This is a genomic window from Amycolatopsis anabasis, from assembly GCF_009765355.1.
In the GTDB taxonomy this organism is placed as follows: Bacteria; Actinomycetota; Actinomycetes; order Mycobacteriales; family Pseudonocardiaceae; genus Amycolatopsis; species Amycolatopsis anabasis.
On record NZ_VTHK01000018.1, the window covers coordinates 1 to 57,465 of the forward strand.

General features: G+C 70.8%; 50 protein-coding genes, 1 tRNA gene, 1 pseudogene and 1 riboswitch (1 of these 53 only partly in view). Of the genes and pseudogenes, 11 read left to right on the forward strand and 41 right to left on the reverse strand.

The genetic code is table 11. The features are described 5' to 3' along the window. Both FXO23_RS23290 and FXO23_RS23295 read right to left on the reverse strand, forming a co-directional pair. On the reverse strand, window positions 1-507 hold a 507-nt coding region (locus FXO23_RS23290), incomplete at its 3' end, for a Clp protease N-terminal domain-containing protein (RefSeq protein WP_281356579.1). Window positions 508-960: 453 nt separating this feature from the next. Beyond that, complete coding sequence (locus FXO23_RS23295; protein ID WP_158887537.1) at window positions 961-1,548, reverse strand: TIGR03086 family metal-binding protein; 588 nt, start codon at window positions 1,546-1,548, stop codon at window positions 961-963. 65 nt (window positions 1,549-1,613) lie between these two features. Here FXO23_RS23295 and FXO23_RS23300 point away from each other — a divergent pair, with 65 nt between their 5' ends. Then, on the forward strand, window positions 1,614-2,402 hold the full coding sequence (locus FXO23_RS23300) for an AraC family transcriptional regulator (protein WP_246257698.1): 789 nt from the start codon (window positions 1,614-1,616) through the stop codon (window positions 2,400-2,402). Between the two features lie 169 nt (window positions 2,403-2,571). Here the strand turns inward: FXO23_RS23300 and FXO23_RS23305 are convergent, their stop codons facing one another. Together FXO23_RS23305 and lysS are read right to left on the reverse strand one after the other, a co-directional pair. Next, window positions 2,572-2,919, reverse strand: coding sequence for a histone-like nucleoid-structuring protein Lsr2 (locus FXO23_RS23305; RefSeq protein ID WP_158887538.1), 348 nt, complete (start codon window positions 2,917-2,919; stop codon window positions 2,572-2,574). A gap of 170 nt (window positions 2,920-3,089) precedes the next feature. Next, window positions 3,090-4,601, reverse strand: coding sequence for a lysine--tRNA ligase (lysS, locus tag FXO23_RS23310; RefSeq protein WP_158887539.1), 1,512 nt, complete (start codon window positions 4,599-4,601; stop codon window positions 3,090-3,092). An 87-nt stretch (window positions 4,602-4,688) separates the two neighbouring features. Here lysS and FXO23_RS23315 point away from each other — a divergent pair, with 87 nt between their 5' ends. Both FXO23_RS23315 and FXO23_RS23320 read left to right on the forward strand, forming a co-directional pair. Further along, window positions 4,689-5,456 (forward strand): class I SAM-dependent methyltransferase, encoded by a 768-nt coding sequence (locus FXO23_RS23315; RefSeq protein ID WP_158887540.1) that lies wholly within the window; start codon window positions 4,689-4,691, stop codon window positions 5,454-5,456. Window positions 5,457-5,509: 53 nt separating this feature from the next. Next, window positions 5,510-5,573: riboswitch (guanidine-III (ykkC-III) riboswitch) on the forward strand. A gap of 39 nt (window positions 5,574-5,612) precedes the next feature. Then, window positions 5,613-5,924, forward strand: coding sequence for a DMT family transporter (locus tag FXO23_RS23320; RefSeq protein WP_158887541.1), 312 nt, complete (start codon window positions 5,613-5,615; stop codon window positions 5,922-5,924). On the opposite strand, the gene FXO23_RS23325 is transcribed toward FXO23_RS23320, so the two are convergent. From FXO23_RS23325 to FXO23_RS23355, 7 genes and pseudogenes are all read right to left on the reverse strand, one after another. Next, window positions 5,921-6,706, reverse strand: coding sequence for a type III pantothenate kinase (locus tag FXO23_RS23325; protein WP_158887542.1), 786 nt, complete (start codon window positions 6,704-6,706; stop codon window positions 5,921-5,923). The two genes, FXO23_RS23320 and FXO23_RS23325, sit on opposite strands and share 4 nt — an antisense overlap. Window positions 6,707-6,712: 6 nt before the next feature. Next, window positions 6,713-7,216: an aspartate 1-decarboxylase gene (gene panD, locus FXO23_RS23330; protein WP_158887543.1), complete on the reverse strand. Its 504-nt coding sequence runs from the start codon at window positions 7,214-7,216 to the stop codon at window positions 6,713-6,715. 29 nt (window positions 7,217-7,245) lie between these two features. Beyond that, window positions 7,246-8,145, reverse strand: coding sequence for a pantoate--beta-alanine ligase (gene panC, locus FXO23_RS23335; protein ID WP_158887544.1), 900 nt, complete (start codon window positions 8,143-8,145; stop codon window positions 7,246-7,248). After that, window positions 8,142-9,056 (reverse strand): annotated as a pseudogene (locus tag FXO23_RS23340) (Rossmann-like and DUF2520 domain-containing protein); the annotation flags it as partial. The gene panC and the pseudogene FXO23_RS23340, both read right to left, overlap by 4 nt. A gap of 163 nt (window positions 9,057-9,219) precedes the next feature. Beyond that, window positions 9,220-10,302 carry a PrsW family intramembrane metalloprotease gene (locus FXO23_RS23345; protein WP_158887679.1) on the reverse strand — a complete coding sequence of 361 codons (1,083 nt, stop codon included), beginning with the start codon at window positions 10,300-10,302 and terminating at the stop codon, window positions 9,220-9,222. Between the two features lie 131 nt (window positions 10,303-10,433). Next, window positions 10,434-12,479, reverse strand: a complete 2,046-nt coding sequence (locus FXO23_RS23350; protein WP_158887546.1) for a phage holin family protein — start codon at window positions 12,477-12,479, stop codon at window positions 10,434-10,436. A gap of 69 nt (window positions 12,480-12,548) precedes the next feature. After that, window positions 12,549-13,010 (reverse strand): DUF3180 domain-containing protein, encoded by a 462-nt coding sequence (locus FXO23_RS23355; protein WP_158887547.1) that lies wholly within the window; start codon window positions 13,008-13,010, stop codon window positions 12,549-12,551. 79 nt (window positions 13,011-13,089) lie between these two features. On the opposite strand from FXO23_RS23355, the gene FXO23_RS23360 reads away from it, so the two are divergent. Beyond that, window positions 13,090-14,037, forward strand: coding sequence for a helix-turn-helix domain-containing protein (locus tag FXO23_RS23360; RefSeq protein WP_246257700.1), 948 nt, complete (start codon window positions 13,090-13,092; stop codon window positions 14,035-14,037). 185 nt (window positions 14,038-14,222) lie between these two features. Here the strand turns inward: FXO23_RS23360 and folK are convergent, their stop codons facing one another. The 13 genes from folK to dacB form a co-directional block, all read right to left on the reverse strand. Further along, entirely contained in the window at window positions 14,223-14,723 is a 501-nt protein-coding gene (gene folK / locus FXO23_RS23365; RefSeq protein ID WP_158887549.1) for a 2-amino-4-hydroxy-6-hydroxymethyldihydropteridine diphosphokinase, read from the reverse strand. After that, the gene (folB, locus tag FXO23_RS23370; protein ID WP_158887550.1) at window positions 14,720-15,094 is read right to left on the reverse strand and encodes a dihydroneopterin aldolase; all 375 of its coding nucleotides are present in this window, start codon (window positions 15,092-15,094) and stop codon (window positions 14,720-14,722) included. Before folB ends, folK begins: the two co-directional genes overlap by 4 nt. Further along, complete coding sequence (gene folP, locus FXO23_RS23375) at window positions 15,091-15,924, reverse strand: dihydropteroate synthase (protein ID WP_158887551.1); 834 nt, start codon at window positions 15,922-15,924, stop codon at window positions 15,091-15,093. The genes folB and folP overlap by 4 nt, the downstream gene beginning before the upstream one ends. Further along, entirely contained in the window at window positions 15,921-16,547 is a 627-nt protein-coding gene (gene folE, locus FXO23_RS23380; protein WP_246257701.1) for a GTP cyclohydrolase I FolE, read from the reverse strand. The genes folP and folE overlap by 4 nt, the downstream gene beginning before the upstream one ends. Continuing rightward, complete coding sequence (gene ftsH, locus FXO23_RS23385; protein ID WP_158887552.1) at window positions 16,513-18,948, reverse strand: ATP-dependent zinc metalloprotease FtsH; 2,436 nt, start codon at window positions 18,946-18,948, stop codon at window positions 16,513-16,515. Before ftsH ends, folE begins: the two co-directional genes overlap by 35 nt. Before the next feature lie 244 nt (window positions 18,949-19,192). Continuing rightward, on the reverse strand, window positions 19,193-20,032 hold the full coding sequence (locus FXO23_RS23390; protein ID WP_158887553.1) for an ESX secretion-associated protein EspG: 840 nt from the start codon (window positions 20,030-20,032) through the stop codon (window positions 19,193-19,195). An 88-nt stretch (window positions 20,033-20,120) separates the two neighbouring features. Then, on the reverse strand, window positions 20,121-20,909 hold the full coding sequence (locus tag FXO23_RS23395) for an ESX secretion-associated protein EspG (RefSeq protein WP_158887554.1): 789 nt from the start codon (window positions 20,907-20,909) through the stop codon (window positions 20,121-20,123). Between the two features lie 2 nt (window positions 20,910-20,911). Then, the gene (locus FXO23_RS23400; protein WP_246257704.1) at window positions 20,912-22,282 is read right to left on the reverse strand and encodes a WXG100 family type VII secretion target; all 1,371 of its coding nucleotides are present in this window, start codon (window positions 22,280-22,282) and stop codon (window positions 20,912-20,914) included. 20 nt (window positions 22,283-22,302) lie between these two features. After that, window positions 22,303-22,671, reverse strand: a complete 369-nt coding sequence (locus FXO23_RS23405; protein ID WP_158887555.1) for a hypothetical protein — start codon at window positions 22,669-22,671, stop codon at window positions 22,303-22,305. Between the two features lie 189 nt (window positions 22,672-22,860). Next, window positions 22,861-23,409 (reverse strand): hypoxanthine phosphoribosyltransferase, encoded by a 549-nt coding sequence (hpt, locus tag FXO23_RS23410; protein ID WP_158887556.1) that lies wholly within the window; start codon window positions 23,407-23,409, stop codon window positions 22,861-22,863. Between the two features lie 12 nt (window positions 23,410-23,421). Further along, window positions 23,422-24,423: a tRNA lysidine(34) synthetase TilS gene (gene tilS, locus FXO23_RS23415; RefSeq protein WP_246257705.1), complete on the reverse strand. Its 1,002-nt coding sequence runs from the start codon at window positions 24,421-24,423 to the stop codon at window positions 23,422-23,424. Next, on the reverse strand, window positions 24,420-25,451 hold the full coding sequence (locus FXO23_RS23420; protein ID WP_158887682.1) for a zinc-dependent metalloprotease: 1,032 nt from the start codon (window positions 25,449-25,451) through the stop codon (window positions 24,420-24,422). The genes tilS and FXO23_RS23420 overlap by 4 nt, the downstream gene beginning before the upstream one ends. A 92-nt stretch (window positions 25,452-25,543) precedes the next feature. Beyond that, entirely contained in the window at window positions 25,544-28,210 is a 2,667-nt protein-coding gene (gene dacB, locus FXO23_RS52515) for a D-alanyl-D-alanine carboxypeptidase/D-alanyl-D-alanine endopeptidase (RefSeq protein ID WP_343034503.1), read from the reverse strand. 144 nt (window positions 28,211-28,354) lie between these two features. Here dacB and FXO23_RS23430 point away from each other — a divergent pair, with 144 nt between their 5' ends. After that, window positions 28,355-28,870, forward strand: coding sequence for an inorganic diphosphatase (locus FXO23_RS23430; RefSeq protein ID WP_158887684.1), 516 nt, complete (start codon window positions 28,355-28,357; stop codon window positions 28,868-28,870). A gap of 82 nt (window positions 28,871-28,952) precedes the next feature. Here FXO23_RS23430 and FXO23_RS23435 read toward each other — a convergent pair whose 3' ends face one another. The 7 genes from FXO23_RS23435 to FXO23_RS23465 all read right to left on the reverse strand — a co-directional run bounded on the left by FXO23_RS23435 (window position 28,953) and on the right by FXO23_RS23465 (window position 35,786). After that, a complete protein-coding gene (locus tag FXO23_RS23435) occupies window positions 28,953-30,629 on the reverse strand; it encodes an MDR family MFS transporter (RefSeq protein ID WP_158887558.1) in 1,677 nt (558 codons plus the stop codon). A 211-nt stretch (window positions 30,630-30,840) separates the two neighbouring features. Further along, window positions 30,841-32,109 carry a serine hydroxymethyltransferase gene (locus FXO23_RS23440; RefSeq protein ID WP_158887559.1) on the reverse strand — a complete coding sequence of 423 codons (1,269 nt, stop codon included), beginning with the start codon at window positions 32,107-32,109 and terminating at the stop codon, window positions 30,841-30,843. A 118-nt stretch (window positions 32,110-32,227) separates the two neighbouring features. Then, window positions 32,228-32,650, reverse strand: a complete 423-nt coding sequence (locus FXO23_RS23445) for a CGNR zinc finger domain-containing protein (protein ID WP_158887560.1) — start codon at window positions 32,648-32,650, stop codon at window positions 32,228-32,230. Beyond that, window positions 32,650-33,078, reverse strand: coding sequence for an uL11 family ribosomal protein (locus FXO23_RS23450; protein WP_158887561.1), 429 nt, complete (start codon window positions 33,076-33,078; stop codon window positions 32,650-32,652). Before FXO23_RS23450 ends, FXO23_RS23445 begins: the two co-directional genes overlap by 1 nt. Before the next feature lie 85 nt (window positions 33,079-33,163). Further along, window positions 33,164-33,688, reverse strand: coding sequence for a gamma carbonic anhydrase family protein (locus FXO23_RS23455; RefSeq protein WP_158887562.1), 525 nt, complete (start codon window positions 33,686-33,688; stop codon window positions 33,164-33,166). A gap of 81 nt (window positions 33,689-33,769) precedes the next feature. Beyond that, window positions 33,770-35,020, reverse strand: a complete 1,251-nt coding sequence (locus tag FXO23_RS23460; RefSeq protein WP_158887563.1) for a M14 family metallopeptidase — start codon at window positions 35,018-35,020, stop codon at window positions 33,770-33,772. Window positions 35,021-35,195: 175 nt separating this feature from the next. Then, window positions 35,196-35,786 (reverse strand): TetR/AcrR family transcriptional regulator, encoded by a 591-nt coding sequence (locus tag FXO23_RS23465; protein WP_158887564.1) that lies wholly within the window; start codon window positions 35,784-35,786, stop codon window positions 35,196-35,198. Window positions 35,787-35,965: 179 nt separating this feature from the next. On the opposite strand from FXO23_RS23465, the gene FXO23_RS23470 reads away from it, so the two are divergent. After that, complete coding sequence (locus FXO23_RS23470; protein ID WP_158887565.1) at window positions 35,966-36,427, forward strand: GreA/GreB family elongation factor; 462 nt, start codon at window positions 35,966-35,968, stop codon at window positions 36,425-36,427. 195 nt (window positions 36,428-36,622) lie between these two features. On the opposite strand, the gene FXO23_RS23475 is transcribed toward FXO23_RS23470, so the two are convergent. After that, window positions 36,623-36,696: transfer RNA gene (locus FXO23_RS23475), tRNA-Thr, on the reverse strand. 140 nt (window positions 36,697-36,836) lie between these two features. On the opposite strand from FXO23_RS23475, the gene FXO23_RS23480 reads away from it, so the two are divergent. Then, window positions 36,837-38,522, forward strand: coding sequence for a hypothetical protein (locus tag FXO23_RS23480; protein ID WP_158887566.1), 1,686 nt, complete (start codon window positions 36,837-36,839; stop codon window positions 38,520-38,522). Between the two features lie 83 nt (window positions 38,523-38,605). On the opposite strand, the gene FXO23_RS23485 is transcribed toward FXO23_RS23480, so the two are convergent. From FXO23_RS23485 to FXO23_RS23500, 4 genes are all read right to left on the reverse strand, one after another. Beyond that, on the reverse strand, window positions 38,606-39,808 hold the full coding sequence (locus FXO23_RS23485) for a DNA polymerase III subunit delta' (protein ID WP_158887567.1): 1,203 nt from the start codon (window positions 39,806-39,808) through the stop codon (window positions 38,606-38,608). Further along, the gene (locus tag FXO23_RS23490; RefSeq protein WP_158887568.1) at window positions 39,805-41,892 is read right to left on the reverse strand and encodes a bifunctional MFS transporter/dTMP kinase; all 2,088 of its coding nucleotides are present in this window, start codon (window positions 41,890-41,892) and stop codon (window positions 39,805-39,807) included. Before FXO23_RS23490 ends, FXO23_RS23485 begins: the two co-directional genes overlap by 4 nt. Window positions 41,893-42,020: 128 nt before the next feature. Then, entirely contained in the window at window positions 42,021-42,572 is a 552-nt protein-coding gene (locus FXO23_RS23495) for a hypothetical protein (protein WP_158887569.1), read from the reverse strand. Between the two features lie 68 nt (window positions 42,573-42,640). Continuing rightward, complete coding sequence (locus FXO23_RS23500) at window positions 42,641-43,813, reverse strand: hypothetical protein (protein ID WP_246257706.1); 1,173 nt, start codon at window positions 43,811-43,813, stop codon at window positions 42,641-42,643. A gap of 85 nt (window positions 43,814-43,898) precedes the next feature. Here FXO23_RS23500 and FXO23_RS23505 point away from each other — a divergent pair, with 85 nt between their 5' ends. After that, window positions 43,899-45,176, forward strand: a complete 1,278-nt coding sequence (locus tag FXO23_RS23505; RefSeq protein WP_158887570.1) for a glycoside hydrolase family 1 protein — start codon at window positions 43,899-43,901, stop codon at window positions 45,174-45,176. 28 nt (window positions 45,177-45,204) lie between these two features. Here FXO23_RS23505 and FXO23_RS23510 read toward each other — a convergent pair whose 3' ends face one another. After that, complete coding sequence (locus FXO23_RS23510; protein ID WP_158887571.1) at window positions 45,205-45,999, reverse strand: hypothetical protein; 795 nt, start codon at window positions 45,997-45,999, stop codon at window positions 45,205-45,207. Between the two features lie 104 nt (window positions 46,000-46,103). Next, window positions 46,104-48,872, reverse strand: coding sequence for a type I DNA topoisomerase (topA, locus tag FXO23_RS23515; protein WP_158887572.1), 2,769 nt, complete (start codon window positions 48,870-48,872; stop codon window positions 46,104-46,106). Window positions 48,873-49,165: 293 nt separating this feature from the next. Between topA and FXO23_RS23520 the strand changes: the two genes are divergently transcribed. Next, window positions 49,166-50,026 (forward strand): S1 family peptidase, encoded by an 861-nt coding sequence (locus FXO23_RS23520; protein ID WP_158887573.1) that lies wholly within the window; start codon window positions 49,166-49,168, stop codon window positions 50,024-50,026. Window positions 50,027-50,149: 123 nt separating this feature from the next. Here FXO23_RS23520 and FXO23_RS23525 read toward each other — a convergent pair whose 3' ends face one another. After that, complete coding sequence (locus FXO23_RS23525) at window positions 50,150-50,800, reverse strand: hypothetical protein (RefSeq protein WP_158887574.1); 651 nt, start codon at window positions 50,798-50,800, stop codon at window positions 50,150-50,152. 123 nt (window positions 50,801-50,923) lie between these two features. Here FXO23_RS23525 and FXO23_RS23530 point away from each other — a divergent pair, with 123 nt between their 5' ends. Next, on the forward strand, window positions 50,924-51,679 hold the full coding sequence (locus FXO23_RS23530; protein WP_158887575.1) for a MerR family transcriptional regulator: 756 nt from the start codon (window positions 50,924-50,926) through the stop codon (window positions 51,677-51,679). Between the two features lie 56 nt (window positions 51,680-51,735). Here FXO23_RS23530 and FXO23_RS23535 read toward each other — a convergent pair whose 3' ends face one another. Both FXO23_RS23535 and FXO23_RS23540 read right to left on the reverse strand, forming a co-directional pair. Further along, a complete protein-coding gene (locus FXO23_RS23535) occupies window positions 51,736-52,302 on the reverse strand; it encodes a hypothetical protein (protein ID WP_246257707.1) in 567 nt (188 codons plus the stop codon). 255 nt (window positions 52,303-52,557) lie between these two features. Continuing rightward, a complete protein-coding gene (locus FXO23_RS23540) occupies window positions 52,558-54,852 on the reverse strand; it encodes a sodium-translocating pyrophosphatase (protein WP_158887577.1) in 2,295 nt (764 codons plus the stop codon). 253 nt (window positions 54,853-55,105) lie between these two features. On the opposite strand from FXO23_RS23540, the gene FXO23_RS23545 reads away from it, so the two are divergent. Next, a protein-coding gene (locus FXO23_RS23545; RefSeq protein WP_158887578.1) for a DEAD/DEAH box helicase crosses the window boundary here: on the forward strand, window positions 55,106-57,465 show its 5' portion. 76 nt of this gene lie beyond the right edge of the window; the window shows 2,360 of its 2,436 coding nt (coding positions 1-2,360); its start codon is at window positions 55,106-55,108; its stop codon lies beyond the right edge, outside the window.

The following is a 57,465-nucleotide window of genomic DNA, read 5'->3' on the forward strand; positions in this document are numbered from 1 at the left end:
ATCCAGCACCAGCGAGGACGACGGGGTGCCCTCGCCGCGGCCGCCACCGGCCTCGGCGGGCTCCTTGCCCTGGTAACCCGACAGCAGCTGCAGCACCTGCTGCCGCACCCGGTTCAGGTCCGCGCCCAGCTTGACCAGCACCTGCGCGGCGACACCCTCACCCTCGCGGATCAGACCGAGGAGGATGTGCTCGGTGCCGATGTAGTTGTGGCCGAGCTGCAGCGCCTCGCGCAGCGACAGCTCCAGCACCTTCTTGGCTCGCGGCGTGAAGGGGATGTGCCCGCTCGGGGCCTGCTGGCCCTGGCCGATGATCTCCTCGACCTGCTGACGGACGCCCTCAAGCGCGATACCCAGCGACTCCAGCGCCTTGGCGGCGACACCCTCACCCTCATGGATCAAACCAAGAAGGATGTGCTCGGTGCCGATGTAGTTGTGGTTGAGCATCCTGGCTTCTTCCTGAGCCAGCACAACCACCCGCCTCGCGCGGTCGGTGAACCTCTCGAACATTCCCACTCCCTCGACTGCTGCGCCGGCGGCCCGACCCCATCACATCTCGTCGCGATGGATTCAGCACCGTGAGACCACTGTAGTAGCCAAGCGGTCGCGCTGGCGTACCACTGGGGCCGATTCGGTCTCGGCCTGCTCCTCGACGACCCGGCGCGGCCTCGAGTCTTCGCAGCTACCTGACGTCTGGAACAACGCCCTGGACCTGCGATGGATTCCACCGGAAGGCCTTGTCCGCTCAGCGCGAACAAGGCCGGCGGACATTTCCACCTTTCGAGATCTCCGGCCACGTGGTAGCCGGATTCCGGCGGAGCAGCGCACGCCGGTTACCCCGGACAGAGCAGGGCGGGCACGTGCTGTCCCGGGTCGGTTACCGCGTGTCCAGCTGGGGACCGGCCGTTCCGTCGCCCGGGTGAACCTGCCCCGGCGAGCCCGCTGAGGTGACCCGTGCCACATTCAGGACGGAATGCCCCAACCGGGGTCGCGGCCGACCAGGCCGAGCAGTCGGTCGAAGGCCGGGGCGGACGCGGGGACGGGGACCTCGGGGCCGAATACCTTCATCGCCCGGGCCCGCTCCGCCAGTTCGGCGGTGGGGCCGTGCAGGGCGGTCGCCAGGTCGTCGTCCACGGTGAACGCCTGGCCGGTGGCCCGGGCGAGGTCCCAGCCGTGCAGGACCCATTCGCCGAGCACCATCCGCGTGAGCGTTTCGGCGGGCAGTTCGCTGCCGTGCATGGTGACCACGCCCTCCTGGGCGCCCGGCTGGACGAGGGCGTCGGCCATCGAGCCGACCAGCCGCTCCAGTTCCCCGGCCCAGTCACCGCCGGTGAGGTCCACCTCCCGCTCCGCGCCCTCGACCGCGGGCGCGGGCCGCCGGCGCGCGGCCGCCTCCAGGAAGGGGCCCCAGTAGAGGAGGTGGTTGACCAGGGCGCGCACGTCGTACTCGGTGCACGGGGTCGGCGCGCCGAGCTGACCGGGCTCGACGGCCCGGACGACCTCGAGGAAGCGGTCGGCCGAGGAACGCAGGAGGAAGTGCGGATCAGACATGGAGCGATTCAGCCCCAGTCGCGCAGGGGCTGTCTTGTACAAACGCGACAGCTAGCCTGGCTCTCGTGCCACGGCGCATCCCGCAGGGAATCCTGAACGAACGGCTGGCCAGGTCGAAATTCGCGCTCAGCCGCCACGCCCCGGACGCCGCCCTGCGGGAGTTCGTCGAGTACTACTGGATCCTGCGCTGGGATCTGCGGGGCCAGGAACCGCACGAACAGCGCGTGCTGCCCAATCTTTCGGTGCACGCCAGCTTCTTCGGCAAAGCGTCCGGAGTGTTCGGCCCGGCCCATGAAAGCTTTTCGCATCTCCTCGAAGGAGAGGTGCGGGGACTGGGCGTTCGATTCCGTCCCGGCTGCTTCTCCCCATTCCTGGACAGACCGGTCTCCTCCCTTGCCGACACCTCGATCCCACTTACCGAGATCTTCGGCGCGGAAGCCGAGCGCACTCAGCGCGTTGTATCGAACGCGGTGAGCGATGCGGAAATGGTATCGGCGGTAGATCGACTGCTCTGCACAAATGTGCCCATCCTGCCGAAGCGGGCCCGGCACGCCGCCGAGATAGTGGAAGTGATTGCCGAAGAACCGGCAATCGTCCGAGTCGATCAGCTAGCCGCCCGGAGCGGTACGACATCTCGCACCTTGCAACGGCTCTTCCGCGACCATGTGGGGGTGAGCCCGAAGTGGGCGATTCGGGTGTACCGGTTCAACGACGCGGCCCAACGGATCTCGGCCGCGGCGGACATTGATTACGCGGCACTGGCCGCGGAGCTGGGCTATACCGACCAGGCGCACTTCACCCGGGATTTCACCGCGATGGTGGGAACCCCGCCCGCTCAGTACGGCAACGGTTAATCAGCCACCTGAACTGGCACGTTCATACCAATATCAACTCGGACATCAACTAACCGGTTTGAATCTTGGCAAGCTGGCCAACCTCGCGACAAGAGCGCAGCACAAGGGCCGCCGGGATTGCTCCCGGCGGCCCTTGTGATGACTCGAAGCAGGAATCTGCCTTCGGGCGTCAGTTCTTCTTGTGGTAGGCCTCGACCACCTCGGACGGGATACGCCCGCGGTCGGAGACCTGGTAGCCGTTCTTGCGAGCCCAGGCGCGAATCGCCTGGTTCTGCTCCCGGTCAACGGTGGCCGGACGAGCGGCGGCCTTGGCGGTCGGGCGGATCGCGGTGCGCTTGCGGCCACCCGCGCGACGCGCGTGCTCGACGTACTGGGCTAAGGCGTCCCGCAATTCCTCAGCGTTTTCCGAGGAGAGATCGATCTGGTAGCTGACGCCATCCAAACCGAACTCGACGGTCTCCTCAGCCTCGGAACCGTCGAGGTCGTCCACCAGCGAGACGAGGACCTTCTGAGCCATCAGTTTCCTCCTGCTTAGAGCTAGCTAGAATGATCGTAGGGACTCAAGCCCCTGGACAGAAGCCATTGACTATGGACATTAGTACCCGCAATCGCCGCTAAAAGCAAATCCAGATTGCGGTTAGTCCCTCATCCGTTAACCTCCGCCGCCCCAAGCTCACCCTTCCGGGGTTATTCGGGCCGCACGAGCGGGAAGAGGATGGTCTCCCGGATACCCAGGCCGGTCAGCGCCATCAGCAACCGATCGATACCCATTCCGACGCCGCCACTCGGTGGCATTCCGTACTCCAGGGCCCGCAAGAAATCCTCATCCAGCCGCATGGCTTCACTATCGCCCGCGGCGGCCAGGCGGGCCTGATCGACGAGCCTTTGCCGCTCGACAACGGGGTCCACCAACTCGGAGTATCCGGTGGCCAGCTCGACTCCCCGGATGTACAGATCCCACTTCTCGGCGACCCCCGGTTCGGTCCGATGTTGCCTGGTCAGCGGGGATGTCTCGATCGGGAAATCGCGCACGAATGTCGGTTCGTGAAGGTGGTCACCGACCAGGTGTTCCCAGAGTTCCTCGACGAGTTTGCCGTGCCCGAGTTTCGGATCCACCTCGATCTCGCGGGCCTCGGCGAACGAACGCAACTTCGGCACCGACGTCTCCGGGGTGACTTCCTCACCGAGCGCATCGGACAACGAGCCATACATGGTCAGTGTCCGCCATTCGCCGGACAGGTCGTACTCGGTTCCATCCACATGCGTGACGACCTGAGTACCGAACGCGGCTTCCGCGGCCTCCTGGATCAACTCCCGGGTCATCACCGCATTGGTGTCGTAGGTGGCATACGCCTCGTAGAACTCGAGCATCGCGAACTCGGGCGAATGCGACGAGTCGCTTCCCTCGTTCCGGAAGTTGCGGTTGATCTCGAAGACCTTCTCGATACCGCCGACCACACATCGCTTGAGGTAGAGCTCGGGCGCAATCCGCAGGTAAAGGTCCAGGTCAAAGGCATTGGAATGGGTCACGAAAGGCCGTGCCGCGGCCCCGCCGTGCAGGGTCTGCAACATCGGGGTTTCCACCTCGACGAACCCGCGCTGGTGGAAAGAATCGCGCAGCGAGCGCACCACCTTGGCCCGGGTCCGCACCACGTCCCGGGCCCGGGGCCGCAGGATCAGGTCGACATAACGCTGCCGGATCCGGGTTTCCTCGGCCAGTTCCTTGTGCGCGACGGGCAGCGGGCGCAACGCTTTCGAGGTGAGCCGCCAGCCGTCGGCCAGCACCGAAAGCTCGCCTCGTTTGGAAGTGATCACCTCGCCCTGGACGAATACGTGGTCCCCGAGATCGACGTCCGATTTCCACGCGGTCAGGGCGTCCTCGCCCACTTTGGCCAGGCTGAGCATCGCCTGCAACTCCGTACCGTCACCTTCGCGCAATGTGGCGAAGCACAGTTTTCCGGTGTTGCGCATGAACATCACCCGGCCGGTGACGCCCACGGTGTCGCCGGTACCGGTGTCCGCGGGCAGCCCGGAATGGGCGGCGCGAACCTCGGCGAGCGAGTGCGTTCGCGGGACCTGCACCGGATACGGATCAATACCCTCCGCGATTATCCGGTCGCGCTTGTCCCGGCGCACCCGCATCTGTTCGGGCAGGTCATCTTCGGGCATCGCGCGCTCGGAGGCGGGGATATCGGTCATGGTGACATAGGGTACGAACTCCCCGATTCGCTACGCCAACCGGATTACCATTAGGCAGCCAATATCGCGGCGTTATACCTTGCGGACGTGACCGATGCCATGCCCGAATCCGACCGGGAACTGCGGGCCCGGCGCGCCGCCTCGTTCGGGGCGACCGCCTCCGCCTATGCCGAGCACCGCCCCGATTATCCCGTGGCCGCCGTGCGCTGGGGTCTTCCGGACATTCCGGTCCGCCACGTCCTCGATCTGGGCGCCGGGACCGGCAAACTCACCGAGGGGCTGCTGTCCCTGGGCACCCGGGTGACGGCCGTGGAACCGGACCACCAGATGCGCGCCGAGTTGGTCCGCCGATTTCCGGAAGTCCCCGCGTACTCCGGCACGGCGGAACGGATTCCGCTGGGTGACGCGGAAGTCGACGCGGTATTCGCGGGCCAGGCGTTCCACTGGTTCGACGTCGAACCGGCGCTCACCGAGATCGCCCGGGTGCTGCGGCCCGGGGGCACCGTGGTGGCGCTGTGGAACCACGACGACGATTCGGTGCCCTGGGTGGCCGAATTCGTGCGACGGGTCCGGCCCGGGGCGAGCCGCGGGCCGTCGACCGAATCCGCCGAACTGCCCGGGCACCCGGACTTCCGGCCCTTCGAACGGTCCCGGTTCCCGCACGCGCAGCGGCGGACCGCGGCGACCCTCATCGAGACCGTGTCCACGCATTCGCACGTCCTGGTCGCCGAACCCCGGCAACGGGAAGCCGTGCTGCGCACCGCCCGCGAGTTCCTCGCCTCGCGTCCGGAAACCGCGAACGGCGAGTTCGACCTGCCACTCGTCACCATCGCGATCCGCGCCGTCCGGCGGTAGCGCGGGGGTGGCGAAGGCCACCGGGAAGCCGCCGGAAGCGGTGCTAGCGTGGAAGTCGGCGGGCCTTTCCCGCCCCGGACGAGTACGTCGTACCCGGCTTCGACAAGACGGCGTAGAGCGGCATTTCACCACGTTGCCCCTGCGGAGGTCTTGCTCATGTCCTGGCTCGTGCTCGTCGTTTCCGGTGTGCTGGAGACCGTCTGGGCTTCGGCGCTGAACGCGTCGAAGGGGTTCACCCGGCTCTGGCCCAGCCTTCTGTTCGTGGCCAGCCTGGTGCTCAGCATGGGCGGCCTGGCGTATGCGATGCGCGACATCCCGATCGGTACGGGTTACGCGGTCTGGGTCGGGATCGGCGCGCTGGGCACCGCGGTCTACGGGATGCTCGCGCTGGGCGATCCGGTCAGCGCGGGCCGGATCCTGTGCCTGGTCCTGATCGTCGCCGGAGTCGTCGGCCTGAAGCTGCTCTAGCGCTGGTTGCGTTCGTAGACCAGGCGGAGGCCGAGCAGGGTCAGATCCGGGGCGTGCTCGGTGATCGTCTCGGATTCCTCGAGGACCAGCGGCGCGAGCCCGCCGGTGGCGAGGACGGCCACCGGGCCCGGTTCGGCGGTGGACAGTTCGCGCACGATCCGCTTCACCAGCCCGTCCACCTGGCCCGCGAACCCGTAGAGGATCCCGGACTGCAGGCATTCCACGGTGTTCTTGCCGATCACCGACCGCGGCGGCACGAGTTCCACCTTGCGCAGCGCGGCGGCGCGGGCGGCGAGCGCGTCGACCGAGATCTCGATGCCGGGCGCGAACGCCCCGCCGAGGAACTCGCCGCGCGCCGAAATGGCGTCCACGTTGGTCGAAGTGCCGAAATCGACCACCACGCACGCGGTGTTGTGCAGGTGGTGCGCCGCGACGGTGTTCACCAGCCGGTCGGCGCCGACCTCCTTCGGGTTGTCCACCAGCAGCGGCACGCCGGTGCGCACCCCGGGTTCGACGACGACCTTCGGCACCCCGGGGTAGTAGCGGCCCAGCATCACGCGCAGTTCGCGCAGCACCGCGGGAACCGTGGACAGCGCGCTGATCCCGGTGACGTCGTCGGCGTGCTCGCCGAGCAGCCCGCGCATGGTCAGCGCGAGCTCGTCGGCGGTGATCTGGGCGTCGGTCCGCATCCGCCAGTCGCGGACCAGTTCGGCCCGGTCCCCGCGCCCGGAGTACAGGCCGAGCACGATGTTCGTGTTGCCGACGTCGACCGCGAGCAGCAACTCCGGTCAGCTTTCGGCGTGCAGCAGCGCGTCCAGCCGGGCCGCGTCCACCGTCTCGGCGACCGGGAAGGCCGCGGAGTCGCCATCCGCCTGCGCGCCGAGCGAGACCGTGCCGCTGATCAGGCCGGACCCCTCGGGCGCCTCGCCCGGATCGGTGCCCTGCTGGACGATCCGGTTGTCCGCGTCGACGAACACGATCCGCGGCTGGTAGGTGGCCGCCTCCGCGGTCTCCATCTGCCCGTAGGAAATCAGGATGACCAGGTCGCCGGGGTGCACCAGATGCGCCGCGGCGCCGTTGATGCCGATCACCCCGCTGTCCCGCTCACCCGCGATCACGTAGGTCTCCAGCCGCGCGCCGTTCGTGACGTCCACAATGGACACCTGCTCGCCGGGCAGCAGGTCGGCCGCTTCCATCAGGGTCTCGTCGACGGTCACCGAGCCGACGTAGTGCAGGTCGGCCTGGGTGACGGTCGCCCGGTGAATCTTCGATTTCAGCATCGTGCGATACATCGTGGACTCTCCCTTGTTCCCCTGCGTCCCTATCTCTCCCGCTCGGGCCCGTACCCGGCCGCGGCGCCGAGCAGGACCGGAACGTTGTCGATCAGCCGGGTACTCCCAACCCGGGCGGCGATCAACAAGCGTGCCTCCCCATCGACGGGCGCGGGGCCAAGATCGGTTCCGCGCAAGTCGAGATAATCCACGGTGACCCCGGGGCGCTTCGCGACGGCCCCCCGTGCCGCGTCGAGCACCGCTTCGGCCCCGTGGATACCGGCCTTCGCCCCGGCGGACAGGGCCTCGGACAGCCCGAGCGCCTCGACCCGCTGGTCCGGGGAAAGGTAGACGTTGCGGGAGGACAGCGCGAGGCCGTCCGGTTCCCGCACGGTCGGCACCCCGATCACGCGCGTGCCGATGTCCAGGTCCCGCACCATCTTCTTGATCAGGACCAGTTGCTGGTAGTCCTTTTCGCCGAAGAACGCGTAGTCCGGGCGGACGATGTTGAACAGTTTGGCGACGATGGTGAGCACCCCGGCGAAATGCCCCGGCCGGGACGCGCCCTCGAGTTCGTCGCCGAGCGGGCCGGGATGCACGGTCACCGCCGCGTCCTCGGTGAAGAGGTCGCTGGCCTTGGGCACGAAGGCGATCTCCGCGCCGGCTTCGGTCAGCGTCGCCAGATCGTCCTCCAGCGGCCGCGGGTAGGCGTCGAAATCCTCGTTCTCCCCGAACTGCAACGGGTTCACGAAGATCGAGGCGGCCACCACGGTGTTCGGCACCCGCTTCGCGCGCCGCAGCAGCTCGCGGTGCCCGTCGTGCAGCGCGCCCATGGTCGGCACCAGGGCGACCTTGCGGCCGACCGCGCGCAGCGCCGCGCTGACCCGGCCCACGTCGTCGGGTGTCTGGTAGGTGTTCAGCTCGTTGCGAACGAACTTCGGTGCGGTCACGGTGTTTCCCGCCCTCCGGCGAAGTGGTCGAGCAGGTCGCCGATCTCGGCCGCGCCGTCGGGTGCGAGCAGTCCGGCGGCCGACGCGCGGGCGGCGGTGCGTTTGGCGAGCGTCACATACGCGGGCGCGATGTCCGGCGCCTCCTCGGCGAGCACGCGCAGATGGGCGCGGACCGTACCGGTGTCGCCCCGCGCCACCGGGCCGGTGAGCGCCCGGTCTCCTTGGCGCAACGCGTTGTCCAGCGCCGCGGACAGCAGGGGCTCGAGCATCTTCTCGGGATCGGTGATTCCGGCTTCGCGCAAGAGTTCCGCGCAGTCGGCGGCGAGCGTGGCGAGGTGGTTCGCGCCGTGCGCGAGTGCCGCGTGGTAGAGCGGCCGCGCCGATTCGGGGACCCGCACCGGGGCCGCGCCCATCTCCACGACGAGCGCCTCGCCGACGTTCCACGCGGCCTCGTCCCCGGGCGCGGCGGTGATGCCGACGCTGCAGGCGGCCATGCGATCGAGATCCTCCGGACGGCCGGTGAACGTCATCACCGGGTGCAGGGCGAGCGGCAGCGCACCGGCGTCGGCGGCCGGTCCGAGCACCGCGATGCCGTGCGCACCCGAGGTGTGCACGATGATCTGCCCGGGCCGCACCGATTCGGTGGCGACCAGCCCGCGCACCAAACCGGCCAGCTCGTCGTCGGGCACCGCGAGCACCACCAGATCCGCGCGGCCGACGACCTGATCGGGCGGCAGCAGCGGCACCTCCGGCAGCAGCCGTTCGGCACGGCGCACCGATTCGGTGGAGATCCCGGACGCGGCGACCACGGTGTGGCCGGCCCGCGCGAGTGCGGCTCCGAGAACACTGCCGACCCGGCCGGCCGAGACCACGCCGACCGCAAGCCTGGCGGGGCGCATCATGGCGTGCCCCTGTGGACGCTCATGGCGAAAAACACTCCTCGATTCGTTCCAGTCCCGCTCTGCCGCGGGTACCGGACGACGGCGCGAGAGTAGCTCCCACGCGCGCCGCCCGCCCGGGCCAGGTGACCAGCTTCACCCGTCCCGGGTCACTCCGCCCGGTGAACGCCTGCCCCTAGCCCGGGGCCTCACCACCGGCGAGCCGGACCGCTTCCGCCCGGGAAGCGCGCAGCACCGCGAGCAACTCCGACTGCCGTTTCTTCAGGTCCGCGTCCGGCTTGCCCCGCCGCAGGAACGCGAGCTCGGTCACACTGGCCTGGTAGGCGGCGACCGCCTTCGCCGCCGCGCGCCCGGACTGCTTGCGCGCCTGCCGCCGCCATTCCCGCCGCCCGGGCAGGCTGGCGAGCAGTTCGACCTCGGACGGCGCGATCCACCGGGCCGACGCCATCGCGGGCAACGCGGCCGCCACGATCCGCTGCTCGCGGCGGCGTTGCCACAGCACGAGCATCAGCACGCCGATGAACAGCGGCACCATGATCAGGAAGTAGACGTTGAGGAACGTGTTCGCGCCGCCGATGGTCGCGGCGCCGTTCCACAGCGCGTGCAGGCACACCGCCGCGAGGTAACCGCCGAGCGGGGCCAGGATTTTCACCCTGCGGCTCGCCGCGCCGGCCGCGACGCCGAGGCCGATCCCGGTCAGCACGGCGAACAGCGGATGCGTGAACGGCGAGAGCACCCCGCGCAGCACGAACGCGGCCAGCACGCCGGGACTGGTGCCGTTGCCGAAGCCGTAGTCCGCGAACGCGCGGCCGAAGTAGTAGATGTTCTCGGTGAACGCGAACCCGGCCGCGCTGAACCCGGCGTAGACGATCCCGTCGACGATGCCGTCGAATTCGCTGGACCGCCGCCAGAGCACGAGTGCGACGAACGCGCCCTTCGCCGCCTCCTCGACCAGGGGCGCGGAGAACAGCGCGCTGATCTTGTTGCCGTGCCCGCTGCCGAGCAGCAGGTCGCCGACGGCCTCGGCGGTGGTGTTGATCAGCAGCGCGGTGATCGTCGCCACGCAGGCGCCCCAGACGAACCCGAGCAGCAGCAGTTTCGCGGGTTCGGGCTCCCAGCGGTCGATCCAGAGGAACGCGGCGACCACGATGCCGACCGGCACCAGCGAGGCCACCACGCCGATCACCACCGCGAGCACGCCCACGCGGGCGGTGGCGAGGCCGAACAGCAGCAGCCCGCACAGCGCCAGCGCGATCATCCCCAGCACGGGGAGCAGGACGGTGATCCGGCGCGGCGTGTGCCGCCGCAGGTGCTTCGCGCGCGGACTGGCGGCGCCCGATCCGGGCACGCTGACTGGACCCCTCACGGGCGACAACCCTACGGGTGGCCTTAGTCTTCCGCGCGCCGCCTGCGGCGCGGAGTGGTCTCACCGCCACCGTGCGCGGCGAGCAGCTCGGTCACCGAGCGGCCGGCGGTGTGCGAACCGGATTCCTCGCCCCGGCCGCCGTGCGCCGCGGCCGAGCGGCGGCCGTTCGATTCGCCCGCGTCCGGTTTGGCGTGGCTGCCGGTGGTCCGGTGACCGTTGGCGGCGGCCGGATCCGCCCCCGAGGAATGCCGCGAGCCGTTGCGCTCGTTCCCGGCCTGCCAGGACGGCGGCTCGCCGTCGGGGCGGCGGCGACGGCCACCGCCCGCGGACGGCGTCTGCTCCGGCGCCGCGGGCTCGTCGTCCGCGGCCCGGCGGCGGCGACCACCGGGCCGCCCCTGCGCCTGGAGCTGGCGGACCGATTCCGGCAGCGTCGGGTTGATCGCCGGACGCGATTCGCTCGCGCGGTCGTCGGCGGCGCGATGAGCGCCGTGCCGCCCGGCGGCTTCGGGCTCCGGTTCGGGTTCGGGCTTCGGTTTCGGGGCGGGCGGCGGGGCCGAGAACGGCGGGCTGATCTCGGCGGCCGGGCGCTCCGGCTCGCTCGGCCGCGCGCGGCGGCCGGCTTCGGCGGGCGGGGTCACCGGTGCGAACCCCGGACGGCTCCCCGGATCGGCCGGGGGCCGCACGGGCGGCATCCCGGGGCGGCTGCCCTGATCCGCGGGCGGGAACCCGGAGCGGCTACCGGAATCGGCCGGGGGCACCGGCGCGAAACCGGGGCGGCTGCCGGGATCGGCGGGCGGATTCACCGGCGTGATCCCGTTGCGGCTGCCCGGATCGGCGGGCGGGGTCACCGGGGTCAGCCCGGTCCGGCTGCCGAACGCGGCGGACAGGTCGCGCACCGGCCGGTCGCGTTCCCGGCTGCCGTTGCCGTTCTCGCGGCCGCCGTTCTCCCAGGACGGTTTCCAGTCCGGGTCGATTCCTTGGGCCAGGTCGCTGGGCGGTTCCGGTTCGCGCGCGGGTTTCGCCGGTTCCGGTTTGCGCGGCGGCGGGGGCATGCTCGCCGCCGCGCGGCCGCGCTCCACGCGGTCCATCGCGGGCCGGGTGAGCTCGGGTTCGCCGCGGGGGCGTTCCGGGGCTGGCTGGGCCGGGCGTTGCGGCAGGGGCTTCTGCTGGGCGGCCGCGGGTTTGCCCTCGGCCGGTTTGCGCTGCACGCGCGTGGTCTCGTTGCGGGCCTGCCCGAGCGCCTGTGCCGCACGAGCGGCCGCGCTCCCGGGCGCGGGTTCGCCCACCGGCACCCGGCGGGTCGGCGGGCCGCCGTCCGCCGGTTTCTCCGCGCGCTGCGGTTCGGGGCGGCGGGAGTCCGGGCGGTGCGGTTCGGGCCGGTGGGGTTCGGCGCGCTTGGGCTCCGGACGTTTGGGCTCCGCGCGTGGCGGCTCGGGCACGAGCTGCGTTTCGACCGCGCTCTTGCGCCGCTTCTCCGGCGCGCTCTGCTCGATGACCCGGTCGATCAGCTCGGTCGGGCGCTCGGGCAGGTCCTCGGTCTTCGTGTTCCCGGCGCCGATCTGCGGATGCGCGGGCTTGCCGTTCGCGCCCTGCACGATCCGCTGCTGCTCCAGCCGCCGCATCCGGGTCGCCTGGGCGGTGAGCGCGACGCGTTCGTAGAGCACCTCGCCGCCGAACAGCGACTGCAGGCTCTCCCGCAGCGCGAGCACCTCGGTGCGCAGCGCTTCGAGTTCCTCCCGGGAATCGGCTTCCACCCGGTCCCGGGTCTCCGCCTCGATCTCGAGTTCGTACTCGCGCCGCGCGGCGATCTCGCGTTCCAGCTCCAGCTCGTAGACCGCCTGCGCCTGCGCCACCGTTTCCTCGGTGCTCGAGGCGTGCTTGCGGTACTTCACTGCCAGGAAGGCCCCGATCAGCGCGGCCCAGAGCGCGGCGACGATGCCGAGACGCAGCCATCGCATATCGTTGCTGAGCACGAGCGCGAGGGTCGCCGCGACGGCGAGGATCAAGCCGACTACGAGCCACGGCCCACCGAATCGGCGGCCGCGCGAGTCGTCACCCACGCCAGTCATGCCCAACACCGTACCTTCTGGTTACCCGTCTGAGACCTAGTCGGTACTTCGAGCGGTGGCTCCCGGGCGTTAACCGGTCGGCGGGTTTGCGCGATCCCGGTCACCGGGCTCCGGCGTGCGGCAGCAGTGCTCGAGCCACAACGCGGCCGCTACCAGCACGATCGCGCAACCGACGCCGACCACGGCGCTGCGGAGATCGCTCGCGGCGGCCGGCAGGCGGCTTTGCCGCGGCAGCAGATAAATGAGAATTCCCACCCATGCGCCGGTCATCAGGGCGCCGAGGAGCGAGGACGCCTTGGCGAGTGCGACGGACCGGGCGACCACGATCACCGCGGGCACCCGACCTGCGCGAATCCGGCCGCGAATGACGAAAGCCAGCACGCATTCGATCAGTCCGAGCACGAACAGTGTCACCCCGGCCGCAATCGGTAATTGCGGAATTGAGCCGTACGCGAGTTCGAACAAAAGGTAGGCAAGGGCTAGGCCGATCAGCCCAGCGAGGAAGAGGTCGCGGGGCCGGGTGAAGTGCATGCGATCACGGTACCGAGCGGCCGGGGTGGATCGTGGGATATTTGACTCTCCAGCGACTGGAGGGTTGAGCATGAGGTCCGTGGGCACGAGAACCGTCTTCACCATCGGCGAACTGGCGCGGCGCACGGGGCTTCCCGTGAAGACGATCCGGTTCTACTCCGACGAGGGGCTGCTCCCGCCCACCGACCGCACGCACGCCGGGTACCGGCTCTACGACACCCGGGCGCTGGCCCGGCTCGAACTGGTCCGGACCCTGCGCGAACTCGGGCTCGGCCTGCCCGACGTGGAGCGCGTGCTCGCCCGGGAGACCACCGTGGCGCAGCTCGCCGAGCGGCACGTCGAGGCGCTCGACGAGCAGATCCGGCGGCTGCGGCTGCGCCGGGCGGTGCTGCGCGCGGTCGCGAAACGGGATTCCGAGCTGGAGGACGTGAAACTGATGAACAAGCTGGCTTCGATGTCGGACGAGGAGCGCCGGCGTCTGCTCGACGAGTTCTGGGACGAGGTGAGCGAGGGCCTGGACGTCGACGGCGAGTTCTACGCGTGGATGCGCTCGGCGAAGCCGGACCTGCCCGACGATCCGAGCCCGGAACAGGTCGAGGCCTGGATCGAGCTGGCGGAACTGGTGCAGGACAAGGATTTCCGCCGCCTGATCCGCGGCATGGGCGAGGCGAACGCCGCGGCGCGGGCGGCCGGGGAGGACCTGACCGCGTTCACCGAAGCGCAGCGGCAGCAGTGGTGCACCTGGTACGAGCGGGCCGAGGCGGCCCTGGCCGCCGGGGCGGCCCCGGATTCCGCGACCGGCCGGGCACTCGCCGACGAGATCGCCCGGTCCTCGGCGCGAGCGGACCAGGACGCCGACGCGCCGTCGTACCGGATGGAACTGGCCGACCGGATCGCCGCGGGCGGGGACACCCGGGCGGAGCGGTACTGGCAGCTGCTGGCGATCATCAACGACTGGCCGCCGATCCCGACCCGGATGCCCGCCGCGTTCTGGCTGGTCGACACGCTCCGCGCGAGCGCCTCCTGACCGGGTTGCCCGGGGGCCGATGGCCGGGGTCGTGAGCGTTTAGGCCGGTTAGAACCGGTCTGGCCACTCACGACCCCGCGAACCGGCGGCCATGGCGCCCCAAAACCGGCAGGAAGGGACCTTTACTCCGGTATTTCGATAGTAAATCTCCCTCGCTACCGCCTATCGATAGCGAAGGTCCCTTCCTATCGCGGCCGCAGGATGAGATCGGGGCGGAGGTGGACGCCTTCGCGGTCGGCGGCGGGGAGGGCGGCGAGCAGCGAGGAGGCGGGGCCGTGGCCGGGCAGTACGGCGTCCGGGTCGATTTCCAGCCACGGGATCAGGACGGTCGCGCGGTCCGGGGTGCCCGGGTGGGGCAGCAGGAGCTCCGGGTCCGAGGAGCGCACGTCGTCGACGGTCACCACGTCCACGTCCAGCGTCCGCGGTCCCCAGCGCCGTTCGCGCACCCGGTCCGCCGCCCGTTCCAGCGCCTGCGCGGTCCGCAGCCAGGCCCAGTGGTCCCGGGCGGGATCGTCGGCGACGCACACCGCGTTGAGGAAGTCCGGCTGGTCTTCCACGCCCCACGGTTTCGTCTCGTACACCCCGGAAACCGCCACCAGCGCGTCGCCCAGCCCGTCCACGGCGAGCCGCAGGTACCCGAACCGGTCCCCCAGGTTCGAGCCCAGCGACAGCACCGCGCGGGTCACCGGCGCCGTCCCTTGCGCGACCGGCGGATGGTGACCGCCACGTCGTCGAAGGTCAGCGGGATCGGCGCGGACGGTTTGTGCACGGTCACCTCGGCCGCGTGCAGCCGCTCGTCGGCCATCATCTCGTCGGCGATCTTCCCGGCGACGCTCTCGATCAGGTCGTACGGTTCGCCCGCGACGATGTCCGCGGCCAGTTGCGCCAGCTCGCCGTAGTGCAGCGTCCGCGGCAGTTCGTCGGTCCGGGACGCCTCGGTGAGGTCCAGCCACGCGGTGATGTCCACCACGAACTCCTGGCCGTCCCGCTTCTCGTGCTCGAAAACCCCGTGCCGCCCGAAAACCCGCAGGCCGGTCAGCGTGATCCGGTCGGTCATCCGCGCCGCCAGGCCGCCGCCACCAGCACCGCGTCCAGCGACGCGCCGACCTCGTGCACCCGCACGCCCCACGCACCGGCGGCCGCGGCCAGCGCGGACACCGCCGCGGTCGCGTCCTCCCGGCCGTCCGGCGGCCGCGGCGAACCGTCCACATCGGACAGAAGTCGGCCGAGGAACCGCTTGCGCGAGGCGCCGACGAGCACCGGGAAACCCATCGACAGCACCGACTCCAGCCCGTGCAGCAGGGCCCAGTCGTGTTCGGCGTGCTTGGCGAACCCGAGTCCCGGATCGAGCACGATCGACTCCGGAGCCACCCCGGCGGCCAGTGCCTCGTCGACGCGGGCGGACAGTTCGGCGCGTACCTCGGCGACCACGTCGGTGTAGGCGGCCAGCGCGTTCATGTCCTTGCTGTGCCCGCGCCAGTGCATCAGCACGTACGGGGCGCCCGACGCCGCGGCGACCTTCGCCATCTCCGGATCGGCCAGGCCGCCGGACACGTCGTTGATCACCTGCGCGCCCGCTTCGAGCGCGGCCGAGGCCACCGCCGCCCGGGTCGTGTCGACCGAGAGCCGCAACCCGTCGGCGGCCAGCGCCCGGATCACCGGCAGCACCCGCCCGATCTCGGTTTCCGCGTCCACCCGGGCCGCGCCCGGCCGGGTCGATTCGCCGCCGACGTCGATGATGTCCGCGCCCCGCTCCCACATGGCGTGCGCGTGCGCGAGGGCGTCGTCGAGGCCGAAGTACCGGCCGCCGTCCGAGAACGAATCCGGGGTGACGTTCAGCACGCCCATCACGACGCAGCGCGCGGGCGCGGGCAGTGCCGGGTTCATCGGCGGCCCTTGATCAGGTCCAGCGCCTCCGCCCGCGAACGGGACGAACTCTGCAGAATGCCGCGGACCGCCGACGTCGTGGTGCGCGCGCCGGGTTTGCGGATGCCGCGCAACGACATGCACAGGTGCTCGGCCTCGACCACCACGATCACGCCCCGCGGTTTGAGCCGCCGGTCCAGCGCGTCGGCGATCTGGGAGGTCAGCCGTTCCTGCACCTGCGGGCGTTTCGCGTAGAGATCCACCAGCCGCGCCAGTTTCGACAGCCCGGTCACCTTCCCGTGCCCGTTCGGGATGTACCCGACGTGCGCGACCCCGTGGAAGGAGAGCAGGTGGTGCTCGCACGTCGAGTACATCGGGATGTCGGTGACCAGGACCAGCTCCTCGTGCGCCTCGTCGAAGGTCCGGTCCAGGACGGCGTCGGGATCCTCGTAGAGCCCGGCGAACATCTCCCGGTAGGCGCGGGCGACCCGCTCCGGGGTCTCCCGCAGCCCGTCCCGGTCCGGATCCTCGCCGCAGGCCAGCAGCAGTTCCCGCACGGCCTGCTCGGCACGGGCCTGATCGAACACCGGCCCGTCCGCCTGGGCCGGATCAGCGGCGATTTTCGCCGTCCTGGTCGTCCGCACGCCGCTGCTGGCCTTCCTGCGGCGGCTGCGGCGGCGGACCGCCCTGCCCCTCGCCGGTGGCCGAGAACCAGCCCTGCTCGCCGACGGGCTGCTCCTCCGGAGCCGGGCGCCACGGCTGCGGCCGGCCGCTCGGCGTGGTCGCCGGGGTCCATCCGGGCGGGGCGCCGTAGTTCGGCGGACCGGCCGGGGCCGCCCCCGACGGACCGTTCTGGCCGCCGTAGGGCTGCGGCCAGCCGCCCCGGCCGCCGGAACCGTTCGGGCCGCCGCCGGGCCGCCCGCCGTTCGGGTTGGGGAAGCCGCCGCCGGGCGGAACCGGTGGCGCGTAAGGGTTCGTCGGGTCCGGGCTGGGATGCGGCGGGCCGCCGGGCAGCTCGCCGCCGCCCGGGGCGGTGGCCACCGGGGTCGGCGCGGGCTGCAGCGCCGGGCGCTCCTTCTCCTGCCCCGGCGGGGGCCACGGCTCGCCGCGTTCCATCGCGAGCTCGCGCGGGGTCTTGATCGGCGGCTTGTCCGACGGCGTCCGCTCACCGAACTCGTTGAACACGGTGATGTGCGGCCGCTTCTCCACCGACGCGAAGATCCGCTCGAGATCCTTGCGCTGCAGCGTTTCCTTCTCCAGCAGCTCGATCACCAGGTCGTCCAGGACGTCCCGGTAGGTGTTGAGCACCTCCCACGCCTCGGTGTGCGCGGTCTCGATGAGCTTGCGGACCTCTTCGTCGATCTCGTGCGCGACCTCGAGCGAGTAGTCCGGCTGGCGACCGGCCGACCGGCCGAGGAACGGGTCGCCCTGCTCCTGGCCGTACTTCACCGCGCCCAGCCGGGCGCTCATGCCGTACTCGGTGACCATCGACTTGGCGATCTTGGTGGCCTGCTCGATGTCGCCGGAGGCGCCGGTGGTCGGCTCGTGGAAGACGAGCTCCTCCGCCGTGCGGCCACCCATCGCGAAGACCAGGCGCCCGATCATCTCCGAGCGGGTCATCAGCTCCTTGTCGTCCTCGGGGACGAGCAGGGCGTGCCCGCCGGTGCGCCCGCGCGGCAGGATGGTCAGCTTGTACACCGGCTCGATGTCCGGCATCGCCCACGCGGCGAGCGCGTGCCCGCCCTCGTGGTAGGCGGTGATCTTCTTCTCCTTCTCGGAGATGATCCGGCTCTTGCGCGCCGGACCGCCGATCACGCGGTCGACCGACTCCTCCAGGGCCGCGTTGGTGATCACGTGCCCGTTCTGGCGGGCGGTGAGCAGCGCGGCCTCGTTGATCACGTTGGCCAGATCGGCGCCGGACATGCCCACGGTCCGCTTGGCCAGCGCGTCCAGCTCGACGTCCTGGGCCAGCGGCTTGCCCTTGGAGTGCACCTGCAGGATCGCCCGGCGGCCGCGCATGTCCGGGGCGGACACCGGGATCTGCCGGTCGAACCGGCCGGGACGCAGCAGCGCCGGGTCGAGGATGTCCGGGCGGTTCGTCGCGGCGATCAGGATGATCCCGCCGCGCGAGTCGAAGCCGTCCATCTCGACCAGCAGCTGGTTCAGCGTCTGCTCGCGCTCGTCGTGCCCGCCGCCGAGGCCGGCACCGCGCTGGCGGCCGACCGCGTCGATCTCGTCGACGAAGATGATGCACGGCGCGTTCTGCTTGGCCTGCTCGAACAGGTCCCGCACCCGGGAGGCGCCGACACCGACGAACATCTCGACGAAGTCGGAACCGGAGATCGTGTAGAACGGCACGCCCGCCTCGCCCGCGACCGCGCGGGCCAGCAGCGTCTTACCGGTGCCGGGCGGCCCGTAGAGCAGCACGCCCTTCGGGATCTTCGCGCCGAGCGCCTGGTAGCGCGCCGGGTTCTGCAGGAAGTCCTTGATCTCGTACAGCTCTTCGACGGCCTCGTCGGCCCCCGCGACGTCCCCGAAGGTGGTCTTCGGCATGTCCTTGTTCAGCTGCTTGGCCTTGGACTTGCCGAAGTTGAGCACCCGGTTTCCGCCGCCCTGCGCGTTGTTCATCATCCACATGAGCAGCACGAGCAGGATGCCGAGCGGGATCAGGTAGATGAGCAGCTGGGTGAGGAAGTTCTGCTGGGTGACCGTCGTGCTGAACTTCAGCGGCTGGCCGCCGGACTTCGCGTCGAGGAGCGTGGTGTAGATCTGGCCGGCGGCGTCCCCCGGGTACTGGGTCAGTACCTGGTTGACCTGCTGCCCGTCGACATCGATCTTGTTGTTGAGCTGAAGCTTGAGCTTCTGCTCCTTGTCCTCGAGGCTGGCTTCCTTGACGTTGCCCGACTTGATCTGCGCGATCGCCTGCGAAGTCGGCACCTGCGTGTAGCCGCGGTCACCGTCGAAGATGGTGGAGAACGCGAAATAGAGCAGCAAAACCGCGACGATCCACAGCAGTGGGTTCTTGAGCAGGCGCTTCCGGTCCATATGACTCGGCCGTGGTGGCCTCGACCCTCCCTGGTTAGGCGGTAGATGTGACATCCGCCGTCACGGTGTTGACAACTGCGTACGGGGGACCCGTCGTACCAGGGTACCGTCCGGTCGAAGCGGTCACCTGCGCGAGCCTCCCGCAGGTCAACGGTCGGTGCGGCACCGATGTTCCCCCGGGGGTTTGCGCACGTCAACCGACGTTCGAATGGTGAAGATCAACAGCCCGGAACGGAGAACTCCCTCAGCGGTCGTCGGTGACCCCAGCCACCATCTCACCCAGCCTGGAGCGCAGCGTCTTCGGGTCGGCGGGCGAGACGGTCACCCACTCCCGGCCGTCGGTTCCGGCCCGGGACAGGCTGAGGTACCGGCCGGTCGCGGTGTCGAACCAGGCCAGCACCGGGGAACGCCGCTTGCCGCCGAGCGAGTTCCGGCTGTTCGCGGCGAGCTGACCACCGCGCAGCCGCGGCTGGCCCGCGAGCTTCGCGTAGGCCTCCCGCGGATCGGTGGTGACCTTCTCGCTCAGCGACGTGCGCGGTTTCGCGGGGGCGCGGCGGGCCTTCTTCTCGTCGCCGTCCGGCTCGCCGCCGACCGCGGCCGGGACGGCCGAGCGGATCGGCTGGGTCCGCAGGGCGTCGGCGAGCGGAAGTGTGATGGACGCCTCCGAACCGCGGCGGCCCGGCGGCAGCAGGTCGACCACCGCGGACGCGATTCCCTCGGCGAACGCCGGGCGGATCCAGATGCCCTCGGCGTCCTGGATCGCCAGCACGGCGTTGCGGCCGTCGGACGCGGCGAGGATGCCGATCGGTGGCGCCTGGTAGTCCGGGATGTGCAGCGCGTCGATGCTGATCGCGGGGCGGGCCAGCAGGGCGAGCCAGTCCTCCACGTGCGGTTCGAGCCGGCCCTGGAAATCCCGGATGCCGCGCGCCTTCAGCTCGGCGTTCGTCCGCTGCCGCAGGGCGATCCGCTCGTCCTCGGTGGCGCCGTGCGAGCGCACCTGCAGCGGGTAGGGCACATCGCCCGCGCCCATGGCTTCCCAGAGGAAGTCGAACGCGATCGGCGTGAAGAACTCCTGCGTGCTCACGGTCAGCCTCCCTAAGGTCCTACTCAACGGTAACGCCCCGCGGCACGGGGACGAACTGCCCTTTCCGGCAGCCAGAACGCTCCGGAAATCAGCGCGCCGACGCGGTCGAGTTCGCGGCACCGGCGAGCATCTCGCCGAGCCGGCGCCGCAGGGTCGCCGCGTCCGCGGGCGCGATGGTGATCCAGTCCCGCCCGTCGTGACCGCTGGTCGCCTGCGTGAAGTACCGGCCGGTGTCGGTGTCGAACCAGCTCAGCACCGGCGCCCGGTACCGCCCGCCCATCCGGCCGCGCGCGTTCGCGCCGATCTGGCCGCCGCGCAGCCGGGGCTGGGCGTGCAGCCGGGCCAGCGCCTTGCGGTCCTCGTCCGCGGACGTCCGCCCGTCCCCGGCCCGCCGCTGCAGGAAGTCCACGCCGGAACCGGAAAGCAGTTGCTCGAGCGGCACGGTGATGGACTTCTCGGTGCCGCGCGGGGCGGCCGGCAGCAGCGAGACGATCGCGCTGGCCAGGCCGTCCGGCGCGGTCGGCTGGAAGTGGAACCCGCGCTCGTCCTGCACGACCAGCAGGCCCCGGCCGTTCAGCGCGGAGGCCACCGCGAGCAGCGGTTTCGCGTGCGGCGCGGTGATGTGCACCTCGTCCAGGCTCACCTCGGCGCCCGCGAGCACCTCGAAGAAGTCCTCGATGTGCGGCTCGGGGCGCCCGCCGGGGCCGACCAGGCCGCGCTGCGCGAGCGCGGCCATGGTCTGGCTCCGCAACGAGGCGCGCTCGTCCAGGGTCGCCCCGTGCGAGCGCACCTCCAGCGGGTAGGGCAGATCCTCGGCTCCGGTCGACTCCCAGAGGAAGTCCAGCTCCAGCGGAGTGAGCAGCTCCGCTTTCGCCACGCCTAGTCCTCCTCGTCGTCAGTCCACGCACCGATCACCGGCGGCGGCGTGGCCTGGTTGGCGCCGAAGGCGTCGTCGGGGTCCGGCTCGATCAGGAAGGAGGCGTGCGTGTGCTCCTCTTCCTGCTGTTGCTGCGCACCGGCGGCGCCGGCGCCCATCGGGGTCATCGGCGGGCCGGCGGGCGGCGGGTTCGCGCCCGCGCCGATGGTCCCGCTCGGCGGCACGACACCCTGCTGCGGCGCGTTCGCCGTGGCGCTGTTGCCGACACCGCTCTGGTTGTCCGAGGCGGCCGAGGTCTCGTTGGTCTGCTTGCTGCCGCTGCGGCTGCCCGCGCCGAGCGTCCGCCCGGCCGCGGCGCCGAGGCCGGCGCCCAGCGCGCCCACGCCGAGGCCCTGCGCGATGTTCGCGCCACCGGCCCCGCCGTGCGCCACGGCCTGCCCGGCGTGCGACCCGATGCCGGAGCCCACCCCGTCCGCGGGGCCGCCGACCGGCAGGTCACCGCGGAAACCGGGCTGCTGCGGGCCGGTCTGCACGGCCTGTCCCGCGCCGCCCGCGGCGGCGCTGTGCGTGCCGGCCGCCCCGGCGATGCCGAGGGCGCCGACGTTGACCGCGGACACCCCACCGGGACCGCCGACCGACGGGCCGCCGCTCACGCTGTTGTGGCTCGCGGTCGCCGGGAGCCCGAGGGACTCCGGGCCGAAGCTCGGGGTCGTGCTGTCCACTTCGGACATCGCCTTGGTGTAGGCGTTGAAGTAGGCGACCTGCTGGGCCTTGACCTCCTTGGCCGCGTCCGCCTGCTCCTTCATGTCCTGGATCATCGCGGCGGGACCACCGGCGAGCATCGCGGCGGTCTGCTTCGCCGGGTCGAACTCCTTGGGCGCCGGCATCTTCTTGACCTCGGCGGCGGCCGCGGCCTGCTGCGCCAGGCGGGTGCCCATGGAGTGCGCGGCCTCCCCGGCCTGCGCGCTGGAGTTGGCGATCGCGACCAGGGTGCCCTGCGCGGCGCCGGCGCCCTGGCCGACCCACACGTTGCCCAGTTCGGAGATCGCGTTGTACAGGTCGTTCGCGGCCTGGTGCAGGTCCTTGCCGTGCGCGGTCCAGGCCTGGCCGGTGGACTCCGCGGTCCCGGGGTCGTTGTTCGTGGTCGCGCCGTGGTAGAGCTGGGTGCTCTCCTGGGAGGCCCAGTTCGGCGGGCTGACGATCGCCCGGTCCTCGCCGACCTGGAAGCCGTCCGAGCGGTTGCGCGCCTGCTCGACGATGCCGGCGGTCTCGGAGTTGTCCAGCTTGACCGCGCTGCCCGCGGTCACCGAACCGGTGTCGGTGGGATAGTCGCCGCCGGCCGGCGGGATGTCTTCGCTGCTGTGCTTGCCCATGACTCGGATTCCCCCTGATCTCACGCCTGGCCGGACAGCGTCGACGCGCCACCCTGATCGGTCTGCCGGTAGTAGCCCATGGCCGCGACGATCGCCTGCTCGGCCTGGTCGTACTGGGTGAAGAGGTTCTGCAGCGCCTGCGTGTAGGAGTCGCCGCGGCCCTCGGCCCGCTGGGCGACCTTCGCCGAGATGGCTTCGCCGACCGGGTTGGCGCCGAGCTTGGGCGGTTCCGCGAGGGAACCCGCGCTGCGGAGCAGGCTCTCCACCGCGTCCTTGCCCAGGCGGATCTTCTTCAGCACGGTCTGCGCCGCGTCCGGGTCGATGCCCAGCTGGCCGGTGACCGCCGCGTTGCGGAACGCGCTGGCGTCCGCCAAGCTGTTGTTCCCCATCTCAGTTCTCTCCTGCCCCATAAGTCCGCGTCGGCTACGCGGCTCCCTCTTCGCATAGGTTAACGCAAGCGTTCGTGCCCTATGACGCGTTCCCGAAGGTTAAGGTTCCGCAATTCGCGAACCGGCGCAACGGGGTTCACCAGGAATTATCGTCCCAAGATCGACTTGTCCCGTGAACTGTCAGAACTGTCAGGACGAGTAGACCTTCGGGTCCAGCGTCCCGATGTACGGGAGGTCGCGGTACCGCTCGGCGTAGTCCAGCCCGTAGCCGACGACGAACTCGTTCGGGATGTCGAAGCCGATGTACTTGACCGGAACGTCCACTTTGACCGCTTCCGGCTTGCGCAGCAGCGAGCAGACGTTGAGCGACGCCGGTTCGCGGCTGGCCAGGTTCTTCAGCAGCCAGGACAGGGTGAGCCCGGAGTCGACGATGTCCTCGACGATCAGCACGTCCCGGCCGGCGATGTCCCGGTCGAGGTCCTTGAGGATGCGCACCACCCCGGACGAGGAGGTGGCGGAACCGTAGGAGGAGACCGCCATGAACTCGAGCTGGGCGGGCATCGGGAGGGCGCGGGCGAAGTCGGTCATGAACATCACCGCCCCCTTGAGCACCCCGACCAGCAACAGGTCGGTGCCGTTGGCCGGGTAGTCCGCGGCGACCTTCTCGGCCAGTTCGGTGATCTTGTCTTTGATCTGCTGCTCGGTGACGAGCACGGAGGCGATCTCGCCTTCGTACACCTGGCGTCCCCTTTATGTGGTGGGTTCGGGATTAATCACGTGCAGCCTGCCATGTGTCCGCTGCGCCACCAAGTTGCCGGGCAACCACACGCCGCCCTGTCCGCGCCATCCGCCGATCAGGGCATCCACGGCACGCAGGTGCGCGTCGGTCAGTTCGCGGACGCCCGCGTCGAGGAGCCAGCGCCGGAGCACCCGCCGCCGCAGCGCCGCCGGGGTCCCCACCAGCGCGGACACGTCGATCTCCGGGCCCAGCCCGGCGTACAGCGCGTCGGCGAGTTCGTCGAGCGCCTCGGTGTCCTCGCGCAGTTGCGCCGCCGTGCGGGCCAGGGCCGCGGCGACCCCGCCGTTGAGCACTTCCTCCATCAGGGGGAGGACCTCGGCACGCAGCCGCACGCGGGTGTACCGCGGATCGGTGTTGTGCGGGTCCCGCCACGGGAGCACGCCGAGCGCGGCGCACGCCGCGGCGGTGGTCTCCCGCGGCACGTCCAGCAGCGGGCGGGCCCACGGCGGGTCCAGCGCCCGCATCCCGGCCATCGACCGCGGACCGGATCCCCGGCCGAGCCCGAGCAGCACGGTCTCCGCCTGGTCGTCGCGGGTGTGGCCGAGCAGGACGAGGGCGCCCGCGCCGGGCAGCGCCCCGCGCAGCGCGGTGTAGCGGGCGCGGCGGGCCGCCGCCTCGGGCCCGCCCGGTCCGCGCACGTCGGCGCCGAGCACATCGGCGGAGTCGGCGCCCAGTTCCCGGGCCTTGCCCGCGGCGTCGCGGGCCACCGCCGCCGAACCGTCCTGCAACCCGTGGTCGACGACCAGCGCGCGCACCTTCAGCCCCATCCGGTGGCCGACGTGCGCGGCGGCCTCGGCGAGCGCGAGCGAATCGGCGCCGCCGGAGACCGCGACGCACAGCTCGCCACACGCGAGATGGCCGGTGGTCTCCGGATCGCCGAGGAATTCCCGTACCGCCCGGCGGACCTGGGCGACCGCCGGATGCGGCCCACTCGCGGACGAGTGCCCGTTCACTTGTGGATGCGCCGCACCCATGAGTCCGGATCCGCGATCTCCGCCCGGGTGGGCAGGGTGTTCGGCGAGGTCCACACCGCGTTGAAACCGTCCATCCCGACCTGGTCGACGACGTGCCGGGTGAACGCGGCGCCCTGGGCGTACTGGCGGATCTTCGCGTCCACGCCGAGCAGGCTGCGCAGGACCCGGTCGAGCAGGCCGCCGCCCTTGCGCCGTTCGGTGAACCGGCTGCGGATGGTCTCGACCGCGGGCACCACGGCCGGGCCGACCGCGTCCATCACGTAGTCCGCATGCCCCTCGAGCAGCGTGGACAGGGCCAGCAGGCGGTCGAACACCGCGCGCTGCTTCGGCGACTGCAGGACGTCGGCCAGCGCCAGCGAGCCCTCGGCCTTGGCCCGTTTCGCCTGGCGCAGGGTGTCCGGCAGGCGGCCGACCAGATCGGCGAGGCCGTCGGCGTCCTGGCCGGTGAGCCCGCCGACGAGCCGTTCGACCTCGTCGGCGAAGTAGTCGCGCAGCCAGTCCACCGCGGTGAACTGCAGCCGGTGCGTGCATTCGTGCAGGCACACCCAGAGCCGGAAATCGCGGCCCGGCACGTTCATCGCGCGCTGCGCGGTCACCACGTTCGGCGCGACGAGCACGAGCTGCCCGGTCTTGCCGGGCCCGCCGAACGGGTCGTACTGCCCGAGCACGCGCGCCCCGAGGAAGGCCAGCACCACTCCGGTCTGCACCCCGGCGCCGCCGGCGAGCAGCGGGGCGAGCGGGCCGCCCGGACCGCGCGGGAGCGCCTTGCTGGTGAGCGCGTCGAGCCCGGCCGCGGCCGCCCGCACCCAGCCCGGGCGGTCGACCACTTCGCCGGGGAGCAGCGGGAGCCCCTCGCCGAGCCCGGTCAGCGCGCGCACGTGGGATTCGGCGTCGATGGTCAGCTCGCGCAGTTCGGAGACCGCGAGTTCGGCCTCTTCGCGGGGCACCACCGGCCCGCTGCGGACCAGGAACGCACCCGTCGTCGCGGCCAGGGACCAGTCGACGATCGGCCGCCCGTTCTCCGAAACCTGCTCGCTCACCGCGTTCACCCCTTCGACGCTACCTGCCCCGGGCAGGTGGCGACACAGTGCGCGACCGGCTACCGGCAGCCACAGCCGCGCAGGGCGGCGGCCACCGCGTCCAGGGCGGCGCGGCCGGAGTCCTGCTCGCTGCCCGCGGACATCAGCGCGAAGACCAGCACCCGGCCGTCGGTGTCCAGGACCACCCCGGCGAGCGTGTTCACCCCGGACAGGGTGCCGGTCTTGCCGCGCACCCAGCCCTTTCCCTTGGCCGAACTGGGATCGCCGTAGCGGCCGGACAGCGTGCCGCTGCCCCCGGCCACCGGGAGGCCCTCGAGCAGGGGCCGCAGTTTGACGGTCTTCGGGTCCTTGCCGTCCGGCGCGGCGGCCGCGGCGAGCAGCTGGCTGAGCAGTTTCGCCGGGACCTTGTTCTGCGCCGACAGCCCGCTGCCGTCGTGGAGCTGCACACCGGTGAGGTCGAAACCGTTCTGCGCCAACACGTTCATCGTCGCCTTGGCGGCGCCGGCGAAGGACGGTTCGTTGCCGGTGGCGATCGCGGTCTGCCGGGCGAGCTCGTCCGCGAGCAGGTTGTCCGAGGCCTGCAGGAGCTGGCGGGCGAGTTCGGTGATCGGCGCGGATTTGACCTCACCGAGGACCTTGGCGCCCGGCGGCGCCGTGGTGGTGAGCTGCGGGGCGACGGTCGCGCCGAGCCGCTCGGCGAACTTCTGCGCCAGCGTGCCCGCCGGATCGGTGACCCGGACCGAGTGGTCGTCGGTCGGATTGGTGAGGCCGCCGTCCAGCATCAGCGGAACCACGTTCGCGGTGTACTGCGGGGCGTCCCCGGGCGACCAGCCGTTCGCGGTCACCGGCCCCTTGAAGGCGCTGACGTCGACCTGGACCTTCTTGACGGCTCCGCCCGCGGCCTGCCTGACCTGGTTGACCAGATCGTCGAGGTGCGCGGCGCCGGGATAGACCGAGTCCTTGCCCGCCGGTAGCGAGGACAGGGTCGGATCGCCGCCGCCGACGATGACCACGCTGCCCGGTTCGGTCCCGGCGACCACCTTGGTGGACAGCTGCTTGCCGTGGTCGAGGGCGAGCAGGGCGGCGGAGACGGTGAGCAGTTTGGTGGTGGACGCGGGTGTCAGCGCCTGCGCCGGGTTCTTCTCCCAGAGCGCGGTGCCGGTCGCCGGGTCCACCACGCTGCCGGTGAGCGTGCCGAGCGCCGGGTTGGCGGCCGGACCGGCGAGCGCGGCGGCGACCCCGTTCGCGGTGGGCGTCGGCGCGGACGCGCCGGGCGCGTGCAGGCTCCGGGTGATCGCGACCGGTTTCGGCGGGTCGCCCTTCGGCGCGTTCGGCGCCCAGGGCAGGGCGAGCCGGTTGGACACGGCGGGCAGCGCGAGCGTCACCCCGGCCGCGACGACCACGACGAGGATCAGGGCACCGATGAGCAATCCGCGCCGCTTGCGCCTGGGCCGCGCGGCTTCCGGTTCGGCCGGGGGCTGGGGCCGGTCTTCCTCGGCTTCGCCGGTGGTCGCCTCGGCGGGGCGCAGTTCGCCGGACGGTTCGATCCGCATCGGCTGGGCGTGCGGTGCGACCGGGATGGGCGGCGGCACGCGCGGGCCGGGCCGTTCCGGCGGGGCGGCTCCGTCCCGGAAGACGGGCAGGTCGACCCGGGTCGGCTCCTCCATCTCGGGTGGTTCCGGCCGCGGCGGGCGTTCCCGCCGGGGCGGGAGCGGCGGCTGCGCGGGCGGACCGTCCTGCGGCGGCGGCCAGGGCGCCGCCTGGCGCGGCGGTTGCCGGGGGCCATCCGGCCGGGGATGCGGCCGGGTTTCCTGTTCCGGCAGGGGCGGCGGGACCCGGTGCGGCCGGGTTTCCTGCTCGGGCTCGCGCACCGGCTGGAACAACGAGAACTGCGCGGTTTCCGACTCCTGGTCGGCCGGTTCCCGCTCGGGCGGGCGTGCCCAGGGCGCCTGCTGCTGCGGGAACGCGCCGGGCCGGAACAGCGAACCGCGCTGCTCCGGCTCCCGGGGTTCCGGCTCTTGGGGTTCCGGCTGGAACAGCGCTCCCGGGCGTTCCCGCGCCTTGGCGGCCGATTCCTCCCGCGCGACCTCCGCTTCCCCGCCGGACTGCCGCTCGCCGGTGCGCTCTTCCGCGACCGCATCGACGGGCGGGTCTTCGACGGGCTCCTGAGCGGTGGCCTCCGATCCCCCGGCGGCGGGTTCCGGTCGCCGCTCCTGGGCAGCCGCCTCCTCCCGGGCGGGCGGCCACTCGCCGGGCAGCTCCGGCTCCGCCGCGGGCCGCCGCTCGTCGCCCGATTCGGAGTCTTCGGCGCGTGCCTGCTGTTCGGCGGCCTCCGATTCTTCGACGGGTTCCGGTTCCGCGACCTCCTCGGGCGCGCTCTGTTCTTCCGCCGACTCGTCGGACGCGTCCTGCTCCGCCTCCGGCTCCTCGGCTTCGGCCTCCGGCTCGGCGGAGTCGCCTTCTTCGGTCGAGCCTTCCGCGGAACCATTCCCCGATTCGGGGGCCTTCTCCGGCGCGGCCTCCGGCCAGACGACGTCCTCGGCCTTCTTCTCCCCCTCGGCGGCCTTCGGCCAGGACACCACCGACACCTGCGCCGTGGCCTCCGCGACACCCGCGTCGGACTCCGGGGTGATCTCGCGCACCGGCAGTTCCGCGGTCTTGCCGCTGTCGCCGGACCCGCTGTCCGCGTCGTCCGACGGCCACTGCGGCTCATCCTGCTCCGGCACGCACCCCTCCACTGTGTCGATCCCCACCACGGCGTCCGTCCGCGCGACTTCGCCGCCGGGCGTAGTCCACACTAGTGAGCGTCAAGTCAGCGAAACCGTGAGCCGCCCATGCGGCACGTACAAGACGAGGTCAGCGAGGACGGCGTGGAATTCGACGTCACGATCGAAATCCCCAAAGGGGAACGCAACAAGTACGAAGTGGACCACAAGACGGGCCGCATCAAGCTGGACCGCACGCTGTTCACCGCCACCCAGTACCCGGCCGACTACGGGTTCATCGACGACACCCTGGGCCAGGACGGTGACCCCCTCGATGTGCTGGTGCTCGTCCAGGAGCCGACCTTCCCGGGCTGCCTGATCCGCTGCCGGGCGATCGGCATGTTCCGGATGACCGACGAGAAGGGTCCGGACGACAAGGTCCTCGCGGTGCCCTCGGACGACCCGCGGCTGGAACACCTGCGCGACATCCACCACCTGAACGAATTCCACAAGCTGGAAATCGAGCACTTCTTCCAGGTGTACAAGGACCTCGAACCCGCGAAGAGCGTCGAAGGCTCGCAGTGGGTGGGCCGCGTCGAGGCGGAGAGCGAGATCCAGCGCTCCTACGAGCGCGAGACCGACCGCCTCGCCAAGGAAGCCGCCGACTCCGGCGAGCACTGAGCTTCCCCGGTTCCTTTCATGAGGGGACCCCTCCGGACAAATTTCGTCTGGAGGGGTCCCCTCATGACATTCGGTCCCGGGATCAGTGGGCGAGGGCGAGGGCCGGGGCTTCGGCGGCCTCGTCCTCGGCGCGCCGCTCGAGCGCGGACTTGTCCGAGAGCGGCTTCTCCTTGAGGAACCACACCAGCGCGAACCCGGCGGCCAGCACCAGCCCGCCGACCACGAACACCGTGCTCATCGCGCTGGAGAAGCCTTCCAGGATCGGCCGCGCCAGCGCCGGGTCCAAACCGGACAGGAACGAGGTGTCGTTCAGGTCCATCGACCCGGAGCCCAGCTGGCGGGCGACGCCCGCGTTGGCCGGGTTCGCCAGCGCCGCGGGGTAGGCCGGGGTGGCCATCGCCGACTGGACCGCCGCGGCGATCCGGCCGCCGACCACGCCGAACAGGATCGACATGAACACCGCCGTGCCCGCGGTCCCGCCGATCTGCCGGAAGAACGTCGACGACGAGGTCGCCACGCCCATGTCCTTGGCGGGCACGTCGTTCTGCGCGGCGAGCTGCAGCGTCTGCATCGAGGCGCCGAGCCCGAGGCCCAGCACGAAGGCGATCGCCATGACGGTCGCCAGCGCGGTGTCCACGCCGATCGTCGCGAACCCGAACAGCGCCGCCGACATCAGGCCGAGCCCGGCCACCGCGAAGGCCTTGTACCGGCCGGTCCGCGAGATCACGATCCCGCTCGACATCGTGGCGACCATGATGCCCAGCGTCAGCGGGAGCAGCTGCAACCCGGCTTGGGTCGGCGTCGCGCCCTTGACGATCTGCAGGTACAGCGGCAGCGACATCATCGCGCCGAACATGCCGACGCCCTGCACGAACGTGATCACCGTGCTCATCCGGAACACCGGGCGGCGGAACAACCGCAGCGGCAGCAGGGCGGCGTCGCCCATCCGGCGTTCCACCAGCACGAACGCGATCAGGCCGACGGTCCCCACGGCGTAGGTCAGGAGCGAGAGCGGCGAGCCCCAGCCCCATTCGCGGCCCTGTTCGGCGACGATCAGCAGCGGGACGATGCCCAGCGCCAGGGTCACCGCACCGAGAAAGTCGATCTTCTGCGCCACCCGGGTGTGCGGGATGTTCAGCACCTTGCTCACCACGACCAGCGCGGCCAGCGCGATCGGCACGTTCACCAGGAAGACCCAGCGCCAGCCGGTGACCCCGGCGAACGAGTCGAGACCGGCGAAGAAGCCGCCGACCACCGGGCCCGCGACGCTGGAGATGCCGAACACGGCCATGAAGTATCCCTGGTAGCGGCTGCGCTCCCGGGGCGAGGTGATGTCCGCGATGATCGCCAGCGCGAGCGACATCAGGCCACCGGCGCCGAGCCCCTGGAACGCGCGGAACGCGGCCAGTTCGTACATCGAGCCCGCCATCCCGCTGGCCAGCGAACCGGCCAGGAACAGCGAGATCGCCGTGAGGTACATCGGCTTCCGGCCGTAGAGGTCGGAGAGCTTGCCGTACAGCGGCGTGGACAGGGTCGCGGTGATCAGGTACGCCGTCGTCGCCCAGGCCTGCAGGGTCTGCCCGTGCAGTTCGTCGGCGATGGTCTTCATCGCCGAGGACACGATCGTCTGGTCCAGCGCGGCCAGGAACATCCCGAGCATCAGCCCGGAGAGCACCGTCAGGATCTGGCGGTGCGAGAGGGCGCCGCGCCGGGAGGCGGGTTCCGCCTCGGGCGCCGCGTCGTTCGCCTTGGTCGACATTGCTTGCTCCTCAGGTCCCCAGCAGGTCTGCGTCTCGCAGTTGCTTGCATCATCCAACTACTTGATAGACGCAATGATTCCCGAGAAGGTTGCACTCAGCAACTAAGTTTTCTGTGACCCTGCTCTCCACGCCCCGGGCCAGCCCCCGGTATACGAAAACGCGCGCACTTTCGGAGGCCGGGCTTCCGAAAGTGCGCGCGCTTTCGCGGAATCAGGCCTGGTAACCCGGGATGGGGTAGGCGGTGAGGAGTTCGCGGACCTCGCCCGCGACGGCCTCGATGGCGGCCTCGTCCTCGGCGGCGGCCGCGGTGACCGCGCGGTCGATCCACTCGGCGATCTTCGGCTGGTGCTCCGGCGTCAGGCCGCGCGTGGTGATCGCCGCGGTGCCCAGGCGGATGCCCGAGGGGTCGAACGGTTTGCGCGGGTCGAACGGCACGGTGTTGTAGTTCAGCTCGATCCCGGCCCGGTCCAGCGCCTGCGCCGCCGGCTTGCCGCCGATCTGCTTGCTGGTCAGGTCGACCAGCAGCAGGTGGTTGTCGGTGCCGCCGGAGACCAGGTCGAAACCGCGTTCCAGCAGCGCTTCGGCCAGCGCCTTGGCGTTGGCCACGATCGCGTGCGCGTAGTCGCGGAACTCGGGCTTCGCGGCCTCGCCCAGCGCCACCGCGATCGCCGCCGTGGTGTGGTTGTGCGGACCGCCCTGCAGCCCCGGGAACACCGCCTTGTCCACGGCCTTCGCGTGCTCGGCGTCGGACAGGATCATCGCGCCCCGCGGCCCGCGCAGCGTCTTGTGCGTGGTCGTGGTGATCACCGGCGCGTGCCCGACCGGCGACGGATGGGCGCCGCCCGCGATCAGCCCGGCGATGTGCGCGATGTCAGCGACCAGCACCGCGTCCACCTCGCGGGCGATCTCGGCGAACGCCGGGAAGTCGATGATCCGCGGGATCGCCGTGCCCCCGGCGAAGATCAGCTTCGGCCGGTGCTCCCGCGCCAGGTCGCGCACCTGGTCGAGGTCGACCCGCCCGGTCTCCTTGCGCACGCCGTAGCGGACCGGGGTGAACCACTTGCCGGTCGCCGAGACGCTCCAGCCGTGCGTGAGGTGCCCGCCGTCCGGCAGCGCCATCCCGAGCACGGTGTCGCCGGGTTTGGCGATCGCCAGGTAGGCGGCCAGGTTCGCCGGGGACCCGGAGTACGGCTGGACGTTCGCGTGGTCCACCCCGAACACCGATTTCGCCCGCTCGATCGCGAGCTTCTCGACCTGGTCGATCAGCTGCTGGCCCTCGTAGTACCGCTTGCCCGCGTACCCCTCGGAGTACTTGTTGGTCAGGACGGTCCCGGTGGCCTCCAGCACGGCCTGGGAGACGTAGTTCTCCGAGGCGATCAGCCGGATCTTCTCGTACTGGCGGCGGGCCTCGTCCTCGACGAGCCCGGCGAGTTCCGGGTCGGCGGCGGCAAGGGTGGGGATGGCTGGCTGGTGCGTCATGTCCGTACTCCTGACAGGGCCGGTACTGGCCACACCCAGGCGCGCGGTGCGGGCCGCGTCTTCGCTCCCCGGTGGTGCTCCACCTCGATGGCGCCAGTCGCTGCTGCGGGTCCCGATGCTAGTGGACGTGGCTAGTGGCGCGGTCGAGATGCGGGCGATGTTCGGCACACCACCGGCGAGTGCACCCGTTGGTGCGATCGCAGAACGCCCGACCGCAGGAAGCGCAACGCTTGATCCGCCGCCACCCGCCCACCGCGACCAGTTCGGCCAGCCCGGCCGCGCCCGCGACCAGTTCCCCCGCTCCCCGGAGGGCGGGCACGTGCACGATCCGCCAGGCGCCGCCCGCGCGAACGAGCCGCGGCCGCGCCCCGGCGTCGGCGAGGATGCCGTTCAGCCGGTGCGCGGCCGCGTGCTCGTCCGGCAGCAGCGCCACCACCGCGCACAAGGCGGGGTTTCCCGCCGCCAGCAACCGTTCCGCCACCCCGAGTTCCGGATCCAGCGCGCGGAACGGCGGCACGACGGCGTGTTTGCGCGGAGCCATCACGACTCCACGGAAACTCCCATGGAACGGGCGGTGCCCGCGATGGTGCGCATCGCCGCCTCGACATCGGCGGTGTTCAGGTCGGGCAGCTTGCGCTCGGCGATCTCGCGCAGCCGGTCCCGGCTCAGCACCCCCGCGCTCTCGTGCCCCGGCCGGGAAGACCCCTTGTCTCCCAAGGCTTTCCGGATCAGGAACGCGGTCGGCGGGGTCTTGTACCGGAGTTCGAACGAGCGGTCCTCGAACACCGTGACGACCACCGGCACGACGTCCCCGCGCTGACCCGCGGTGGCCGCGTCGTAGCTCTTCTTGACCTCGACCAGGTTGACCCCGGTCTGCCCGAGCATCTTGCCCAGGTCGACCACCGGCGCGTTGCCCGCGGTGAGTTCCAGGGTGGCCTGGAACATCTGCTTCTTCTGTTTCGGTGGCACGGTTACCCCCTCGGCTGTCCTGATCTCGACAGCCGAGGACGCTAAGGTCTCCAGTTACTGGAGGGTCAAACCCGAAAGCGCGGGCTCAGTCCGGAATGGGCTGGATCCCCTTCGCGTGCCGCTGGGCGAGCTTGCGGTAGATCTCCGCGTTGTGCTCGACCCAGAGCCGCGCCGAATCGGTCAGTTCCACGTGCTTCTTCGCCGGGCTGCCCATCGCGATCATCTCGGGCGGCACCACCATGTTCGGGGTGACCGTGGCCCCGGCCGCGACCAGCGCCCGCGTGCCGATCTCCGCCTTGTCCAGGACGGTCGACCCGTTGCCGATCAGCGCCTGTTCGCCGATCGTGCAGTCGTGCACCAGGCACTGATGCCCGACCGTCGCGTTCTTCCCCACCACGGTCTCCCCGTCGTTGACGTGGATCACCGAGTTGTCCTGGACGTTGGCGCCCTCCCGGATCACGATCCGGCCGAAGTCGGCGCGCAGCACCACGCCGTACCAGACCGAGGCGTCCTTCTCGACGACGACGTCGCCGATCAGCGTGGCGGTCGGGGCGATCCAGGCATCCGGGTGGACGGTGGGGCTCACGCCCTCGAACGAAAACATCGGCATGCGATCACTGTAAGGCGCGGTCACCCGGCAACGGACGACGTGCCCGCGCGGGGGCACGTCGTCCGTGCGACGGGAGCGCTCCTATCCGGCCGCGCCGATGATCAGGTCGACGGCCCGGTCGTTACGCGTGGTCTCCCGGCCGATCACCTCGTCGGGCGGGTAGAAACCGGGGTTCGAACCGCGCGGATACATCTCGAAGGTGTAGCTGAGAATCTTGTGGTTGCCCCACATCCAGTCGTTGACGCTGCCATCGGTGATGTACAGATCGCTGGACTGCTCGGGCGTGTAGTTGTTCGTCGCCGCCATCTGCCGGCCAAGGTCCTGGAAACGCTTCGCCTCGGCGGCGGTCATCCCGGGTGCCGTGTCGTTGTAGGTGTAGCCGTACGGCCATAGCACCAACTCCGAGTACGTGTGGAAGTCGATGTGCGACTTGATCTGCTGCGCACCGCCGACCCGCCGGGAGTTGACCCAGTTCGAGACGGCCCTGGTCTCCGGCGCGGAGAAGGCGGACGGGCCGCGGTAGGTCTCGCTGCTCGGGCTGCCGCTCGAACCGCCGCAGCAACCCCACTGGAAGCCCCAGTTCCGGTTCGGGTCGGTCCCCTGGCCCTGCCGGTTCTTGCGCCACATGTGGTAGCGCCCGCCGGAGATGTCGTACTCCGAACCGTCCGGGTTCACGTTGGGGATCACCCAGATCTCGTGCGTGTCCACCATCTGCTTGATCGACGCGTTGTTCGCGTACCCGTCGGTGAAGCGGTTGACGATGCGCAGGCACATCTCGGTGGTCAGGTGTTCGCGGGCGTGCTGGTTGCAGGTGAACAGCACCTCGGGCTCGTTCTCGTCGGTGCCCGCGTTGTCGCTGATCTTCAGCAGGTTCAGCTCGCGGCCCTCGTAGGACTTGCCGACGCTGGACAGCGTCGCGAGCCCGGCGTGGTCGCTCACCGCCTTCTGCAGTTCGGCGGTCACCTCCGCGTAGGTGTGGTAGCCCTCGTCGCCGGCCGGGAAGTCCGCGGCCACCGCGCCCGGCTGGTCGAGCGGGCGCTGGAAGGCGCCGCGGGATTCGACGGTGAACCCGAGCGAACGCAGGGTGGCGAGTTGCTGCGCGTTCGCGATCACCACGGTCGAGGTGCCGGCTTCGAGCACGTCCACCCCGGTGTTGGCCACCTGGGTCCGCAACTGGGGCGAATTCGTGCCCAGCACCTCGTAGATGTTCTGCTGCGCCTGCGCGCCGGCGGGCTGCGCACCGGTCGCCGGAGCCGTCGTCATACCGGCCAGCAGGGCCAGGATCGAAACGGCGCCGCCGACGGCGAGCACCAACGAACGTCTCTTACGCATCGTCTTCTCCTAGAGTCTGAACGCTGCCTCGAAGGCGCCTTGAGCAGGGACAAGTGCTTTGGCGCGAACGGACGGAGAGTTCACGGAGTTCGGTGATGCGTGGCCACGCGTACCCACTGTGCGGTGGGGCGGGCGGGGGAACAATCCGTAGCAGGTACTGATCTAAAGCGTCTTACTACCCGTAATTCGCGAGACAGAGCGGCTCCATCTCGGCACGCAGTGTGGCGAACGGCCTAGGCCGGACCCGCTGCTGCACGACGGTGCCGAGTAAGTAGGACAGCAGCGCCCGGGCCCGCGCCCGCGGATCGTCGACGTCCAGCCCGGCGAGCAGTTCGGTGAGCAGGCCGGTGACCGAGCGCAGCATCGCGTCGATGGCCTGCGGGTGCTCGGCCCGGCCCGCCGCGACCCAGTACTCGAACCAGAGGAACGCGGCGTTCGACCGCTCGGCGAAGGTCTCCAGGTACGCCTTCAGCACCGCCCAGAGCCGCGCGTGCGGATCCTCGTGGCGGGCGGCGACCTCCCGCAGCGAAGCCAGGAACGCGTTGATGTGCCCGGCCATCGCGCGGTCGATGAGCACGTCGATGTCGGCGAAGTAGTAGTGGATGGCGCTCTTGGTGAGCGGCCCCTCGTCGGCGATGGCCCGCGCGGTGCAGCCCGCCAGCCCGTCCCGGGCCAGCACGCGCCGGGCCGCTTCGACGATCTGTTCCTGCTTCTGCAGCTGGTTGGGCGAGAACTGGCCTCGCCGCCCGGGCGGCTCGACGGGCACGGGGGCTCCTCTCCGGCGGTTTCAGGACGCTCAGCCTAACTCTCAGGACAAAAGTCCTATCGGGTGCCCGGTTCCGGACTCCGTAGGGCTGATGCAACAAATTCGCGGGAAATGAGTGGTGACACACGACGACTGGCGGCGGGGTTGCCGACGGCGGACAATTTCCGTCGGGAGGCTCAATGGAATCCACCGAACGTGCCCCGCTGAGCGCCGACGCGCGGCGGCAACTGGAGACCGAACTCGCCCAGCTGCGCCAGCAGCGGGCGGCGACCGCGCCCGGGCTCGGTGAGCTCGGCGGCCCCGGGGACAGCGCGGACCAGGCCGACGTTCTCGAACGCGCGGAGGTCGCCGCCTGGCTCGACCGGCGGATCGCCGAAGTCACCGACATCCTCGCCCGGGGCTACCCGGTGGAGTCGGGTTTCGCCGACGGCACCAAGATCACCCTCCGCTTCGACGACGGTTCCGAGGACACCCTGCGGATCGTCGCCGTCGCCGGGGGCGAGGGCGGCGGTTCCTCGGTGACCGCGGACAGCCCGCTCGGCCAAGCACTGCAAGGCCACAAGGCGGGCGACACGATCACCTACCGCACCCCCGGCGGCCAGCTCTCCGCCACCGTGGTCTCGATCAAACCCCCGAAGTAGACCTCGCAACGCAAGGGCTCCACACCGACACGGTTGTGGAGCCCTTTCGCGAGTATCGAACCGGCGCTGGTCGCAGACCGAATGACCAGCGCCCGCCACGGTGCGGAGCTCGCACCGTGGGGGTGTGGGGGGTCGCCCCCCACAACGAACAAGCCCGGGGAAGGTGGCCGATTGGCCACCGACCGTCCGGAAGCGAGCCGCCTGCGGGAATCGAACCCGCGACCTATTCATTACGAGTGAATCGCTCTGGCCGACTGAGCTAAGGCGGCATGGCCGGGGTGTGCCCCATCCAGTGGTTGTCAGTGTAGCGGGCGCGGTGCGCGTCACTAACGGCCCCCGTCCTCGTTAGGCTCCTATGACGTCGGTCTCACCGGTGCTGACCGACCTTGTGCCCAGGAGGACTCTCCCTATGCGCGGACGCCTGCCCCGCACGCTGGTTGTTCCGGTGGCCGCGGCCGTACTCGCTTTCTCGGCCGCCCCGGCGCTGGCCCAGACCACGATTCCCACCACGCCGATCCCGCAACCGGCGAACCCCGGTCAGGCGCCCATCTCGTCACCCTCGCAGCCGCAGCCGCTCGGCCACGCGGTCGGCGACGCGGGCACGGCCCTGGGCATGCTGCGGTTGCTGCCCAACGCGGTGCCGACGAACGCGATCCTGCCCGGGATCGGCGACCAGCTGCCGAAGCAGGCGGCGTTCGAGGGCGGCCTGGGGCTGTCCAGCGCGCAGGCGAACTCCGAGGCCTACCTCAGCTACGAGCGCGCGATCGCGCAGGCTTCGCCGTGGGGCGTCTCGGTCGCCGGCAACAGCCCGCAGCTCCCGGGCAGCCTGGCGCAGACCGCGCTGCCGGACAACCCGCAGCCGGTCACCGGCGGGCTGAACTTCCCGCCGAACCCGCTGATCAACCTGAACCTGCTCAACGGCAGCGCGCACGCGCGGTGGAGCCCGACGCTCGGGCCGTGCGTGGGCACGATCTCCGACGCGAACACCTCGCTGGCCAGCCTGTCGCTGCTGAACGTGATCCCGTCGCTGCCCAACTTCAACCTCGACCAGCTCAACGTCGGCGCTGCCAAACCGGGCGCGAAACTCCCCGAGGGCTTCAACCCGGCGCAGGGCCTGCAGGCCCTCGGCGGCCTGCTCTCCGGCGGCGGCCAGACCAAGGCCGACGGCACGAACTCGGTGCTGAGCGTGCCGAACCTGCTGTCTTCCCGGTCGGCGGTCCGTCTCGTGGACCTGCCGGACTCGAAGAACAAGGCCGTGGAGTCCACCTCCACCATGCAGGCGGGCCAGATCGACATCCTCAAGGGAACGCCCCTCGAGCTGACCCTCAAGGTCGCCAGCCAGCCGACCCTGCGCGTGACCTCCACCGGCAAGAAGGAGACCTCGAAGGTCTCCTACACCGCCCCGGTGATCACCGTCGAACGCCAGGGCAAGGTGCTGTACACCCTGGACGCCGCGCATCCGACCAAGGACATCCCGATCGGGCTCCCGTTGGAGGGCCTGACCAACGCGCTCGGCGCGGGCGCGGAGAAGCTCGCGAACGTGCCGGTCGTGGGCGGCCTGGTCTCCATGCTCAGCGGCGCGACCAAACCGCTCACCGAGCCCGCCAAGGGTTTCGTGCTCGATCTCGGGGTGCTGAAGCTGAGCATCGCCGGCCTGGACCAGAAGGGCCAGGACATGACCGACCCGTTCAAGGGCTACCAGCTCGGCGCGTCGGCCCGGATGCTCGACCTGCAGGTGCTGCCGACCAAGGCGCTCAAGGACGTCCTGCCCGCCGACGCGGCGAAGTCGCTGCCGTCGTCGCTCGCGCAGATCTCGCTCGGCGAGCAGATCGCGCGGGCCTACGCGCCCGAAGGCGGCGTGCAGTGCGGCACCACGGCCCCGCCCGCTCCGGGTGGCGGCGAGCAGCCGAAGGGCAACGTCCCGGCGAAACTGGCGCAGACCAGCGCCGCGTACTCGGCGGTCCCGATGTTCTGGACCGGCACCGCGCTGCTGCTCGCCGGGGTCGTCCTGGTCGCCGCGATGCCGCTGCACCGCCGCCGCGCCACCGCGACCGCCCAGCCCCCGTTCAAACCCTCCCCCCGCCCCCGCGACTGACGGGTTCCCCCTTCCATGAGGGGACCCCTCCAGACAGAATTTGTCCGGAGGGGTCCCCTCATGACACTTCGGGGCAGGTGGGGCTACCCGTGGCGCAGGGTGGTGACCATGGCTTCCACGGCGATGCGGGGCTTCACGTTCAACGTGATCGCCTCGCGGCAGGCGAGGACGGCTTCCAGGCGGCGCAGGGTGGATTCCGGGGTCCACTGGGCCGCCGCAGCGGAGATCTGCTGCGCCTGGTCCGGGTGGTTGAGGACCGTGTTCGCACCGCTGCCGGCGACCAGCACGTCCCGGTAGAACCCGGCGAGGTCGACCAGCGCCAGGTCGAGCGTGTCCCGCTGGGTCCGGGTGGCGCGTGACTTCTGCCGCTTCTCCAGCTGCTTCACCGCGGCTTCCGCGGCGCGTTTCGCCGAGGCGACGCCCTTGCCGGTGCCGTCGCCGCCCATCGCGGTGCGGAGCTCGGACTTCTCGGTTTCGTCGCGGGCCTTGCTCTCCTCGCTCGCGTCCTCTTCGGCGGCCTTGATCAGTTCGTCGGCGCACGCGAACACGTCACCGGGGCGGCGCAGGCCGAGCGGGATCCGGAGCACGGCGGCGCGGCGGTTGCGCGAGTTCTCGTCCATCGCCAGGCGGCGGGCGCGGCCCACATGGCCACCGCACACCGAGGCCGCCCATTCGGCGAGTTCGGGGTCGACGCCGTCGCGGTCGGTCAGCACCCGCGCGATCGCCTCCGGGGGCGGGGTCCGCAGGGTCACCAGGCGGCAGCGGGACCGGATGGTGACGGAGACGTCCTCGGGGTGGTCCGACGGCGCGCAGAGCAGGAACACCGTGCGTTCCGGCGGTTCTTCGACCGCCTTGAGCAGGGCGTTCGAGGCGCCTTCGGTGAGGCGGTCGGCGTCCTCGATGATCACGACCTGCCATTCGCCGGTGGTCGGGCGGCGGGCGGCCGCCTGCACCAGCGCGCGCATCTCGGCGACCGAGATCGACAGCCCTTCGGGCACCACGAGCCGCACGTCGGCATGGGTCCCGGCGAGCGCGGTGCGGCAGCCGGTGCACTCCCCGCAACCGGTGCCGTCGACGCACTGCAGGGCCGCGGCGAACGTGCGCGCGGCGACCGAACGGCCGGAGCCCGGCGGCCCGGTGAGCAGCCACGCGTGGGTCATCCCGCCATTGCCCGCGGGCTCCCCGGCGACGATCCGCGCGGCCGAGTTCGCCGCCGCGGAAAGCGTTTCGACGGCCGGTTCCTGGCCCACCAGTTGCTTCCAGACACCGGTCAGAGCGTCGGTCACCGCGCCTCCACCGCTTCGGCCGGGGCGAGCCCGGCCAGCCTGCCGACCAGGACCGCCCGCACCGCGGTCCGCACCCGTTCGCCGACCTCGTCCTCTTCGCCGTCGCCGTCCACCACGACGTACCGGTCCGGATCGGCGGCGGCCATCTCGGCGAGCAGGTGCTGCACCCGCCACTGCTGCTCGACCGAAGCCTTGCCGCGGCCGCCGTTCGTCCCGGGATCGGCGTCCAGCAGCACGGTGATGTCCGGGCGCAGGCGGCCGGTGGCCCAGTCGGCGAGCCCCTCGAGCTCCTCGGCGTCCAGCCCGGCGACCGCGGACAGGTGCGCCAGCGGCGAGTCCACGAACCGTTCCATCACCACGATCGACCCGGAGTCCAGCGCGGGCTGCACGTCGCGTTCCACGATGTCCGCCCGCACCGCCGCGGCGGCGAGCGCCTGCGCCCGCGCGCCGGACAGGGAAGCGCCGGAGACCAGGGTGGCCAGGCGCTTGTCGTCCAGGGCCGGATCCGCGGCGAGCACGACCTTGCGGGTGCCCTGGCTCAGCCATTCCGCGAGCCGGGCCGCCTGGCTGGCCGTGTCGGTCACCGTGGTGCCCTCGACCGCGATGAGCAGCCCGTTCACCCGCCGCGGGCGGCGGCGCAGCGCGTTGCGCAGGTCCGCCATGATCGTCTCGCTGCGGCGCGAATCCATCTGCCGGTAGGCGAACACGCCGACCAGCGCGGCGAGCACCCCGCCGCCGAGCATCACCGGGCGGGTCCCGTCGATGATGATCGGGTTGCCCCAGACGTCGATCGTGCGCGGGCGCGTCAACCCGATCAGCAGCGGCGCCACGGCGACCGAGCCGCCGAGCACGATCTTCATCATCGACTGGTAGATCGCGTTGATCCGGCCGCGGATGGAGTCCTCGACCTGCGAGCCGATGATCGTGATGCCGGTCAGGAACGCGGCCCCGGCGCACGCGCCGACCACCGCGACCGCGATCAGCGAAACCGCCAGGTGCGGGGACATCGCGACGATGATCAGCGCCAGCCCGGCGAACACGATCGCGACGCCGAACAACCGGTCGTGCGGCAGCCGCCGGGCCAGCTTGGGCGCCCCGGCCATCCCGGCGACCGCGCCGAGGAAGACCGCGATGAACAGCAGGCTGAACGCGGAGTCGCCGCCGAGCAGGCTGGACGCGTACGGCTTCGCGGAACCGACCACGGCCCCGCCCGCGGCGAACGCGCCGGCCATCCCGATCAGCAGCCCGCGCACCAGCGGCGTGGTGCGGATGAACCGCATCCCGTCGCGCATCATGGCGAAGAGCCCGGGAGCGGGCTCCTCGGGCGGTTCGGTCTTCTCCTGCTTGGTCCGCACCGGCGCGTGCGCGTCGCGCAGCGAGAGTTCCGGGATCCGGGTCGCGATGATCAGCGCGCTGGCCAGGTACAGCAGGCCGTTCACCGCGACGATGATCTGCGCGAAACCGAGGCGGCCGAAGATGTCCGGCGGCACGTGCAGCGCCGGCCCGATCCCGGTGATCACCGCGTACAGCCCGGCGCCGGTCAGCACCGCCAGGCCGTAGGTCATCACCAGGCCGAGCTGGTTGGCGGTCTCCACCTGGTCCGGGCGGCGCAGCAGGTTCGGCACCGCCGCGTCCTTGGCCGGGATCCAGATGATCGCGCAGAAGCTGACCAGGAAGTACCCGATGAACAACCACAGCGAGGAGCCGACGATCGCGATCGACAGCAGCAGCACGCAGCGCAGCAGGTCGCAGACGATCATCACCTTGCGCCGGTCGAAGCGGTCGGCGATCAGCCCGCCGAGCGGCGCGAACAGCAGCCCGGGCAGCACCATGGTGAGGATGACCCCGGTGAACGCGAAGTTCTGCGCGGTGTAGTTGTCGGTCATCTTGGTGACCAGACCGGCGAGGCCGAGCAGGCTCAGCCAGTCGGCGGTGCTGCACAGGTAGGTGACACCCCAGAGTCTGCGGAAGGGCTTGATCGCCAGCACGCGCCGCACGCGGTAGATCGTGGACGCGTCGGAGCGCGCCGACGCTGGTGCCTCGGCGCTGGCTACCTGCCGCACGCTCTCGCTGATCAGGCCCACCCCTCTAGCTCCCGCGAAGCCGGTGCGGACCCTGGCGCGGATCCCCCGACCGTGTGGCCAGGGTATCTCTGTCCGCTCACGCGCACCGGGCCTGGGGCGTAGATCAGGGACGACCTGGGGGAAGTCCCTTAGCCGAAGAGGCTGGCGATGCTGTCGACCAGGCTCGCCAGGAACGCGAAGGCGATGACGCCGAACAGCAGCAGGAGGGCCACGGCCACGATGACCCCGGTGGACCCGCTGGACGGCTTCGCCAGCTTGATCGACGACATCTGCGGTTTCGCCCGTTTGAGCGGCTTGGCCTCGTCCGAGCGGCGCGGCCCGGTGGGCCAGTTGCGCTGCTGCGGGAGCATGCCCGGCTGCACGGCGGGCGGCTGCGGTTCGGGGGCCGTCGCGGGTGCGGGCGCTGCGGGCGGGTCCGCGGGCGATTCGATGGCGATCCGCGGGGGCTTCCGCGGCGCCGGGTCGCCGTCACCGCCCTCGCGCATCGCCGCGTCCACCATCTCGCGCACCACGTCCGGATCGGGCTGGACCGGGGCGGCGATCCGGATCGATTCGACCTCCCCGGCGCCGTTCGGCCGGGGGCCGGCGTCGAGGCCGGACAGCGGGTCGGCGAACGAGTCCGCCGGGGTCGTCGCCTGGGTGCCGTCGCCGAAAAGGGCGTCGTCCTTGGCCGGGGGCATCCTGACCACTCCTGTGCTCACGGTGTTCACGACAAACCGTCACGTTCCAGGGTAGTGACTCGAACAGCTCACGCATCCGCCCATCGGGCACGGTAGACATCACGCGCTGCGAGGCTCAGCGCCACGTCGTCGAGCAACGGCTGGAAGAAGGATCGCCGGTAGTGGGCGTCCGTGGCGGTGGAGGCCGCGAAGTACAGCCCGGAGAACACGGAGAGGAACAGCGACACCTGGACCAGCGCGGTGCTCACCGGCAGCCGGATCCCGAACAGCGTGCCGGGCGCCGACGGCCGGCCGGCGTACGCCTCGACCACCTCCGGCTGGATCATCAGCGCGCCGAACACGATGAAGAACACGAAGACCAGCACCGCGAACGCGACGATCTGCACGAGCTGGGCGAAGAACAGCACCAGCACGATGTTCGCACGCTCCGTTTTGGACAGTCTACTATGGACTTTGCCGGGCACCTCGCCCTCCAGCGGGGTGTTCCGCAGGAGTTCGGTGAGGTCGCGTTCCGGCCGGGGTGCCGAGCGCAGCGCCCGCAGCTCGTCGGACAGCACCGCGGAGATGAACAGCACGCCGACCACGGCGAGGAAGCCCACCACGACCCAGAGCTGGCGCCTGGTCAGGTGGTCCGCCGCCTGCCACAGCTCACCGGTGAAGAAGCTGAACATCACCACGAGCAGCAGCAGCGGCAGCGCCCGCGAGGCGAGCGTGCCCAGCGTGCCCACCTGCCGCCCGGCGCTGCGCACCGCCCACAGCAGGATCGAACCGGCGCCGATCCGCACCAGCAGCAGCACGAGCAGAACCTGGACGGCGTTCTGCGCCGCGGACATCCAGTACCGGTCGAGCAACCCGGCGGCCCGTTCGGCGGCGGGCAGCACGAACACCTCGACCAGCACGATCGCGATGCCCGCGTACAGCGTCGGCAGTTCGCCGCTGCGGGACACCCACCGGCCGACCAGCCACCCGGCGAGCACCGGGACCACGATCGCGGCGCCGGTCAGGGCGAGGACGCCGAGCACGTAACCGGAATCGCCGAACCGGGCGTCCAGCGCGTCCTGCGGGATGTCGATCATCGGCAGCAGCAGGGACAGCAGCGGCTCGATGCACAGCAGGAACACCAGCGCCGGCACCGAACGCTGCACCAGTGCGCGTCCCCGCGATTCGCGCCGGACCACCATCGGCAGGCCCCGCCGCCGGAACCAGATTTCCGCGGCCAACCTCTGCTGATCCTGCGGCACGCTCTTTCCCTTTCTGCAGACCGGGCGTGATCCTATCGAGGGAAAGATATTGAATATCATTCACGTTAGCTACAGACTTTGGTTCATGCCCAGAACCCGCGCCCTGCTCGCGTCCGTGCTCGTCGGCTGCGGTTGCCTGGCCGTTCCGGACGCCGCGGCGGCCCCCGATCCGGAGCCGTTCCACTGGGGCGTGGCGAGTTCGGGCTTCCAGTCCGAGGGCTCGGCGCCGGACAGCAACTGGCGCCGCTACGCCGAAACCGAGGAGCCCTACCGGAATTCGGTCGACTTCCGGCACCGGTACGCCGCCGATATCGCGCTGGCCAAGGATCTGGGCGTCAACACCTACCGCTTCGGCGTGGAATGGGCGCGGATCGAACCGGCGAAGGGGCGGCTCGACGAGACCGAACTGGCCTACTACGACGACGTGGTGCGGCGGGTGCGGGCCGCCGGGATGACGCCGATGATCACGCTCGACCACTGGGTCTACCCGGGCTGGGTCGCCGATCAGGGCGCCTGGGACAACCCGGCGACGGTCGGCGACTGGCTGGCCAACGCCCGCCGCGTGGTCGGCCGGTACGCGCATCAGGGGGTCCTCTGGATCACCTTCAACGAGCCGGTGATCTACCTGCAGAAGGAGATCAGCGGCCGGAAGCTGAACCCGTTCCAGATCGCCGCGATGCGGCAGCACCTGGTGGCCGCGCACCGGAACGCCTACGACGAGATCCACCGGCTCGATCCGGGCTCCCGGGTGTCCAGCAACCTCGCCTACCTGCCACCGCCGCTGCAGCAGCTGACCGATCCGCTGTTCACCGACGCCGTGGCGGACAAACTGGACTTCGTGGGGCTGGACTACTACTACGGGCTCAGCCTGGACAACCTGACCGCGATCCACGGCGCGACCGGCGAGCTCTGGAAGATCGACCCGCAGCCGGACGGCCTCTACTACGCGTTGCGCGCCTACCAGCGCAAGTTCCCCCGGCTTCCGCTGTACGTGGTGGAGAACGGCATGCCCACCGACGACGGCAAACCGCGGGCCGACGGGTACACCCGCTCGGACCACCTGCGCGACCACGTCTACTGGCTGCGACGCGCCCGGGACGAGGGCGTGAACGTGCTCGGCTACAACTACTGGAGCCTCACCGACAACTACGAATGGGGCAGCTACCGCCCGCGGTTCGGACTGTACACAGTGGACGTCGCGACCGATCCCGCGCTGACCCGGCGACCGACCGACGCGGTGGACGCCTACCGGCGCGTGATCGCCGACGGCGGCGTCCCGGCGGACTACACCCCGGTCCGCCGCCCCGCCTGGTGCGCCTTCGCCGACCTGCGCACCTGCCTCGCCAACCTCCCGTGGCCCTGACCCTTGGTCGAGCGCCTTCGCGCGGTGTTCAATCGTCTTCCCGCGGAATGGCGGCTTCGATGCAGTCGCCGATCCACCCGGCGAGCGCGTCGTTGCTGTAGGCGATCAGGTTGAGGCCGCAGTACGGCATGAGCTCGGTGTCGTACACGGTGAGCGCGTACCGGCCGAGGTCGGTGTCGATGAGGGCGAATCCGTCACGCGGGTATTCGGCGAACATCCCGTCGTAGGCGAGCAGTTCGATCAGGATCGTGCCGACCCGCGGCCGCCCCAGCACCGCGCGCACGGCGTCGAGCTCCGTCCGGTGCGAATCCGGGATGACCCCGGCGGTGTCGGCCCGGATCTGGACGGTGTTCTGCTCGCCCTCGGGGTGGTCCGGCAGGCATTCGATGATCCGCTCCGGGATCTCCCAGCAGGTGGTGCCGCCGCGCACCATCGCGCTGCCGTCCGGCCGCCAGTTCCACACGATGCCGGACTTCTCGTCCGCGTAGCAGCGCACGTCGATCGGGGACGGCCACTTCTCGTGCACGCCGGTCATCACCGAACGGATCGGGCCGCGGAGCATGACCGAGTAGACCCGCTTGCCGGTCTCGTTCAGCTCGCCCAGTTTGCCGATCCCCATGTGTTCCAGCGCCACCGCCAGGGCGTTGTGCTGCTCGGCCTCGGCCACCAGATCCGCGGGGTCCGACGAGCCGGGACCGGGCATGCGCAACATGTCCTCGTCGGTCGTGCCCGGGGCGTACAGGTCGTCGACCATGGCCCGTTTCGGAACCGCGTCCAGGACCGGGCGCACGGCCTCCTCGAAGAGCTCGAACACGGTCGTCATGACGTCGTCCCCCTCGGTGTCCCGTCCCCGAGACACCATACGCACGCGGAAGGTGAAACGGACCACCTTCGGGCGACCGATTACCCCGAAGGTGGTCCCACCCGCTACTTCGCCTTGGCGGTGGACTTGGCCGTGGTCTTCTTGCGAGCCGGGGCCTTCTTCTTCGGCGCCGGGCCCTTCTCCCGCTTCTCGGCCAGCAGCTCCGCGGCCCGCTCGTCGGTCAGCGTCTCGACGTTGTCGGTCTTGCGCAGGGACGCGTTGTACTCGCCGTCGGTCACGTACGGGCCGAAGCGGCCGTCCTTGACGATCATCGGCTTACCGGACACCGGATCGTTGCCCAGTTCCTTCAACGGCGGCTTCGCGGCGGCCTGGCGGCCCCGGCGCTTCGGCTCGGCGTAGATCTTCAGCGCCTCGTCGAGCGTGATCGAGAAGATCTGCTCCTCGGCCGACAGCGACCGGGAGTCGGTGCCCTTCTTCAGGTACGGCCCGTACCGGCCGTTCTGCGCGGTGATCTCGTCCCCGGACTCCGGGTCCTTGCCCACCACCCGCGGCAGCGAGAGCAGCTTGAGCGCGTCCTCCAGCGTGATGTCCTCAATGGACATCGACTTGAACAGGGAACCGGTGCGCGGCTTGGGTTTCTTCGCCTTGGTGGTCTTCTTCCCGTCGCCGTTCTCCTCCGGCTCGGGCAGCACCTCGGTGACGTACGGGCCGAACCGGCCCTCCTTGGCCACGATCTCGTGCCCGCTCACCGGGTCGACGCCGAGCGACCGGCCTTCCTGCGGGGTGGCGAACAGCTTCTCCGCGATCTCCGGGGTGAGCTCGTCCGGCGGCAGGTCGTCCGGCAGGTTCGCACGCTGCGAGGCGCCGTCCACCTCGCGCTCCAGGTACGGCCCGTAGCGGCCGACCCGGACCACCACGGTGTGCCCCTGCTCGTCGCTGAACAGCGGGATCGAGTTGATCTCCCGCGCGTCGATGTCCTCGACGCTGCCCTCGACCAGTTTCTTCAGCCCGCCGAGGCGGCCGATCGACCCGTCCACGCCCATGTCCCCGCCGAAGTAGAACTTCGACAGCCACTGGGTGCGCTGCTCGTCGCCCGCCGCGATCCGGTCGAGCTCGTCCTCCATCCCGGCGGTGAAGTCGTAGTCGACCAGCCGCTCGAAATGCCGTTCCATCAGGCCGACCACGGCGAACGCGACCCAGGAGGGCACCAGCGCGGAGCCCTTCTTCCAGACGTACCCGCGATCCTGGATGGTCTTGATGATCGAGGTGTAGGTCGACGGGCGGCCGATGCCGAGTTCTTCCAGCTTGCTGATCAGGCTCGGCTCGCTGTACCGCGGCGGCGGCGAGGTGGTGTGCCCGTCCGGGTTGAGCTCGGTCGCGGTGAGGCCCTGGTCCTTGACCAACTGCGGCAGCCGGCTCTGCTTGTCGTCGGCCTCGCCGCCCGCCTCGGTGTCCACCGCCTCGACGTAGGCCTTGAGGAACCCGGCGAAGGTGATCGTGCGGCCGGACGCGGCGAACGTGCACTCCTCGCCGCTGGTCGCGGTGCCGGTGATCCGGACCGAGATCGTGGTGCCCTTGGCGTCGGCCATCTGGGACGCGATGGTGCGCTGCCAGATCAGCTCGTAGAGGCGGAACTCGTCGGTCTCCAGTTCGCGCGCGACCTGGCCGGGAGTGCGGAACGTCTCCCCGGCGGGCCGGATCGCCTCGTGCGCCTCCTGGGCGTTCTTCACCTTGCGGGTGTACTGCCGCGGCTTGTCGGCGACGTACTCGGAGCCGTACAGCTGCGTCGCCTGGGCGCGCGCCGCCGAGATCGCCGTCTCGGACAGCGTCGTCGAGTCGGTACGCATATAGGTGATGTAGCCGTTCTCGTACAGCCGCTGCGCGATCCGCATGGTGCGGTCCGAGGAGAACCGCAGCTTGCGGCCCGCCTCCTGCTGCAGGGTCGAGGTCATGAACGGCGCGTAGGGCCGCCTGGTGTACGGCTTCTCCTCGACGCTGCTGACCTTGAAGTCGCGGTCGCGCAGCGCCTGGGCCAACCGGGTGGCATCCGCCTCGGCCAGGATCCGGACGTCGCTCGCGCTCGCCTTGAGCCGGCCGTTCGAGTCGAAGTCGCGGCCGGTGGCCAGGCGCGAACCGTCCACCGAGATCAGCCGGGCCGGGAAGTTCCGCGGGCTCGCCTCGGCGCCCGCGTCCATCGTCGCCGCGATGTCCCAGTAGGAAGCCGAGGTGAAGCGCATCCGCTCCCGCTCGCGCTCCACCACGATCCGGGTCGCCACCGACTGCACCCGGCCCGCCGAGAGCTTCGGCATGACCTTCTTCCACAGCACCGGCGAGACCTCGTAGCCGTAGAGCCGGTCCAGGATGCGCCGGGTCTCCTGCGCGTCGACCAGATCGGCGTCCAGGTCCCGGGTGGCCTCGGCGGCCGCCAGGATCGCCGGTTCGGTGATCTCGTGGAAGACCATCCGGCGCACCGGGATCTTCGGCTTGAGCGCCTCCAGCAGGTGCCAGGCGATGGCCTCGCCCTCGCGGTCGGGGTCGGTGGCGAGGTAGAGCTCGTCGACGTCCTTGAGCAGGCCCTTCAGCTCGGTGACCGTGGACTTCTTGTCCGGGGTGACGATGTAGAGCGGCTCGAAGTCGTTGTCGACGTCCACACCGAGGCGGGCCCAGGACTCGCCCTTGTACTTCGCCGGCACGTCGGCGGCGCCGCGCGGCAGGTCGCGGATGTGGCCCCGGGAGGACTCCACCACGTAGTTGCGGCCGAGGTACGGAGCGATCTTGCGGGCCTTGGTGGGCGACTCGACGATCACCAGCCGTCGACGGCCGGCACCGCCCGCCGGTGCGCCGTTCTTCTTCGTCCGTGTCGATCCAGCCACGCTGTCCCGCTCTCCGCTCAGTCTTCACCGCCGCGCTGCGACGTCTGTTCGACCCGCCAGTGTGCACTCATTCGCACCTCGGTGTCCGCCCAGGTGGCGAAACACGCCGGTCTCCACTGTGATGCGCATCGGTGGAGATCTCGGCGGCGTTTCTTTTCCACACCTAACACGTGACGCCGAGCACGCCACCGCCGGGTACCAGGTAACCGGGCGCTTACCCGCCGTTCGCAGGTGGCGGCGGCCGATGTCCGGCGATTGACTAACCAGACCCCATCCGTCGAAAGGATCCCACGATGACCAGGCGCCTGCTCGCCGCTCTCGTGACCACGCTGGTCAGCGGAACCCTCGTGCTCGCCGCCGGAACGATCCCGGCCGCCGCCGCACCCGCCCAGCCCGCCGCCGCCGACTACACCGGCATCATCAAGCTGAGCAACTGCTCCGGTTCACTCGTCCGGCTGCCCAGTTCGAAGGACACCGATCCAGCGCTCGCGCTCACCAACGGCCACTGCTACGAGGGCGGCATGCCGGGGCCCGGCGAGGTCATCGTGAACCGGGCGTCCAGCCGCACGATGACCCTGCTCGGCGCGAGCGGCCAGAGCCTCGGCACGCTGCGCGCCGCCAAGGTCGCCTACGCCACGATGACCGACACCGACGTCGCGCTCTACCAGCTGGACTCGACCTACCAGGCGATCGCGAGCCGCCTGCGCGGCAAGGCGCTGGAGATCTCCGACCAGCACCCGGCCGCCGGGAGCGGGATCAGCGTGGTCTCCGGCTACTTCACACGCACCTGGACCTGCAACATCGACAAGTTCGTCTACCAGCTCCGCGAGGGCGACTGGACCTGGAAGGACTCGATCCGCTACACCTCCACCTGCGACACCATTCACGGCACCTCCGGCTCACCCGTTGTCGACAACGCCACGCGCAAGGTCGTCGGCGTCAACAACACCGGCAACGACGACGGCCAGCGCTGCACCTTCAACAACCCGTGCGAGGTGGACGAGAACGGGCAGGTCTACTACAAGCAGGGCCTCACCTACGGCCAGCAGACCTTCTGGTTCGCCGGCTGCGTGAGCGAGGGCAACAAGGTCGACCTCGCCAAGCCGGGCTGCGTCCTGCCCAAGCCCGCCCGCACCGCCGCGGCCGCCGCCTGACACACGACCCGCCTGACACGTCCCCACTGGCACCACCCAGCTCACCGGGTGCGCCGGGCACGGCCCGAACCGCCGACCGCCACGACCCGAAAGTGCGCGCGCTTTCGGCACGGCAGGGGGCGGCTAACCGGCTCGCCTGGCCGGTCCGCTCTCCGGCCAGGCGAGCTCGGCGCCCGCCGGCGGCTCACCGATCAGCTCGGCGAGCGTGGCGAGGCGCCTGCGGCCGGACACCCGGATCGCCGGCCCACCACCGCGCGGGCCGAGCCTGGTGCCGCCGAGGCCGATCGAGCCGATCGCCTCCGCCAACGGGACGTGTGTTTCCGGGGCCCGCTCGTCCAGCGCGAGCAGGTATCCGGCGCCCATCCTGCGCCCACCGGTCAAGACCCACGACCGCAGCACCCCGCCGTCGAGCCGGAACCGGCACGGCACCGCCTTGCCCGCACCCCTGGCCTTGTCCACCCCGTTCTCCCCACCGCACCGCCACGCCGCCGCCAGCGCGATGAGATCCGCCCGGAACGCCGTTCGCACCACCAACCCCTCTTCGTTCTCGTCTTCGTCTTCGGACTTCTCGGGCCGGACGACCTCGGCCCGCACCCCGCACCGTGCGAACTCACCGACCAGGAGCCGCGCGCGCCACGGCTCCCGCACCTCGACCGACAGCCGCGCCGCGGTCCGCCCGAAGCCGACGATCCGGCCCGGGCCGCACAGCACACCGGCCAGGTCGGCGACCTCCGGGCTCCTCGCCTCGGCCGAGAAGAAGGAGAGCTGCCGCACACCTCCACTATAGAACATATGTTCGATTGACGCCAGTCTCGGCGAAAACTCTTGAAGTTGACGTAGCGTCAACCTCTAGCTTGGTGTTCAGGCCGGAACACCGGCCGAAACAGGGGAGACGAGATGGCGTGGTCGATCGCGCAGGTGGCGCGGATGTCGAAGGTGACATCGCGAACCCTGCGGCACTACGACGACATCGGCCTGCTGCCGCCGGCCTACACCGACGACAGCGGACGGCGCTTCTACGAGCGGACGCACCTGGTGCGGCTGCAGCAGATCCTGGTGCTGCGCGAACTGGGCCTCGGGCTGGACAAGATCACCGAGGTGCTGAGCGGGGCGACCGACCAGGTCGACGCGCTGCGCCTGCACCGCAAATGGCTGCTCGAAGAGGCCGACCGGCTCGGCCGGCTCGCCGAGACCGTCGCTCGGACGATCGAACACATGGCAGGAGGGATCAAGATGTCGGTCGAGCAGATGTTCTCCGGCTTCGAAGTGGATTCGGAGCAGGCGCGACGGCTCGCCAAGGAGGCCGAGGAACGCTGGGGAGACACCGCCCGCCAGGCGCACGAGCGGGTCAAGGGGTGGTCGAAGGAGAAGTGGGCGGCCGTCAACCAGCAGGGCGCCGACGCCACGGCGAAGCTCGCCGAGCTGGCCAAGGAGGGCGCGCCGGTCGATGACCCGCGGGTGCTGGACGCGGTGGCCGGGCACCACGCGTGGCTGAGGAACCACTGGGAACCGAACGCCGAGTCCTACACCGGCCTGGGCAAGCTGTACGCCGAGGACGAGCGGTTCCGGACGCAGTACGAGGCGATCCTGCCGGGTTTCGCCGAGTACCTGCGGGACGCGATGGCGGCCTACGCCCAGGCCCGCCTGAGCTAGTTCGCCACAACGGCCGCGGCCGGCGCACGTGCGCCGGCCGCGGCCGTTGTCGTGGGTCAGTTGGCGGGGGTGCCGGAGGTGCTGAGGCTCGGCGAGGGGCCCCCGGGCGCGGTGAGCTGCTGGCACGAAGGGGCCCGGCCGGCCGCCCCGGCGAGGTCCGGCACCGCGTCGAAACCGCCCAGCAGATTGATCTTGGAGACCTCGTTCAGCGGGCCGCTGGCGTCCACCAGGGCCTGTTTGTTCTCCGGAGAGCCGACCGCGGTCGCCTCCAGCCGCTGTTTGGCCGCCGTGGTGCGGCTCAGGACCCCGGTGAACGTCCCGATCGCGTTGTTCCGGACGCCTTCGCCGCCCGCCACCGGCGAAGGCGGCAGCGAACGCAGGTTCCGCACCGTCCGGTCCAGGCCGGAGGCCATCGCCCCGAGCACCGCACCGGAGCTCTGGGAGGCGCGTTCCGCGCTGCTGGGATCGACGATCGGCATACCGGAAAGGGTCTGCAGGAGCTGTCCCACCGCGACGCAGTACCCGTCGGCCCAGTGGGCGACGACCGCCAGCCGCTCGGCTTCGCCCTGGGAGACTCCGGGGCCCTCCGGTTCCGCACCGGACTGGGCTCTGGGGGACATCATCGACGGCTGCTGGCCACATCCGATCAGGGAAAAGCACAATCCCGTTGCTATGGCGGCGAAAACGGTCCTCCGCGGCCGCACGCGAACACCTCCCGAAAACATGGGCCCAGCCGCCTCGACGGTACCGAGCCCGCCGCGCGACGCAAGTCGCCGGGGATCATCACTGTCCGTGATCCCCCTGGTGTCCCGCTGACCAGCCCGGACATGAGTCGGGCCCGACACGCTCCTGCGTGGCGGGCCCGACCTGGATAACTGTCAGGAAGCGTTGGCTTCCGCCGAGCTGTTACTCGGAGTGTCCGCGATCACAGTTCCGCGGCGCTTGGAGATCACGATCGCCGCCACGATGACCGCGACCGCGACGAGCGAGATGGTGATCCGCAGTCCGGTCGAAGCGTCCGGGCCGATCGAGAACTGGACCACCGCGGGCGCGATCAGCACCGAGACCAGGTTCATCACCTTGATCAGCGGGTTGATGGCCGGACCGGCGGTGTCCTTGAACGGGTCGCCGACGGTGTCGCCGATGACCGTCGCGGCGTGCGCCTCGGAGCCCTTGCCGCCGTGGTTGCCGTCCTCGACCAGCTTCTTCGCGTTGTCCCACGCGCCACCCGAGTTGGCGAGGAAGATCGCCATCAGGGTGCCGGTCGCGATCGCACCGGCCAGGTAACCGGCCAGCGCCCCGGTGCCCAGGCCGAAGCCGACGGCGATCGGCGCGAACACCGCGAGCAGGCCGGGCGTGGCCAGCTCCCGCAGCGAGTCCCGGGTGACGATGTCGACGACCCGGCCGTACTCCGGCCGCGTGGTGCCCTCCATGATCCCGGGGATGTCCCGGAACTGGCGCCGGACCTCGTAGACCACCGCACCGGCGGCCCGCGACACCGCGTTCACCGCGAGGCCGGAGAACATGAACACGACCGCGGCGCCGATCATCACGCCGACCAGGGTGTTCGGGCTGACGATCGCGTTGACGAACGACTTGACGCCCTCGGCCGAGGCGCCGATGTCGGCGACGGCCTTCGCGATCGAGTCCTGGTAGGAGCCGAACAGCGCGGTGGCCGCCAGCACGGCGGTCGCGATCGCGATGCCCTTGGTGATCGCCTTGGTGGTGTTGCCGACCGCGTCCAGCTCGGTGAGGATCTGCGCCGCGTCCTCGTCCACGTCACCGGACATCTCGGCGATGCCCTGCGCGTTGTCCGAAACCGGGCCGAAGGTGTCCATCGCGACGATCACGCCGACCGTGGTGAGCAGGCCGGTCCCGGCCAGCGCGACGGCGAACAGGGCGACCGTGCCACCCAGCAGGTAGGCGCCGAACACCGCGGCGCCGATCACGATCGCGGTGTACACCGCGGACTCGAAGCCGACCGAGATACCGGACAGGATGACCGTGGCGGCGCCGGTCTCGGAGGTCTTGCCGACGTCCTTGACCGGCTTGTGCTCGGTGCCGGTGTAGTACCCGGTGAGTTTGAGGATGACCGCGGCCAGCACGATGCCGATGATCACCGCGACGGTGGCGATCACCGCCGGGTTGCCCGCGATGCCCGCGTGATCCGCGCCGAAGTCGGCGAACGAGCTGGGCAGGAACGCGAACGCGGCGATCGTGGAGAGCACCGCGGAAATGCCCGCGGAGATGTAGAACGACCGGTTGATGGTGACCAGGCCACCCTCGCCGGACCGCGCCCTGGTGATGTACACGCCGATCACCGCGGTGATCACGCCGATGGCCGGCACGATCAGCGGGAACAGCAGGCCGTCGACGCCGAACGCGGTGCTGCCGAGGATCAGCGCGGCGACCAGGGTCACCGCGTAGGACTCGAACAGGTCCGCCGCCATCCCGGCGCAGTCACCCACGTTGTCCCCGACGTTGTCGGCGATGGTGGCCGCGTTGCGCGGGTCGTCCTCGGGGATGTTCTGCTCGACCTTGCCGACCAGGTCGGCGCCCACGTCGGCGGCCTTGGTGAAGATGCCGCCGCCGACCCGCATGAACATCGCGATGAGCGCGGCGCCGAAGCCGAAGCCCTCCAGCACCTTCGGGGCCTGGCCCGCGTAGGCCAGCACCACGACCGCGGCGCCGAACAGGCCCAGGCCCACGGTGATCATGCCGACGACGCCACCGGTGCGGAATGCCACCCGCATGGCCTTTTCCCGGCCACCTTGTTCCCGGGAAGCGGCGGCCACGCGCAGGTTCGCCTGGGTGGCGAGCCACATGCCGAGGTAACCGATCGTGAACGAGAACGCGGCACCGATCAGGAAGAACAACGAGCGCCCTATCCGCTCGTTCCAGTCCTCCGCGGGCAACGCGAACAGCAGCAGGAACACGACCACGCCGAAAATGGCGAGTGTGTTGCGCTGCCGTTTGAGATAGGCGGCCGCGCCTTCCTGCACGGCCTTGGCGATCTCCTGCATCTTCGAGGTGCCCTGGCCGGCGGCCAGCACCTCCTTGAGCAGGATGTAGCCAACGACCAGTGCGGCAAGAGCCACCACGGCGACCACGGCCACGATGCCGTAATCACCCCCGGAGAGCTCGAGGCCCTCCGCGAGGAACTGCCGGGACATTCGTCCTCCTGGAGACGTCGCATGTCGTCAGCGGCGGCCGAACTGCCGAAACTGCCCGAGCCGACGCTGGCATGGGATCTACACCACAGGTGGTGTGGTTGGCCGGAGTGTATTGGTACTGCATTCCGCGTCGGCAAGGAGTCCCATCGAGAATACCGTGCGTAATTGCTGTGAGACTCCTCACTAAGGTCGATTTCCAAAGCGGCACACCGGGTTTTGCCGGTCTGTCGGTCCGTTGTGCCAAGCTCGGCACGTGGACCACGCGGCAGACGGCGACCGGGCTCGGCACCTCCTGCGCCGGGTCACCGCCGGAATCCCCGAACACCGCGATCCGGTCACCCACGTGGCCGAGCAGCCCGCCCGCGAGGCCCGGTTCGCCGACTGGCCGTCCTGGGCGCCGCCGGAACTCGTCGACGCCCTGCGCGCCACCGGCGTGCCGCGGCCGTGGGCCCATCAGGTCGAGGCGGCCTCGCTCGCGCACTCCGGGCGGAGTGTGGTGGTGGCGACCGGCACCGCGTCGGGCAAGTCGCTGGCCTACCAGCTCCCCGTGCTCTCCGCCCTGGCCGGCGACGACAGGGCCTGCGCGCTGTACCTCTCGCCGACCAAGGCGCTGGGCGCCGACCAGCTCCGCTCGGTGTCCTCTTTGGACATCCCGGACGTGCGGGCGGCCTCGTACGACGGCGACACCCCGATGGCCGAGCGGGACTGGGTGCGCGCGCACGCCCGCTGGGTGTTCACCAACCCGGACATGCTGCACCGGGGCATCCTGTCCGCGCACGGGCGGTGGGCCCGCCTGTTCAAGCGGCTGTCCTACGTGATCGTCGACGAGTGCCACAGCTATCGCGGGGTGTTCGGCTCGCACGTGGCCCTGCTCCTGCGGCGGCTGCGGCGGGTGGCGCGGCGGTACGGATCGTCCCCGGTGTTCGTGCTGGCCTCGGCGACCACGGCCGATCCCGGCGAGTTCGCCGCCCGGCTGACCGGGGTCGACTGCGTGCCGGTGACCGCGGACGGCTCGCCCCGCGGCGCCCGGACCGTGGCGCTGTGGGAACCGCCGCTGCTGGACGAGCTCTCCGGCGAGAACGGCGCCCCGGTGCGGCGTTCCGCCGGGGCCGAGGCGTCCCGGATCCTGGCCGAACTGGTCATCGAGGGCGCCCGCACGCTGACGTTCGTGCGGTCCCGCCGGGGCGCCGAGCTGACCGCGCTCGGCGCCCGCCGCATCCTGTCCGAAGTGGACTCCTCGCTGCCGGGGCTGGTGGCCGCCTACCGCGCGGGGTTCCTGCCCGAGGAACGACGCGCCCTGGAACGGTCGCTGCTCACCGGTGACCTGCTCGGCGTCGCCTCCACGAACGCGCTCGAACTGGGTGTCGACATCGCGGGCCTGGACGCGGTGGTGCTGGCCGGTTACCCGGGGACGCTGGCCTCGTTCTGGCAGCAGGCGGGCCGCGCCGGGCGCGCGGGCGACGGCGCGCTGGTGGTGTTCGTCGCGCGCGACGACCCGCTGGACACCTACCTCGTGCACCACCCGGCGGCGATCCTGGACCGCCCGGTGGAAACGGCGGTGCTCGACCCCGCCAACCCGTACGTGCTTGCGCCCCAGCTCGCCTGCGCCGCGTCGGAACTTCCGCTGACCGCCGACGAACTGGAGCCGTTCGGCGGCGAAGTGGCCCGCGAGGTGCTCGACTCGCTGGTGGCGGACAAGCTGCTGCGCCGCCGGCCGAGCGGCTGGTACTGGACTTCCCGGATGCAGCCGCACCGGGACGTCGACATCCGCGGTTCCGGCGGCGAGCAGATCGCGGTGGTCGAAGCGGAGACCTCGCGGCTGCTGGGCACCGTGGACCCGGGTTCCGCCTGCAGCACGGTGCATCCCGGCGCGGTGTACCTGCACCAGGGCGCGTCGTACGTGGTCGACGAACTGGATCTGGAGTCGGCGCTGGCCCTCGTGCACGCGGAGGATCCGGAGTGGAACACCTCGGCCCGCGAAGTGGTGGACATCGCCGTGCTGCACACGCAGCACCGCACGGACCACGGCGGGGTCAGCGTCTGCCTCGGCGAGGTCTCGGTGACCTCGCAGGTGGTGGGCTACCTGCGCCGGTTGCCCTCGGGCGAAGTGCTCGACCAGATACCGCTGGACCTGCCGCAGCAGGAACTGCGCACCCGCGCGGTCTGGTACACGATCTCGGAAGAGCTGCTGACCGGGACCGGCGGCGCCGAGAACCGCGGCACCGGGAACAGAAGTGGCAGGGCACCGGGGGGCGCCGGGCTCGATCCGGCGCGCGTCCCCGGTGCCCTGCATGCCGCCGAGCACGCGGCGATCGGCCTGCTACCGCTGTTCGCTACGTGCGACCGTTGGGACATCGGCGGAGTCTCCACCGCCCTGCACGCTGACACCGGGGAGGCGACGGTGTTCGTGCATGACGGTCATCCCGGGGGTGCGGGATTCGCCGATCGCGGCTTTGCCGCGCTGGTCCCGTGGTTGGCCGCTACGCGGGAGGCGATCATCTCCTGCGAGTGCCCGACGGGCTGCCCGTCCTGTGTGCAGTCACCAAAATGCGGGAATGGCAACGACCCACTGGACAAGGCGGGGGCGGTGGCCGTACTCGGCACCGTGCTGGG

Excerpts from the sequence above, each read along its gene's own strand:
- FXO23_RS23510 (WP_158887571.1), bottom strand. The coding sequence starts at position 45,999 with ATGACGACCGTGTTCGAGCTCTTCGAGGAGGCCGTGCGCCCGGTCCTG.
- FXO23_RS23350 (WP_158887546.1), bottom strand. The coding sequence starts at position 12,479 with ATGACTGGCGTGGGTGACGACTCGCGCGGCCGCCGATTCGGTGGGCCG.
- FXO23_RS23520 (WP_158887573.1), top strand. The coding sequence starts at position 49,166 with ATGACCAGGCGCCTGCTCGCCGCTCTCGTGACCACGCTGGTCAGCGGA.
- FXO23_RS23455 (WP_158887562.1), bottom strand. The coding sequence starts at position 33,688 with ATGCCGATGTTTTCGTTCGAGGGCGTGAGCCCCACCGTCCACCCGGAT.
- FXO23_RS23470 (WP_158887565.1), top strand. The coding sequence starts at position 35,966 with ATGGAATCCACCGAACGTGCCCCGCTGAGCGCCGACGCGCGGCGGCAA.
- FXO23_RS23540 (WP_158887577.1), bottom strand. The coding sequence starts at position 54,852 with ATGTCCCGGCAGTTCCTCGCGGAGGGCCTCGAGCTCTCCGGGGGTGAT.
- FXO23_RS23445 (WP_158887560.1), bottom strand. The coding sequence starts at position 32,650 with ATGGCTCCGCGCAAACACGCCGTCGTGCCGCCGTTCCGCGCGCTGGAT.
- FXO23_RS23400 (WP_246257704.1), bottom strand. The coding sequence starts at position 22,282 with ATGGGCAAGCACAGCAGCGAAGACATCCCGCCGGCCGGCGGCGACTAT.
- FXO23_RS23440 (WP_158887559.1), bottom strand. The coding sequence starts at position 32,109 with ATGACGCACCAGCCAGCCATCCCCACCCTTGCCGCCGCCGACCCGGAA.
- FXO23_RS23480 (WP_158887566.1), top strand. The coding sequence starts at position 36,837 with ATGCGCGGACGCCTGCCCCGCACGCTGGTTGTTCCGGTGGCCGCGGCC.
- FXO23_RS23295 (WP_158887537.1), bottom strand. The coding sequence starts at position 1,548 with ATGTCTGATCCGCACTTCCTCCTGCGTTCCTCGGCCGACCGCTTCCTC.
- FXO23_RS23320 (WP_158887541.1), top strand. The coding sequence starts at position 5,613 with ATGTCCTGGCTCGTGCTCGTCGTTTCCGGTGTGCTGGAGACCGTCTGG.
- FXO23_RS23345 (WP_158887679.1), bottom strand. The coding sequence starts at position 10,302 with ATGATCGCGCTGGCGCTGTGCGGGCTGCTGCTGTTCGGCCTCGCCACC.
- FXO23_RS23305 (WP_158887538.1), bottom strand. The coding sequence starts at position 2,919 with ATGGCTCAGAAGGTCCTCGTCTCGCTGGTGGACGACCTCGACGGTTCC.
- FXO23_RS23530 (WP_158887575.1), top strand. The coding sequence starts at position 50,924 with ATGGCGTGGTCGATCGCGCAGGTGGCGCGGATGTCGAAGGTGACATCG.
- folP (WP_158887551.1), bottom strand. The coding sequence starts at position 15,924 with ATGAACCCGGCACTGCCCGCGCCCGCGCGCTGCGTCGTGATGGGCGTG.
- FXO23_RS23495 (WP_158887569.1), bottom strand. The coding sequence starts at position 42,572 with ATGCCCCCGGCCAAGGACGACGCCCTTTTCGGCGACGGCACCCAGGCG.
- FXO23_RS23405 (WP_158887555.1), bottom strand. The coding sequence starts at position 22,671 with ATGGGGAACAACAGCTTGGCGGACGCCAGCGCGTTCCGCAACGCGGCG.
- folB (WP_158887550.1), bottom strand. The coding sequence starts at position 15,094 with ATGACCGACCGGATCACGCTGACCGGCCTGCGGGTTTTCGGGCGGCAC.
- FXO23_RS23460 (WP_158887563.1), bottom strand. The coding sequence starts at position 35,020 with ATGCGTAAGAGACGTTCGTTGGTGCTCGCCGTCGGCGGCGCCGTTTCG.
- FXO23_RS23355 (WP_158887547.1), bottom strand. The coding sequence starts at position 13,010 with ATGCACTTCACCCGGCCCCGCGACCTCTTCCTCGCTGGGCTGATCGGC.
- FXO23_RS23435 (WP_158887558.1), bottom strand. The coding sequence starts at position 30,629 with ATGTCGACCAAGGCGAACGACGCGGCGCCCGAGGCGGAACCCGCCTCC.
- FXO23_RS23505 (WP_158887570.1), top strand. The coding sequence starts at position 43,899 with ATGCCCAGAACCCGCGCCCTGCTCGCGTCCGTGCTCGTCGGCTGCGGT.
- panD (WP_158887543.1), bottom strand. The coding sequence starts at position 7,216 with ATGTATCGCACGATGCTGAAATCGAAGATTCACCGGGCGACCGTCACC.
- lysS (WP_158887539.1), bottom strand. The coding sequence starts at position 4,601 with ATGACCGATATCCCCGCCTCCGAGCGCGCGATGCCCGAAGATGACCTG.
- ftsH (WP_158887552.1), bottom strand. The coding sequence starts at position 18,948 with ATGGACCGGAAGCGCCTGCTCAAGAACCCACTGCTGTGGATCGTCGCG.
- FXO23_RS23535 (WP_246257707.1), bottom strand. The coding sequence starts at position 52,302 with ATGATGTCCCCCAGAGCCCAGTCCGGTGCGGAACCGGAGGGCCCCGGA.